Raw genomic sequence first — 57671 nt, forward strand, 5'->3', positions numbered from 1 at the left:
TCCGACCGATAAGTCGATATGTCCAGTAATAATGACAAGCATCATTCCAACAGCCAACACTAAAATATAACTGTTTTGCAAGATTAAGTTCGTAATATTTAGCGGCCTTAATAAAATGCCTCCCGTTAATAATTGAAACAATAACATGATCAAGACGAGAGCGATCACCATGCTATAGCTTCTCATATTGCTTTTTATCATCTGTTTGAAAGTTAACCGTTCGTCCTTTGTTGACCGCTTTGAAGGTTGGTGTACTGTTTTTTGCATCGGTGCTTCCATCTTATACTCCCTCCCGAATAGCCGTTTTTGTCATTAGTCTCATTAATTTTTCCTGTGTCGCTTCTTCCCGTACAACTTCACCAGTGATGCGTCCTTCGCTCATCACGTAAATCCGGTCGCACATCCCGAGAATTTCTGGAAGCTCGGAAGAAATCATTAAAATGCCTTTCCCTGCATTCGCCAACTGATGAATGATCGTATAAATTTCATATTTCGCCCCTACATCAATTCCCCTTGTCGGTTCATCCAAAATCAAAATATCCGGTTCGGCAAAAATCCATTTACTTAAAACGACTTTTTGCTGATTTCCACCACTAAGCGCTTCCGCTTTTTGAAACACGCTTGGGGTTTTAATTTTGAATTGGTTACGGAATCGTTCCGATTCAATAATTTCCTTATTTTCATCGACCACAAAATGGTTCGAGATTTTTCCTAAGCGAGAAAGCGTAATATTTTTCCGAATGTCTTCCATTAAGATAAGGCCATTTCCTTTCCTGTCTTCGGTTACATAAGCGATCCCGTTGGCAATGGCTTTACTAACATCGCTTACATCGATTTTGGCCCCATTTTTCCATATCTCACCGCTGATTTTCTTTCCGTATGATCGACCAAAGATGCTCATGGCCAATTCAGTTCGACCTGCCCCCATGAGACCGGCGATTCCCACAATTTCTCCTCTGCGAATTGACAAATGAACATTATCAATTACTTTGCGTTCGGGATAAACAGGATGATGTACGGTCCAGTTTTTTACTTCAAATATAACTTCACCGATCTTCGGCGTTCTTGTCGGATAACGGTTCGTTAAATCACGCCCCACCATTCCGCGAATGATTCGATCCTCGGTCACTTCATCGCGCTTCATATCCAATGTTTCAATCGTTTTTCCATCCCGTAAAATCGTGATCGAATCGGCGACCTTGGCAATTTCATTCAACTTATGAGAAATAATAATGGCAGACAAACCTTGTTTTTTAAACTCTAAAAGCAAGTTTAATAAATTTTCACTGTCATCTTCATTCAATGCCGCCGTCGGCTCATCCAAAATAAGCAATTTTACTTCTTTGGATAATGCTTTCGCGATTTCCACCAATTGCTGTTTGCCGACTCCAAGTTGACCGACCAACGTGTGGGGGGATTCATCCAATCCAACTTTCTGCAACAGCTCTTTTGTTTGTGCAAACGTTTCGTTCCAGTTAATGACTCCTTTTTTCGCCCGTTCATTCCCTAAAAAAATGTTTTCAGCAATGGACAAATAGGGGATTAGGGCAAGCTCTTGATGGATGATGACAATCCCTAATTGCTCGCTCTGTTTAATATCTTTAAATTTGCATACTTCTCCTTTAAATAAAATTTCCCCGTCATACGTCCCATGTGGATAAACGCCACTTAACACTTTCATCAATGTCGATTTTCCTGCCCCATTCTCCCCGCAAAGCGCATGAATTTCTCCTTCTCGCACCTTTAAATTCACATTATCAAGCGCTTTCACTCCGGGAAATTGTTTCGTAATCCCCCTCATTTCCAAAATAAATGCACACATACTCCCCCGCCTCCTCGTAAGAGAGCACGGATATAAGGGACGGCAGCCCTTATATCCGCTTTTTCTCTCAAGCTTATTTCAAATCTTCTTTTTTGTAATAGCCACTATCGACTAGCACTTTTTCATAATTCGATTGATCGACGGAAATCGGTTCCAACAAGTAAGACGGCACGACTTTTACCCCATTATCATATGTTTTGGTGTCGTTTACTTCCGGCTTTTTGTCCTTCAATACTGCATCAGCCATCTCAACAGCTTTTTTCGCCAATTCCCGCGTATCTTTAAATACCGTTTGTGTTTGTTCACCAGCAATAATCGATTTTATTGAAGCCAATTCCGCATCTTGTCCCGTGATTACCGGCATCGGTTTGCTCGCGGTCCCATAACCGACCCCTTTTAAGGAAGAAATGACCCCGATGCTAATACCGTCGTACGGAGACAGTACGGCATCAACACGAGCGTCCGTATAATGCGCGCTCAGCAAGTTATCCATACGCGCTTGAGCTGTCGCCCCATCCCAACGGAGTGTTGCAACTTGGTCGAATTTTGTTTGACCGCTTTTTACCACTAGCTTTCCTGAATCGATGTACGGTTTTAAAATCGACATGGCTCCATCAAAGAAGAAATAAGCGTTATTGTCATCTGGAGATCCAGCAAACAACTCAATATTGAACGGGCCTTTTCCTTCTTTAAGACCAAGCTTTTGTTCAATGTATTGGCCTTGCAGCACACCAACTTTAAAGTTGTCGAATGTCGCATAGTAGTCCACATACTTGCTATTCTTGATTAAGCGGTCGTACGAAATCACCTTAATCCCTTGTTTATTCGCTTTTTCCAATACGTCGGTCAACGCTTCCCCATCAATCGGTGCAATGACTAACACGTTAACGCCTTTGGTGATCATATTTTCAATTTGAGATACCTGGTTTTCGACTACGTCTTCAGCATATTGCAAATCCGTCTTATAACCGAGCTTCTCAAACTCTTTCACCATACTTTCCCCATCACGCACCCAGCGCTCCGATGACTTTGTTGGCATCGAAATACCGACAAACCCAGCGTTCTTTCCGCCACTCGTTCCGATGCCGCCACATGCAGACAACGCCAATACAAGGAACAGTAACGTTAGTGTAGATAAAAACCTTTTCATTTTTCCCCCTCCTAAAATTTGTACGTATATTTTCTTCGTGCTTTTACTATATCATTGATTAAATTGTACGTCTTTTTAATCAATTAACGATTTTTATAAAAATTTAACTTTATTGAAGCGTTTTCAAAAAAAGAAAGATGTCCCTACAAATTGGGACACCCTTTTTGATTACCATATGTAAACAATGAATCTTCCTTGAATCGATATCTAGTATGTCTGTGGAAGGCAGGCGGCTTTTGAGGTCAGCTCCCGCAAAAAGAAAACGTGATCTGTTTTGCTACTAGCTATGCCTCACGTTCTAGATGTATCTTCCGATATTGGTTTGGAGGCACTCCCATCGCTTTTTTAAAGGCCGTGCTAAAATAATGTTGTGTATCATAGCCGACTCGCTCGGCAATTTCGTGAATAGGTAGTTCCGTAGATAAAAGTAGCTCAACCGCCTTCGTCAGTCGAATTTTCGTCAATAAGTGAACAAAAGAAATGCCTAGCTCTTGCTTGATCATTCGGCTCAGGTAAATGGGAGAGACATTGAGAAATTGAGCAACCGACTCAAGTGTCAGTTCTGACTGGCTAAAATGTGTCTGTATATACTGTTTGGCGCGGCGGACAACCGGAGAAAGACGCTTTTCTTCCTCCATCTTCCTCTTACATTTTTCATACGCCGAAATCACCCCGGTCACCCCTCCCTCTACCATTTCCATATAAGCGCTAGCTCCAATGTACAAATATTGCTTTAATGCGGCTTCAATCCCCCTACGCTGTTCTTCACTAATCGGTGTCCAAACTATGACAACAACGAACCCATTTGAATCGCGAAAAACCAACATTTCATGATTCACCAACAATTCAGACACGATGTTTTCTATCGCAAACAAAAGAATGTATCGATCCCGATCGTTCATAATGGGTTGATTTTTAAACGAGAACCATTGAATGACAACAACTTGAACAGGACAAAATGATGGAAGGCCAAGCAAAGGCAACTGTCTCATCATTTCCTCTTCCCTCAATCTTCCTTCTACCCATTCGACTCCTAATTGCTGGCGAAGCAACCCGACATTTTTTTGTACTTGACTCGTTAATAGCTCTACATATCCTCTCTCCTGATGCTCACGTTCAAGTTTCTCTTTCACCTTCGCCACTACTTCGCGCAATTGCTTTGGGTCCGTTGGTTTTAACAAGTAATCATCCACCTGGAGACGGAGTGCTTCTTGCGCATATGAAAACTCATCGTAACCAGTAATCACGATCATATGGCAGTGCGGCAGCCTCTCTCGCACATGTTTCATAAGTGTCAGCCCGTCCATAATCGGCATGCTCAAATCTACAAATAATACGTGCACTTCATGTTTTATCGCTAATTCTAGCGCCTCTTCCCCATCTTCCGCTTCCGCGATCACTTCCATATTGAATTGAGCCCAGTCGATCGATTCTCGAATTCCTTCACGAATAATCATCTCATCATCCGCAATTAGCACTTTCCACATTTCTTCGTCCCTCCTAAGAGAGGTTCATGATCATTGGATGCACAATCATCACGGTCGTTCCTTTCCCTTCTTCACTGTCAATATACAACCGATAAGACGGACCGAATGTTAATTGCAACCGAGCCTGTACATTGACCATTCCGTATCCTTTTATATTTCTCATCTTGCCTTCCTGATCTCCCGCTGTAAAGTCAATCGTTAGACTTTTCCGCAGCTCCTCAAGCCGCTCCCGGGACATTCCAATCCCATCATCTTTCACGCGAATATACATCGTTCCATCTCGCTCTTCTGCTTGAATCGAAATATGCCCCGGTCCTCTTCGCTGTTTAATGCCATGATAAATAGCATTTTCCACAATTGGCTGCAACAACAATTTTAACACATAGAACTGTTGCAAATGTTCAGGAATATCAAATGTGTAGTTTAACTTATCTTTATAACGAACTTTCTGAATGTGCAAGTAACTTTTTATATGTTCGATCTCCTCAGCGAAAAGAATCATGTTCCTTCCTTTGCTCAACCCGATGCGGAACAGCTTTGCCAGCGCACCCACCACTTCCGCTACATCATCCGCCCCTTTTTTTCGCGCCATCCACTGAATCGTATCTAACGTATTGTAAAGGAAATGCGGCTTAATTTGGGCCTGCAGCTCCCGCAACTCCGCTTCCCAACGCTGTCGCTCCTGCCATTCTGCCAAAGAAATAAAACGTTGCATTTGATCCAACATATGGTTGAAGCTTCGGCCTAATATCCCAATTTCATCCATACGTTCATCATGATAACGGACCGTTAAATCGCCTGCTTGCGCTTTTTTCATAAAAGCTGTTAGCTGGCTGATTGGGCGCGATAACGAAAAAGATAAGTAATACGAGGCGCCGAGCGCAATAAAACAGACGAAAAAGATGAAGCTGATGATATAAAAACGGATTTCCATCACTTCTAACGCCGATTCATTGCCAGAAAATACTCCGATAATCGTCCAATTGGTAAACGGGGAGCGTTGATAAATCAACTGGATATGTTGTCCGTTTATTTCTTTCGAAAACGTACCACTATTCCCTTGAACCCATCGCAGCGGAATTGTTCGAAGCGGCGATGGGCTTGGAGTATAAATACTCTCGCCTCGCTCATCTATCACTAGCAAATGTCCCCATTTCCCAAGACGGACGTTTTTTGTCGCTTCTGCAATGACTCGCAGCTTTAAATCAATAAGCACGACTCCCTTCACCTTTTGTGTCTCAGGCTCTAAAATCGCCCGTACTGCGGATACGACCTCTTCGCTTGAATAATTGGCATGGGAAAGGACATTTCGCCCACCAGGATGGCCAATCATTTTAAAAATCCCTTTATTTTTAACCGCCTCCTGATACCACGATTCCTCTGTCAACGGTTGCGAGGAGCGGCTGTACATTTCATTGCTAATATAATCGCCATGTTGGTTGACAACCAAGATTCCAGCAATTTCAGGATATAACGTTGTAATCCCTTGCAAAAACTGACGAATCTCATACTCATCACTAGAGGTGGAGCGGTCAAAAAATGCTTTCGTCTCAGGATTAAATGCAATTAAATACGTAATATTTTGCATATTATTAACATAAAACTCTAATGTTCTATTGACTTGGCTAATTAACTGTAACGTATTTTCGTTAACTTGCCGCTCGATGATTCGGTCAACCGCCCAGCTCACTAGGCCTCCAAGCCCGAGAGCAGGGACAATCATAGAAATCAGCAACAAGGAAACAAACTTGTACCGTATCGGCCAATGACGAACTCGCCAACGTTTTCGTACTCCCAACATCGATCACTCATTTCTTCTTTATCTGGCATAAAAACGATCCACATTTTCTTTCGTAACAACCGTGATCCCTGTATCGACATACACCGGCAGAGGCAAATCCCCTGACCGCGAAGAAGACGTAAGGCGATGATGAAGTTGAAATAAAAACTGCAGCGACCAGTATCCCATATTCCATGTTCCTTGCGCCAATGTCGCAGCAATGACACCCTTCTTCACCAAATCTAACGTTTGTTTTTCCGTATCAAAACTAATCAATTTTACATGCTTTTTATTCAACATCACAACGGCCTCGGCCATGCCAACTCCCCCATTCGCTTCCGTTGCGAAGATCCCCTGCACATCTGGGTAATCCTCTAAGATCTCTATCGCCGCCTGTTTGGAAGCCCTAACATCCCCTTTCCCATTTTTTACAGCCACCACATGCATTTGTGGGTATTTTTGATAAATTGTCTCGATAAACCCTCTTGTTCTCTCTTGGTGATTAAGCTGATAAGGCGAAGTAATGATCCCGACATTCCCTTTATTCCCCAACAGTTTCGCCATTTCATGAGCTGCTGTCACTCCAGCATTATAGTTATTCGTCCCTAAAAACGAAAACGCCTTGCTTCCCGAAGCATTCGAATCAAACAACACAACTGGAATTCCTTTCTCCACTGCCTTGTTGATCGTTTTCGTCAACGCTGTCGGATTAATCGCTGAAATAGCAATACCCGCTGGCTTCCTTGCGATCACCTGTTCTAGCACCGTCACTTGTTCATTGACATCATACTGTGTCGCTCCGCGATATTCTACAGAGACGTTCAACTCCTCAGCGGCGTCTTCAAACCCTTTGAGACAGCGCTTCCAATAATCCATTCCTGATTGGAAGGTGATCATGACGTATTTTTCGTTAGGTTTGCCTTGAAATGCCGTCTCTTCTTGGGAGGATAAACGAAGGTGAGAAATTTCGAAATGATAGCGATATATATAAAGAAGAAACAAACCAATCAAGCAGACATAAATAATTGCTAATTTTTTCATATTAACCCTCCCCCCTGCAATATTCTCAAATCTCTTTAATAAAAACTTTCATCAATCGAAACCAATGGGATGACGTATTATTCCCTAAGTATAGGTGACGTTTATTCTAAGTGCAATAGGGGAGGTGGAAACGCTCCTTATTCATGTGTCATGTCTCAGCATCAAAATCCAAAACAAAAGAGGTGTCTCAAAAGCAGCGAGACACCCCTTTGTCACTACTATAAATATACAATATACGTATCAACAGATTCATAATTCTATATCTCTTGTTTCTCTGAGAAGGAGCAAACACCCTTTGTCGTGACTCCCTCTACTATCTTGTTATGCTTCAGGAATCCAGACAATCATTTGACCCGGCTGCCGGTTATCCCATACGTAATAAGGGATAGCTGTAAACTCGAACGGTTTGGCAGTAGGTGGAGTATTTCGATATAATCCTCCGTCCCAATCAGAATCATCGCACCTCAGCACTTGACCTGCTCTTTTTACCATTCCTCCGAGCAAACGCTCATCAAATTGTGCTTGTAGTATTGAAGTTCTCGGAAGGGAAATCGCATATAACGGTTCTGGGTTATCCGCCCCTTCTAGACATTGAACGTTCGCCCGCCTACGCTAACACTTAGAGGTGAGAGATTCTTGGGAACTTCCACTCTACGGGAGGCGGTTCACCAAGCCATCCCTGTCCCGCAGTTCAATAACTGCAAACGAAGCCCTTCCTGCAAAATATTTCGAGCAGCGTTGTGATCCCGGTCGCGTTCGACTCCGCAGTTTCGGCACGCCCTCGAACGGATGTTGAACGATTTCACCTCCACCTGCCAATGCCCGCAGCCACGAGCACCATTAACTCGATGAAAACGTGTAGCCGACACGGATCACCGTCCGCCCCTACCATTTCGCTATATATTCCACTCCCCTGAGCGATCGTCCCCCATGCGGAATCGGAAATGCGTTTGGCCAGTTTGCGATTCTTCTGCATGTTCGGCACGCACAAGTCCTCCATGCACACTACTTGATTTTCGCCGATCAAGCGGGTGGACAGTTTGTTCGGGAAATCGTTCCGGCAGTTGGTGATTTTCTCATGAAGCTTGGCCCCTTTTCAGCGGGCTTTGCGCCTGTTCGAACCGCTTGGCTTCCGGCGCGACAGCTTGTGCATCGTTCTTTTTACAATGAAGACAACACCCCTTCTTTCGCTTTCCCTACCGAACCGAATTCGCGAATTTTTTGTCTTACGGTCTGTTTTACTTCTTCTCTTCCTGCCCCAAGGTATTTTCTCGGATCATACAGGCCGTTATTCTCATTGAGTAAAGAACGAACTCCCCTAGTAAACGCCAATTGATTTTCCGTGTTGACATTAATTTTAGCTGTTCCTAACGAAATGGCTCTGCGAATATCCTCCAAGGGGATTCCTGTTCCTCCATGCAGCACAAGCGGCACGCCAGTTAAGCGCTGGATTTGTTCCATTTGCGCAAATCCTAATTTCGGTTTCCCTTTATACGGACCGTGAACCGAACCTAATGCCGGTGCTAGGCAGTCAACTCCGGTTTCTTTGACTAACCGCTCACATTCTTCCGGAATGGCGTACATCGCTTCCGCTTCATCGACCACTACGTCATCCTCTTGCCCTCCGATTCTTCCGACCTCTGCTTCAACGGAGACACCAAAAAACCGAGCCGCCTCAACAACTTTTTTTGTCATCGAAATATTTTCTTCCAAAGGGAAATGGGAAGCATCAATCATCACGGATGTAAACCCAGCTTCCATCGCTTCGAGGCATTGCTCATAGGAGGAGCCGTGGTCTAAATGGAGAGCGACAGGTACAGTAATGCGGTATTCTTTCACGAGTTCTTTAACCATGGCCGCTGCCGTCCGGAGTCCGCCAAGATGCCCGATATATCCCGGACTCACAGCCAAAATGACGGGTGCTTCCTCTTCTTCGGCCCCTAGGAGAATGGCTTGGGCGAATTCTAAGTTGTTCACGTTAAAATGGCCGACAGCATAGTTTCCCTGTAAAGCACATTGTAACATTTCCTTCATTGAGACAAGCGGCATTTCGATTCCCCTTTCTGTTTACACATTCGTGAAAAAGCATCAAGCGCCCTAAGGCGCCTGATCGTTTTTCCATCGCTCTTACCAGCGAGCAGTGAGCATTTTCTTACGTGTATAAAACTCCACACCGTCCATGCCGTTAGCGTGAAGATCGCCGTAGAACGAATTCTTCCACCCAGAGAACGGGAAGAAGGCCATCGGTGCTGGGACCCCTAAGTTGACCCCTAACATCCCGGCATCGATTTCATCACGGAACTTACGGACATTTCCGCCATCTCTTGTGTAAATGCATGCCCCGTTGGCAAATGGAGACTTGTTGGCCACTTCAATGGCTTCATCCAACGTGCTAACCCGCACAATCGAAAGAACAGGAGCAAAAATTTCATCTTTCCAAATCGTCATGTCGGTGGTGACTCGGTCAAAGATGGTCGGTCCGATAAAGTATCCCTCGCCTTGGACAGCAGCATCTTTTCGCCCGTCGCGCACTAAAATAGCTCCTTCTTTTTCTCCCAGTTCAATATAGTTGACCGTCCGTTGTTTATGAGCTTCGCGAATGACCGGGCCTAAAAAGACGCTCTCCTCCAATCCGTTGCCTATCTTAATTTCATTTGCGGCCGCTACTAATCTCTCAACTAATTCATCAGCAATGTCCCCAACCGCGACAACAACCGACGCCGCCATGCACCGCTCTCCAGCCGAGCCGAACGCCGCATTAATAATTTCACGGACAGCCACTTTCAAGTCCGCATCCGGCATGACGATCGAATGGTTTTTCGCTCCTGTCAACGCCTGAACACGTTTGCCATGAGCCGCTGCTGTTTTGTACACATACTCGCCGACTGGTTGGGAACCGACGAACGAGATCGCCTTCACATCTGGATGCTCCAAAAGTCCGTTCACGACATCATGCGCCCCGTGAACGATGTTGAGTACTCCATCTGGAAGCCCGGCTTCTTTAAAAAGTTCAGCTAGGCGATTGGCCAACATCGGTGTGCGTTCGGACGGTTTTAGGACGAACGTGTTTCCGCACGCAATCGCTAGCGGGAACATCCAGCAAGGCACCATCATTGGGAAGTTAAACGGCGTGATGCCCCCAACGACACCAATTGGATAACGGTACATTCCTGATTCAATGCCGGTCGCAATGCTAGGAAGTTGTCTTCCCATCATGAGCGTCGGCGCACCTGCCGCAAATTCTACGCATTCAATTCCGCGCTGAATTTCCCCATAGGCTTCGTTGTAGCTTTTGCCGTTTTCTAACGTCACCAACCGGGCCAGCTCTTCCCAATGTTCAACAAGCAACTGCTGGTATTTGAATAAGATTCGCGCCCGGCGCGGCACTGGCGTTTTGCTCCATGTCTTGAACGCTTCTTTTGCTGCCGCAACCGCACGATCCAAATCCTCGCGGGTCGAAATCGGAACGTAAGCGAGCACTTCGCCTGTCGCAGGGTTTGGAACCGCTTCTGTCTTCGCAGAACGAGATTCCACCCATTGCCCACCAATATAGTTTTTTAAAGTTTGTACTCCCGTTGTCATTGTCATGTTCGTCGATCCCCTTTCATTTATGATTTTGCAGCGGTCGAGCTGCTTTTATGTTGTTGAATGAACTGTTCAATTTGATCTAACGTCGGCATTGCATCGGAACAACTATGGCTCGAGATGACAATCGAAGCAGCAGCTGCACCATATTCCATCGCCTTTGGAATCGGCCATCCATTCATTAATCCGTAGATAAACCCAGCAGCGTAAGAATCGCCTGCTCCAAACGTTTTGACAATATTCGCCGGAAAAATCGTACCGACAAACGTTTCCCCTGTTTTCGTATAGGCGATCGATCCATCTTTGCCATGTTTAATGACGACGATTTTCGCGTGATAATCAAACCATTTTTGCGCCGTTTTCTCGTCATCATGCTGATGAACAGCAAACTGCTCCATCATGTCAAATTCTTCTCTCGTGCCGATGATCACGTCGCATTTTTCGGCGGCCAAGTTGTAATAAATCGCCGTTTCCTCTTTGGATTGCCACGTATAAGGGCGATAATCCAAATCGAAAAAGACAACGACTCCATGGCGTCTTGCATATTCCAACGCTAAAAACACCGCTTCTCTTGACGGGCTTTTCGCCAAAGCCGTCCCGGAAATCAATAAGCATTTTGCCTGCCGAATATAGTCTTCATGAATGTCGTTCGGTTCCAGTTTCAAATCAGCGACATTATCGCGATACATGAGGATGCTGCAGTCGGTCGGACTCTTAATCTCGGTGAACGCCAAGCCTGTTACACTGCCGGACTTGTCGGTAATGACATGGGATGTATCAATGCCATTGTTTTTTAAGTATTGAACGATAAATCGGCCCATTTGGTCGTCGGCCACTCGGCCGATAAACCCTGTTTTCATGCCAAGCCGGGCCATGCCGATGGCAATATTCGCCGGAGATCCGCCGACATATTTCGTAAACGTCACCGTTTCTTCCATCGGCCGGTGAATCTCATTGGCATTTAAATCGATGCATAGTCGGCCGACAGCGATAAAATCCAACGGTTTTTGCTCGTCAAATGGGAGTAAATTCATCGAACCGCCTCTTTCCTGTCGTCTTTTTAGATCGTTTCTACTTCTGTTTGGCCGCGAGTTTGCTTTCCATCACCCACTCATGGTCCGGATCATTGCGGAACTTCCACGTCCGTACGGGCCCGGCCATGACGTTTAAGTAATACCCCTCATAACCCGGGGGAGCCGAAACCGGGTGATAGCCTTTCGGCACCAAAACAACATCTCCGTTTTTCACGACCATCGTTTCATCAATGGAACGGTCATCAGTATAGACCCGTTGCACCATAAAACCATGGTCCGGATTGATTTGATGATAATACGTTTCCTCTAAATAAGATTCATGCGGCAAATTGTGTTGGTCATGTTTATGCGGTGGGTAACTCGACCAGTTTCCTTCCGGCGTAAATACCTCAACGACAAGCAAGCTGTCAGCCGGTTTAGACTCCGGAAGAATATTATGTATCCGCCGTTCAATGTTTCCCGCCCCGCGCATTTCCACTCCTACTTCGCTTGGCGGAATCAAACGGGCTGGATACGTTCCCTTCCCTGGCGCTAAACAAACGGCCAATTCCAAATCAGTCAATGCTTGAACTTCATAAACATCATTGGACGGGACATAGACGGAGTATGGCGGAATTTTCTCAAAAACATCCATTCTCAATCCAATATTTTCCCACCGTTCATGTCTTGTGTGTATGTTAGCTTTTCCTTTGAGAAGAACAAGGCAGGCTTCCTGATCGATCGTCTCTTTTCGCAATGTTTGTCCTTTTGTTAACGCATACACTTCAAATCCAACATACTCCCATCCCGCCGATTCCGGCGTTACGCGGACGACGTTCCCCTCTTCATTCGGCGAATGGCTTGGTATGATCAGTCGGCTCATCGTTTCATCCTCCCCCCTTACCGCTTTTGGGCCGCCAAGAGATGATGAACAAGGCGGTCAATATATTCTTTGGCCATTTTGGCGTACGTGTACGGGTGCGCCACAGCCGGGTCCTGTTCTGCTTCGACGATGATCCAGCCGTTATAGTCCATCTCAATCAATTTGGCAAAAATCGGAACAAAGTCAATGCATCCATCTCCAGGAACCGTAAACATGCCACGCAACACCGCCGTGCGAAAGTCGAGTTGTTCCCGTCTCACCAGCTCGAGCACATCGTGCCTTACGTCTTTCAAATGAACGTATTGAATGCGATCCGCATACCGATGCAACAGTTCAACTGGATCATATCCGCCATATAACGCATGCCCTGTGTCATACAAGAGATGGACAAGATTCGGATCCGTCAACTCCATTAAGCGATCGATCTCTTCCGCCGTTTCGACGACTGTTCCCGCGTGAAAGTGGTAAACAAGTTTCATTCCTAGCTCTTGACATATATGCGCGGCGCGATGCAATCCGTCAACAAGGGACTCCCATTCGGAATCCGTGAGCCGTTGAATCGTTTTTTCTTCTGGCGCCCGGCGCGGATCCCAGTGCATCGATCCCCCCATCTCGCAGACAATCGCATACTTGCATCCCATATCGTGCAAATATTCCGCCCAAGACCGGAACGTCTTGAGTTCCTCTTCAAGACGAGAACGGTCTGAAAAGAGCACGCCGATGAATTTGCTGGCGAGCTCGATGCCATATTGGTTCAGTTTTGCCCTCAATGACGGGGGATCTTGGGAAAAGAGGCGCCCCATTTCCGTTGCAACATACCCAAGCTCCGCCATTTCGGATAAGACTTGATCTTGGGTATAGTGATCACCCAGTCCCGGAATATCATCATTGACCCAGCTGATCGGGGCAATGCCGATACGAAAAGGATTAACCGTTTTTTCCATCTCTCTCACTCCAGTTGTTCAATATTTTCTTGCCCTTTGCAATTGTTGTTCTTTCCGCTTGTATGCCTCCGCAATTTTTGGGTTCCGGGACACTTCCGCCACCCCGACATGCCACCATGACTCATAATCATGGGTCATCGTTTTTGGAAGCACCTTAATATCGATCAATGTCGACACCGATTGTTGTTTGGCATCTTCGAGCGCTTCTTTTAATTGCTCGAGCGTGTGCACTTTATACGTTTTCACCCCGTAACCGGCCGCGCTTTGCGCGAAGTCAATCGGAATCAAGCTCCCGTCTAAGCGCCCGGTTTCTTCGTTGCGGTAGCGGAATTCTGTGGCGAAACTGCCCATTCCATGACCCATTTGCAAGTTGTTAATGCAGCCGAATCCACCATTATCAAATAGGAGAACATTGATTTTTTTCTTTTCCTGAATGCTCGTTACAAGCTCCGAGTGAAGCATTAAGTAGCTGCCATCGCCGACCATCGCATAGACTTCTTTATCCGGCTCCGCCATTTTCACGCCAAGCGCACCAGCAATCTCATACCCCATGCACGAATAGCCGTACTCCATATGATACGTATTGGGCCGGCGCGCCACCCACATGCGCTGCAAATCCCCCGGCAAACTGCCTGCCGCTCCGATGATAATGGCGTCGTCATCGATCCACTCGTTAATCGCGCCAATGACTTCCGTTTGCGTTAACGAAGAATCGAAAAACTCGGAATACTCAGTCAAAACCTCATCGAGATGGCCGGCCACCTCCGGCTGAAAGCCCGACTGGCGGTAGCGGACGTGATGCAGTCGGTTAAGCTCTTCTTCCCACGCCTTTTTCGCGATGTCTATTTCATTCGTATAGCCGGATCGATACCCGATTTTCTCCAACTCTTCGGTTAAGGCGAGAAGAGCAAGTTTCGCATCTGCCACTACGCGGACGGCATCCAATTTGCAAGCATCAAAGACCGAGACATTGATCGTCAAAAATTCTACTTCAGGATGTTGGAAAAGCTGTTTCGACCCTGTCGTAAAATCGGTGTAACGGGTGCCAATCCCAATGACCAAATCGGCTTCCTTCGCAATTATATTGGCGGCAAGGTTGCCGGTGACGCCAATTCCCCCGAGATTGTATGGGTGGGCGCTTTCCACCGCGCTTTTGCCGGCTTGCGTTTCCCCGTAAGGAATGTGAAATTTCTCGGCAAACTGTTTCAGTTCTTCCGCTGCTTCCGAATAGCGGACGCCGCCGCCGCAAATGATGATCGGTTTTTTCTTTCTGCGAATGAGCTCCACCGCCTCATGAATCGCCGCTTTCGCCGGAACGCGGCGTTCAATGCGGTGAATCCGTTTTTGGAAAAAGGATTCAGGAAAATCGTACGCTTCCCCTTGCACATCTTGAGGCAAGGCAATGGTGACTGCTCCGGTGTTGGCGGGATCGGTCAGTACCCGCATCGCTTGAATCATCGCCGGCATCAGCTGCTCGGGGCGGCTGATGCGATCCCAATATTTGCTGACGGCACGAAACGCATCGTTTGTGGAAATGGTCAAATCATGCCAGTGCTCGATTTGTTGAAGCACGGGATCGGGCTGTCTTGTCGCAAACGTATCTCCCGGAAGCAATAACACCGGAATGTGGTTCGCCGAAGCTGTCGCCGCTGCCGTCACCATATTCGCCGCCCCGGGACCGACGGATGACGTGCATGCCATGATTTGCCGACGGTGTTTTTGTTTTGCAAAGGCAATCGCCGCATGTGCCATTCCTTGTTCATTGCGCCCTTGGTACACTTCGAGCTCTCCGGGATCTTCCTCAAGCGCTTGACCAAGGCCGAGTACATTACCATGGCCGAAAATCGTAAAAACACCTTTGACAAATTTCTGTACACGACCATCGAACTCCACGTACTGCTGGTTTAAAAACTTGACTAATGCTTGGGCGGTTGTTAAGCGGATCGTTTTCATTTACTTCCCCCCTCCTGAAAAGGATTAAAGACTCAGACTTTTCTCGTTAAAAACCTCTTTGACTCTCATATGAATATCATCACATTCAACCTTCTCTACCCCCTCTATTCCCCTCAAATGAGTAAGCAAACCAATAAGATTATCTTGACTCTTTAGCTTTAATCGGAATGTAATATTAACTAAATTATCACTCAGCTCCTTTGTATCTAAAAAGTAGATATGTTTAATTACTGCCTTGCTCTCTCTGAAAAAGTTCGATATTTCCTTTAACGCATCTATTCCATCTCCGTCTTTAACTGTTATATGAATTGTAATTGCCTTAGCTGATGATAGCAGCTTTGACTCTATCCCTCGAAGAACAAAAGCGTTTATCAAAATGATCACCGTTCCCACCAATGCAGGTACATAAAATCCCGCTCCAACACATAAGCCTATGGAAGCAACAACCCACAAGGTAGCTGCAGTGGTGATTCCTGAGACTCTATTTGATTTACGCATGATTACCCCTGCTCCCAAGAAACCAATACCACTTATTACCCCATGAGCCAGGCGCGCTGGATCAAATCTTGCGTTCCAGTGACCTATTGTTTCATTAAATCCATAAATTGAAAGTATCATAATCAAAGCAGAACCAACGGAAACTAGAAGATGGGTTTTTACCCCTGCTTGTTTATCCCTTAAATCGCGCTCCCATCCAACGATACCACCAAGTATAGCTGCTAAAACTGTTCTCTCTATAATGGTATAGATAGAGATTGTAAACAATATAACCACCTCCTTAGTTGTCATTTGGTATAACGATTATAACTTCCGCAACCAAAAATCTTATCACCATTAGAAGGATAACCTCACATGTTATCAATTTAATTGCCATAAGTTTAGTTGTTGATAAATTCCTATTTTTGAATATATATAAAATTTTTAGAATGGAAACTTGTGAAAACGATCCGGCCATTCCATTTTAGGATGAAAGTTGTAAGGTAAACATTGCGTAAATATAACAGCGTTTACCCATCTTGTTTTATACATGAGGGGTTTTTTATCAAGCCAATTTAATGGATCTAGTCTTACGGAAAAATCAATATATTCCTCAAAGGTACCCTCAAATCCTTTGGGCCAATATTTCTTTAATGGATGAGAAGGTACTCGTCCGCCTTTCTTTACATGTTCATAAGTTTCTTTAAGCCAATCAACTAGCATCACACCTGTTAGTGGCTCTTTCATACTTTCCCATCCACATAAAAGAGAACCGTGCTTCCCCCACTCAACTCTAATGATGGCTCTTTGATTGTTATCCCATGCCTCTTTGACCGCATCCTTAGAGCTAAGAACACGGGAATGGAACCAACACATAACATTAGTTATGGTCTCATTTTCAGGATTGTACTCAATCCAAATTTCTTCATGGTCGCACGGTTCATAATCATCAGGGGGAAATCATAGTCATCCTCCCAAAACAAGTGATAGCCAATCATTGGTTTGGTTGGATGATGCACTGCTACAACATCTTTCAACGGAAAACATTCTTTCTGGGTAAGGAGCAATATTGGACAAAATTTCCTAATCATCTGTGTTTCCTTCTCAGTAAGCGGAGTTAACGGATCCATCTGTAATACTAGACGGTACTGTTCTCCAGCCCTACGTATATTACCATCTAAGTGCAAGAGCTCCGCTAATCGTGATACATAATTCACATTATCAGGGATTACCCTTCTTAGAAACTCCAATTGGCAAATCGCTAGTTGGTAGAAATCATTAGTAGAAACTCCTTCCCTGATTAACCCCGTAATTTCCTCATTTCTCTTTTTCCACTCATATAAAAGCGTATCGATCATTTTAAATACCTCCTGGAGTTTCCTAGTTATTTCGCTTGGTTCCCTAGCTCCACTAGTATTTTTACTTCATTAGTAGTTATGGAATAAACACCCATATCGAGGAATTTTTTCATTACATCAGGTTCATCGATTGTCCAAACCCAAACAGGAATACAACGAATCGTGGCATAACTAACCAATGACTCGTCACAGAATTGATAGTTTATGTTTATACCGCAACATGAAGCTTCAATAGCTTCCCAACACGTTTTCCTGATAAAGGATTCATAATCCTCCTTATAGGTTTCATACAAACTTATACCTACATTTAGTAATACTTGATATAAACGGTAATGATTTTTTAAATAATTCGCTCTTTCCCTTTCACATCCAGAAATAATCACATAATCTCTCATCTTATGTTTTTCAATTGTTTCTATCATTGGATCAATAGCACTATCTTCTTTTACATCTAGATTAATAATCCGGTGATGCTCTTTGACAATCGATAAAGCCTCCTCGAGCCGAAAAATCCTACTAGATCTATCGAGATCATGGAGTTCCTTAAACGATAAATCTCCTACCCTCCTTACTCCCTTTGGAGTTACAATCTTTTCATCATGCAGAAGAACAGCAACCCCATCCTTTGTAGCACGAACATCCACTTCAATAATATCCGCTCCTGCTTTTATTCCTTCTAATATAGATTCAATAGAATTAGGCGGCGTATTCATGCAACCAGTATGAGCAGTAATTAATGGTCTTTTCAACAAAATCCCTCATTTTTTATAATTTTATTGTTTCTATTAATTCGCCATGAATTCTCCCGTTAGAGGCGATCAGTGAATCATGAGAGAGGCGATAAGGATTTCCATCTTTATCTGTGGCTTTCCCCCCCGCTTCTGTCAAGATTAAGATCCCCGCCGCTGTATCCCATGGATTTAGACCATCATGCCAAAAACCTGTGATCCTTCCAGATGCCAATAAACATAGATCTAGACTCGCTGAACCAAATAGACGGATATTGCGGCTTCTCCCTGCCAATTGGTCTATTTGTTGAACGACACGAGACCCCGATCTAAAATCGCTAGCCTGAAATCCGGTTGCTATGACCGCTTCAGCCAAAGTCGATTCTTTTCCAACCCGAATGGGGCGTCCATTCAAATAAGCTCCAAATGTCTTTCTTGCCGTATAAAGTTCATCCGTGACTGGGTTGAACACAACGCCGATGACAGGCTCTCCATCCTTTACAACTCCGATCGAAATAGCGAAATACGGGATGCCATGAATAAAGTTGGTCGTACCATCAATGGGATCGATGATCCAACCGTAATCCGAATCATGATTTTTAAACATCTCATATGCGTTGGCTTGACCGCAATTTTCTTCAGATAAAATCCAATGGCTAGGGTAATCCTTGTGAATCTTTCGCCGAAGTAAGTCTTCACTTCGTCTATCAACCTCTGTTACCAGATCAAAGGCATTCTTTTTTTGCTCAATTTTTCCTTTATTCCCCAAATGACTCCTAATTAATTGTCCTGCTTGTAATACGTATTCAATCGCTGAGTTATACAAAACATGTTCTACACTGCATTTTACACTAACACCCATTTTTTAATTTCTCTCCTTTAGTTATAGACAGATTCTTTAACAAGCCCCTTGTTCATACCATCTTTTTTTAAACTTCTTCCCGTTACTGCATCAAATAAATGGATAGATGAGGTCTGAGTTGATATCTCGATAACCGAGCCATATTCGATACTAATATTGGGTTCAGCAAAAAAACGAACCTGTTCATTACCAACCTTTACACTAATCATTTTTGAATGCCCAACAAGTTCAACCATACTTACAGTACCTTTTATATAAACATTCCCATTTTTACCTAATTTTAAATCATAAGGGCGAATACCTACATGGACTTCTGTTTCCTTTCTATTGAACTCCCAAAATTCACAATCTAATTCAACAGTGCTATTTGGTAGATGAAGCTGGTTGTTCAGTAATTTTCCTTTTAGAAAATTCATCGGAGGTGTTCCGATAAATTGAGCTATAAAGTAGTTTTTTGGATTATAATACAATTCCATTGGGGTATCGTACTGAATAATCTGTCCCTCCTTCATAACAGCAATACGGTCAGCCATCGTCATCGCTTCTTCCTGGTCATGAGTAACCAAAATGGTTGTGATGCCTAATTCTCTTTGGATGCGGGAAATCTCCTCTCTCATTTCGATTTTTAATCTAGCATCGAGATTAGACATTGGCTCATCTAATAATAATACTTTGGGTCTTTTTACGATAGCACGTGCCAAAGCAACTCGTTGCTGTTGCCCCCCGGATAATTCACTCGGTTTTCGACCTAATAAATGCTCAAGTTGTACCATTTCGGCAGCCCGTTTTGCCCGTTTTATTCGTTCTTCCTTTGGAACTTTTTGTTGTTTCAATGGAAATGCAATATTATCTAAAACCGTCATATGCGGATATAAGGCATAGCTTTGAAACACCATGCCAATATTCCGATCCTTAGGTTCCAAGTCATTTACAATTTGGCCATCAAAATAAATTTCGCCCCTATCTGGCTTATAAATTCCCGCGATCATAAGCATCGTCGTTGATTTTCCGCAACCGCTCGGTCCAAGCAAAGCAACGAACTCCCCGTCATTAATCGTCAAATTCATGTTATCGATAGTATTGGTTTTTTTGTTAAATGATTTACAAATATTTCTCAGTTCAATTTTCATATCCCTTTTCCTCCCCCAGCACTCATTTGCATCAATGACTTCTGTGTAAAAAGGAAAAACAGTAAAACCGGGAACATATAAAACAGTGATACAGCACTTAACATCCCATAATTGACCATATTCGGATCGCTGATAAGTTTTTGTAAGTAAGACGACAGGGTTACATTTTCATCACTTAAAATAAAGGTATACAGCAGTAAGAATTCAGACCAACCCGACAAGAATGAAAAAATGCTAACTGCTGCTATCCCTGGCTTAATCAATGGAAGGACAATTGAAAACCAAACCTTAAAACGACTGCAACCGTCAATTAATCCAGCCCATTCCACATCCCACGGTACATCATCAAAAAATCCCTTTATGATCCACGCTGTCATCGGAATTTGTAAGGCTGTCTTAACTAAAACAACCCCCCATAGTGAATCGAACAATCCCATAAAATTTAAAATGTAAAACACAGCAATCAGTAAAGCAACACTTGGAAATGCATGTAAAAGTAATATAGTCTTCATTAGCGCTTGACGTCCCGGAAATTCAGTCCGGGCTAAAGCATACCCAGCCATAACACCGATAATGACCTCAAGGATAGTAAGGGTACCTGAAAATACGAAAGAATTCCAAGTTGCCCTCCAAATACTTGGAAGCATGCTCCCTCCATGCTCCACATTAGTCCATAAAAACTCCCAGTTTTCTAAGGTAAAATGAACAGGAATAAAGCCGAATTTCATTTTCTCGAAAAATGAACTCACCAAAAGCCACAAATACATCAAAATAATAGGCAACGTTGTCAGCACTAAAACTCCGTAGGCAATGATGAAAGTAATACGTTTTTTCCACCTAGAAGAAGATATAACCATGGTCGTCGATTCTGTTTGATATCCTGTTATCTCCATAATTATTACCCCCTACTCTATTCTCGAAGAACTGATCATTTTTTTCATTCCAAAAGTTTTCCATGTAATCAGCGAAAAGATGAGAGCAATTAAAACGAGGACGAGGGAAATAGCAGCCCCGTATCCAAACTCAAAGTTTTGAAAAGCTTTGTGATAAGAATATAAAGCTAGCACTTCGCTTTCAAACAATGGTCCACCATTTGTCAACAGGAGAATATATTCATACGATGTGAGCAAGGACAAGCATTGCCATAATGTAACAAACATCAACGGCCAACGGACAGCAGGGATAATGATGTCTTTGATAATTGACCATTGTGAAGCACCATCTACTTGTGCAGCCTGAAACAAGTCTCTCGGAATAGATTTAATGGCAGATGAAAAAATAATCATTCCAAATGAAGCACCAATCAATCCATTTGCTAAAATAATAGCTATCATCGGGTAATCCGAAAGCCATTCAATAGGAGGCATACCAAAAAAAGATCTCAAACTATTTAAAACACCATATTCACTAGGGTCAAAAACCATAACCAAAGAAGTATATACACGACCGGTGGAGAAATTCGTGGTAGCATCCAAATAGCTCTGAAAGTGAGGCCGATGAATTCCCTTTGAACAAAGTAAGTCGTTAAAATACCTAAAGCTAAGCCAAAAAACACATTAATCAAAAATGTGAAGAAAACATAAATTGCTGTATTTTTTACAATCAACAAAATATTAGGGTCAGTAATAATACTCCGGAAATTTTCCAAACCGTTAAAATCCCATTTCATAGAAGAATCCATACTAGTGAATGCTAATATAGCTGTCAATAGAACAGGAAGAAAAAAGAACAGAAATATAAGAATTATAAACGGCCCTAGCATGATAGCAGGTAGTTTCCATTTTTTGTAAAAAGAAACCACTTCATTAACCTCCCTCTGAAATGAAAATATTGATGTATTAAAGATCTCTGCGAGAATGAGAATGTGAATGTGAAGAGGGAGATACCTGGCAGGAGCCAGGTATCATTTGCTTTCAATTTTAATCTACGATTTTTAACTGATCACCAAGATCATTCTGCAACTGTACCTCTAAATCTCTCAATGCCTCCCGAGGCGTCTTTTTTCCAAGTTCAACCGCTTGAATAGCATTAAACACTGCCTTTGAGTATTTGGGAAATCCTTCATGATTTGGGGGAAATGTTGTATAATCAGACATGTATGCTACTTTTCCTAGTGTTACATCCGCTTTAAAATCTGGATGCTCAGCACCACCTTTTGTAACAGGGAGATGAAATGTTTTTATATTATGTTCCGTTTGTAGTGCAGGAGTAGCCACAAGTTCTAACAACCGTTTCACTAGTTCAGGATGCTCCGTCTGCGCTGAAACAGTATACACAAATGGATGGGAAAGGGTAAGAGGTTTTCCTCCTTTTTCCGCAGCAGGAATTAACATCATTCCCAGATGATCATTAACCCACTTTGCATCAACTTTTCCTAACTTTTCATGGAAGTTATCTTGCCCCCAGTTAAACACGTTCCAAATTCCGCCATAGTAGAATAAAGTTTTTCCGTTAACAACTATTTTGTGGATATTACTCCACTCCATCTGTGTAAGATTGCTTGGAATAAGTTTTTTCTTCGCGATTTCATAGTAGTAGTTCAATTGTTTTTCCACCGCTTTTTTATCTAATACAATTTTGTTTTCCTCAGGATCATATACTTTCCCACCAAAGTTATAAGCTATTGCCTGAAAATCAGGCCCATCAACTGGACGGTGGATAATCCCATATTGAACTAAACCTTTTGTTTTCGCTTCTTCCGCTAGTTTTGTCATATCTTCTAATGTAAATTCACCATTACGAACTTTCTCTGGAAGACTATCTATTTCCTCCTCGCTCCATCCAAGCTTTCTTAAAACATCCTTATTATAGAAAACAGGCCTCGCCTCTGTGTCCTGTAAAGCGCCCCAAATGTGCCCTCTATAAGTTACAGATTCCCATAATTTAGGGAATACATCCGAATACTCCTTCGACTTTTTTAATTCATCTAACGGAATTATATAATTCCCATCGGCTAACCAACCAATATTTTCATGTCCTGTTGCATAAATATCTGGTTCCTTTTTAGCTTTAAAAGCCAGCATAAATTGCTTAGCATATTCTTCCCAGCTGCCATTAAACGAACTTGTCTGCACCTTTACCTGTATATCCTTCCCTTGCTCTTTCAATTCCTTATTTAACATTTCCGCAGCCTTAACAAGGTTCTCAACTCTTGTCAATTCTGCACCCGCTGTCTGAGCTCTAATTGTTACTATTTTAGTCCCATCTACATCTGTACTGCTCTTCTTTGATAGACTAGGCTGTTCACATCCTGCAATGATTAGTACTACACAGATAAATACCACAAACAAAATATTGGATATTAATCTCTTTTTCACCTTTCTCCCTCCATACCCAATTTTATCCATAAAGACAACTCACGCTTAGACATTGAGTTTTCTAAAAGGCTGGTGATTTAACAGAAAGTGTAGCTTCATCATACCGCGTTTCAAATTGAGAAGTCTTATAAAACGTTGCTCCTCTTCGCAACCGAGGATAGTCAATTTAAAAGAAATGTCTATTTTTCATCACCCTTCTAAAGATGGCTTAAGATTTCGAAGAGTTCACCTCCTCGTACATACATCTTACTATCTTAGTTTTTTGATAAATTTAATTAAATGTAAAAAATTCTACAATTATATTATTTTTGTAAGATACTCGGATTTTTTATTTGTCTATCCCTTAAATTTATGATAACGTTGTTTTTAGCACTTTCATAAATCGCCTCTAGCAATTGAATCGAGCGGAAGCCATCTTCAGCTGTCACCGGAGGCTTTGTTCCATGGATAATGGCATCAATAAACAGACGATCCTCTTCCTTATATCCCCATTTTTCTTCAATGGATAATTGATAGAAATCATGAATGTGCGCCGCCTGCTGCAACCCTGGGGCATACATGACTTTTTCGAGTTCTTGGGTTGCGACCGTGCTATACTTCCCATAAACCTCCAAACTCTCAAACGGAAAGCTCCATCCAGCATGAGCATACGTCACAAAATTGACGATCGTCCCCGAGACAAATGTCATCATAATCGCGAATGTATCTAATTCCTCTGTCGAAATGTTTTGTTTTGCTTCGCAGTAAACCGTTTGTACTTCACCAAATAAATAACGGCATAGATCCATCAAATGGAAAGGAGTTTCATACAAGAAGCCTCCCGTCACCTTCGGGTTTGCCGTCCAAGGAGGATTTAACAGTTCGCCGCGGTTCATTTTTACATGAGCCAAATAGGGGGTTACCTCCCCGGAATCAACCAATTCCTTGACTCTTTTATACACCGACGCATACCGGCGGTTCATTCCCAAGTTGTAAATCGCCTTTGATCGTTCAGCCGCTTGCCTGATCTGCTCTGCCCCCTCCAAAGAAGTCGCCATCGGTTTTTCTGAGAACACATGCACATTGTTTTCCAGACATTTTAGTACCGGCTCAACATGCATCGTGTTTGGCGTCGTCACGTAAACAGCATCTACACCAAGATCAAATAATTCCTCGAGGCTTTTGACCGCTTTTGCTTCCCCGGCTTCCTTCGCCAATGAAGCGGCTCTTTCTTCCACAATATCCGCTACCCCAATAATTTGAACCCGCTCATCTTTCTTTAGGATCGACGTATGTACCTTGGCAATCCCTCCGGCTCCCAAAATCCCTACTTTCACCCGAGTCATTATTTTCTCCTCCTCATCTCCGTTGTAGCAGGGAAGCGCTTTCTAATACATCGAAAACAATGGTTATTATGTCCATTAATAATAGTGCAATCTAATCTCCATCGAACTTTTTTGAGCAAGCGCTTTCCTTTTGTTTTTTATTTTACCCTCAACCTATTATTTTATCAAGTATTTTTTTCTAAATTTATAGAATTTTTATTAAAAATAAAAGAACAGCTATTTACAGCTGTTCTTCTCATTAAATTTAACGTTTTCTCCGGTAACATCTATTATTCCATAAAAACAATCTGCTCACATCCTTACGATTTCACTTTAGCGATATGACAGGCCGATTTCCTTACCACTAGATGAGGCGGCAAAATGATCCGCTGTTTCGTATGATTGGTCTCTTCAATTTGGGCAATTAGCAGGTCAACCGCTTGCCTTCCCATTTCTTCAATAGGTTGGGCGACTGTCGTCAACGGCGGGTCGATAATGGCCGATAAAATCGTATTATCAAATCCAACCACTGACAGATCATCGGGAATGCGGAGTCCCAACTCTTTGGCCGCCTGATAAATGCCAACGGCAAGAGAATCAAAACAGGCAAAAATCGCTGTCGGCCTTGGGGTCGACTGCAACAGCTCCATCGCCGCCCTTTTTCCATCAGCCATCGAATAGTCCGTATATACAATCCAAGATTCTTCGCATTTCAAGCCGTTCTCTTGAAGCACCTGCTGATAGGCCTGCAGCCTGTATTTATCGCTTGTGCGACTTAAATTCCCAAGCATGATCGCGATCTGTTGATGTCCTAGGGAAACAAGATGCGAGACAGCCTGATATCCCCCTAAAAAATCATCAACTCTCACCACGTTAATGGCCAGCTCCGGGATGTCTTGGGCAATAAAAACCAAAGGGAAATTCTCTTCCAACAGCTCTTTGATCATTGTATAATTGTTCGTTGTGGTTCCGATAATGATGCCATCCACGCTTTTTTGGCGCAATAAAGAAAGATACATTTCTTCCGTCTCCGGGTTGTTATCCGTATTGCACATCAGAACGTTAAATCCCTGTTCTCTCCCCCGATCTTCCACTTTCCTAGCGATTTCAGAAAAAAATGGGTTTGCTACGTCAGGGATGACAAGGCCAATCGTTCTTGTCCGCTTCCCAGTCAACGCCGAGGCGACCATGCTCGGTTGATAATGCAGCTCTTCCATTACCCGAAGGACTCTTTTTCTCGTTCTTTCACTAATGCGCCCGGTATTATTGAGCACCCTTGATACCGTTGAAATGGATACACCCGCTTTTTTTGCTACATCGTAAATGGTTACTTTCATCGCTCATCATTCTCTCCATCTATTGTAGTCAAGCTCGTTAGGTAAAGCGCTTGCTCTCTTTAATGTTATTCTAATCCTTTTTCCACTTTCTTTCAATGATTTTTTCGATTTCGTAATAAATGAAACCCATATAAAAACCGGCCTAGATTGACCGGTTTTAAGCAAAAATATTGTCATTTCTCCTACCTCCCCCGAAACACCGGCTTCCGCTTTTCTAAAAAGGCGCGGACGCCTTCGCGGTGGTCTTCGGTTTGCCGCATGCGCTGTTGGGCGTCGGTTTCGAGTTCGAGCACGCGAAGCAAATCTTCTTTTGTTTGTTCGACGTACAACATTTTCGTGGCGATCATGGCTTGAAGCGGTTTTTCTTGCAAGGAAGCGATTGCTTGTTCCGCCTGTTGTTCATCTTCGACGATGAAGTCAATCAGCCCGAGCTGCTGCGCTTCGTCCGCGCTCATCGGTTTTCCTTCCCAAATGATCTGTTTGGCTTTCGCCGTGCCGACCCGCTGGGCCAAGAAGAAATGCCCGCCGCCGTCTGGGATGAGGCCGATGCCGATGAAATTCATCGCCAAGCGCGCTTCTTTCGTGGCGATGAGGTAATCGCTCGCCAAGGCAAAGCTGAACCCAAGGCCGGCCGCTGGGCCATGGATGAGCGAAACGGTGATTTTCGGCATCGTATACAAGAGCATGATCATCTCCTGAATCGTTTTCATCACGGTTTGAAATTGGCTCGGGTCATCAACCGCCAGCATTGTCTTAATGTCGCCACCCGCAGAAAATCCTCTCCCTTTGCCGCGGATGACGACAACGGAAGCATCACTTTCCTTGATTTTCCGCAGCGCGTCGACGAGTTCCGTTAGCATTTGCACATCCATAGCATTTAACGCCTGCGGGCGGTTCAGTTCCAATATCGCTTTGTTTTGGTCAAATGTCAGCACAACCGTTTCCATGGCTCTCCTCCTCTGAATGATGATTCATTTCTTTTCATTCGCCATGAAGATTGTTTTTTCCTTGTTGGCGGCAAAAATATCATGTTCTCCAACACATCCATGCTTGACATCTTCATCTACTTGTAATAGCTTCTATGTCGGTGTTGCTTTTTTTCGAAGCACAGCGTGCCGATAAAGGAGTGGATCGCATGAGAAATCCAAGTGTACGAAACATCTCGTTTTATGCAGCGGCGGCGTTGATCTTCTCGATGATGGTCTACAACGTCTTTTATCATCTAGGAACATTCCCGATTTCAAGCTGGGACGAAGCGCGTCATGGCGTCAATGCATACGAAATGCTGAGGCATGGAAACTTGATCGTCAACACATACCTTGGGCATCCTGATTACTGGAATTTAAAGCCTCCTGTTAGCTACTGGGCGATCATGATTGGCTATAAACTCGTTGGGATGAACGCGCTTGGTTTGCGGCTGATGTCTGGCATTTGCGCTACGCTCACGGCCGTTGCCATTGCGCTATTTGTGAAAAAACGGTTTGGAAGCATGGCCGCGATCGTCTCATTGCTTGCCTTGTCTACTTAGCACCCAATATCTTCTCAACCATTGCGCTCGCACAGGAGATGCGGATTCGCTCTTTGTATTCTTCTTTACGTTATCCATCCTTTCTTTGCTGGCCGCCAGACGGCAGACGCGATGGTTGTATGCAGCGGGCCTTGCCTGTTCACTTGCTTTTTTAACGAAAAGTTGGCATGCGGGGAACATTCTGTTGATCATGGTCTTATATTTTCTCATCACTAGGCAGTGGGAGTCAGGACGCTGGCGCGCATGGTGGAGGGCAGCGCTCACCTTCGTTGTTCCTGTGCTCGCTTGGGCTTTTGCCCGCTATCACTATGATGGATTCAGTTTTTTTAAACAAATGATCGGATATGACTTGTTGTTGCGCTCCACTCGGCCCATTGAAGGTCATATCGGCGATGAAACCTACTACGGCATCATTCTTGTTCATTTTTTCTTTTGGTGGCTGGCGCTCTTGGTCGGAATCATGGTCATCAGTTACATGCAAGGCGTTCGTCTTTTAGCGTTTGAAGGAACAGACCATCGATTGAAAGAAGATGTGATCGGGATTTTGCTTTGGATTTGCGTCCCGCTTCTCATGTTTACCATAGCTAAGACGAAAATCAGATGGTACATCCTCCCTGTCTATCCGCCGCTTTGCATGTTGATGGCATTTGCGCAAGTCAATTATGGAGAAAAGGAACGTGGGGAGCGCGGGGAGTGTTGCTGACTGGACTGTTGTTCGTCGCATCGTTTTACGAAACGTTCAACATTATATCCATCATCCCAAGCCAAATTTCGAACTGGCATTGCTTCAGCAGACCGCCCAAATGCCTGTTCATGGATACGAACTGTTTATGTACCATCCGTTGCACGAGAAGGGTCGCTGGCCGCAAAATGCGGTCTTGACAGCAGAGCTTGCGAATGACCTCAAACCTCGGCACGGAGGGCTGAAAACGTTCTTGCATACAAGCCGAAGCCTGCTTCTCGTGAAAAAAGCATGGTTCAGCAAACAGCTCGAGCATAAATACCACCTGTCTGCTCTCGCCTCGAACCGTTGGGGATATATTTTGGAAAAGCACGCTTAAACATACAGCCTTGGAGTGCCACTCTCTCCAAGGCTGCGCAACTATTCTTCTAGAATTTTAGGAACAAACTTTACTCCAATCTCTTCTCATCCCGCTTAATTCTGGTTAAAAATAATCAATTTCAACTCCGTCATTTCCTCGATCGCATAGCGAATCCCTTCGCGGCCAAATCCGCTTTCCTTTACGCCGCCATACGGCATGTGATCGACGCGAAATGTCGGGATGTCGTTGATCAACACGCCGCCAACGTGCAACTGTTTTGCCGCTTTCCACGCGGTATGAACATTATCCGTGTAGATGCCCGCCTGCAAACCGTAGCGCGAGTCATTGACAAGCGCAATCGCCTCGTCGATCGAGCGAATGCGGTTGATCAAAACGATCGGAGCAAACACTTCTTGACATGACACTTTCATTGTCGGTTTGGCATCGACAATGACCGTCGGAAGCAGAATGTTGCCGTCACGCTCACCGCCAAGAACGACATTTGCGCCGCCTTGTTTCGCTTCCTCAATCCAAGAGAGCGCCCGATCGACATCGCCTGGCGTGATTAATGCCGACACATCGGTCGCTGGATCAAGCGGATCTCCCGTTTTTAACCGCTTCGCTTCGGCGACGAATTTTTCGACGAACTCATCATAGCGATTTTCATGGACATAGATGCGCTGAAGCGAAATGCACACTTGCCCTTGGAACGTGAAAGCACCAAATACGCAACGCGGGATGACGCGATTCAGATCGACCTGCTCGTCGACGATCACGGCTGAGTTTGAGCCAAGTTCCAACGTAACCCGCTTTAAGCCCGCTTTATTGCGGATCGCGATGCCCACTTCCGGGCTGCCGGTGAACGTAATCATACTGATGCGCGGGTCGGTGACGATTGCATCGCCGACCGTTCGGCCGCTTCCGGTGACGACGTTGAGCGCCCCTTTCGGCAAGCCCGCTTTCTCAAATAGCTCGGCGATAAAGTAGGCCGACAGCGGTGTTTGGCTAGCCGGTTTCAACACAACGGTATTGCCTGAAGCGATAGCCGGCCCAAGTTTATGGGCGACTAAGTTCATCGGGAAGTTAAATGGGGTGATCGCCCCGATGACGCCGATCGGTTCACGAACGGTCATGGCGATGCGATTTTCCCCACCCGGCGCCGCGTCAAGCGGCAACGTTTCCCCATGGACGCGCTTCGCTTCTTCGGCGGCAAATTTATACGTCTGAATCGTGCGGGCGACTTCTCCTTTCGCCGTCGTAATCGGTTTGGCTGCTTCCAGCGCGATCAGCTTCGCTGCCTCTTCTTGCCGCTCTTTCAGCTGCTCGACGACCCGTTCTAAAATCGCTGCCCGCTCATAGGCCGGCATGGCGGCCATTGTCTGCCGCTTCGCGTACGCTGCAGCGATCGCTTCATCCACTTCTTGTTCCGTTGCTGCTGGGATTTCGGCAATCGTCTCGCGTGAATACGGTGATTTCAGTTCAGTGTAAGACTTCGCTTCCCGCCATTCGCCGTTGATGTATAGCTTCTGTTTCTGCACCGCGATTGACATCTTTTCACCCTTCCCTTCTTTTAAGCACGCGGCCGAAATTTTCCCCTTCAGTATATGTCCCGCATGCCCTGTTTATTTGTTTCATTCGCCATCGCGCGTGAAAATCCTTCCACTTGTCCTTTGTTTACGAAAGCCGTCCGTTGCCATGCAGCGCCATCATTCGCCTCTCTCGTTACGGGTGACGTTCCCCTCCCCTCTCTATGATAACACTCCGTCGCTCGGTTTGCCGTCAAACTGCTTGCCCCTGTTCGCGGAAAGACAAGCAACATAGCCCTTGGTCACCGGCCGCCCAACGTTCGGCGCAACATTTCCTCAGCTAACCGTTCAGCCCCGCAAGGCATGATGATGGCTTTCTAATTCCTCCTTCTCCTATGTTTTTGTTGTATGATAAAAGCAGCCAAAAATAGTGTAGAAGGAGATTTGGAAATGAACATCAAAACACTCATCGACCTCACCATGCCGATCACGGCCCAAACTCCGGTGTACCCGGGGGATCCGAAGCCGAAAATCGAACCGGCGGCGACGTTCGCCCAAGACGGCTATCACGTCAGCCGCTTGGTGCTTGGGTCGCACAGCGGCACGCATGTGGATGCGCCGTTTCACTTTTACGAACACGGTTGGCGGCTCGATGACGTGCCGCTCACGTATTTTCTTGGCCGCGGCGTCGTGATCAATGCCACCGGAAAAGCGGAAGGCGAAGCGGTGACGATGGCCGATGCCGCTCCGTATATCCCTAAGCTGTCGCCGGGAACCATTGTGTTGTTTCATACCGGCTGGTCGCAATACGCCGGAACAAAGCGGTATTTTTCCCATCCGTACGTTACGCCGGAGGTGATTGAAGCGATGCTGGAGCGAGGCGTGCGGACGTTTTTCATCGACGCGCTCAACATCGACCCGCCGGACGGCTCGTCGTTCCGCGCCCACGAACTTATTCTTGGCGCCAACGGGGTGATCGGAGAAAATTTCGTGAACTTCGAGCGAATCGATTTTGATGACCCGTATATTATTGCCCTCCCTCTTTCCTTGCCTAGCTGCGACGGTTCGCCTGTTCGGGCGGTGGCAGTGCAGTGGGCGTAACAAAGAAGGATGATGCAACCAAACGCCCCGCACATGCTTTGCGCGGGGCGCGGCCTTGGGCTATTTGAGCCATTTGATCACTTTCGCCGGGTTTCCGCCAACGACCGCGTTGGCGGGGACATCTTTTGTCACAACCGCCCCTGAGGCGATGACAGCGTTGTCGCCGATCGTGACGCCCGGGTTGATGACAGCCCGCCCGCCGATCCAGACGTTATGGCCGATCACAACCGGTTTTCCGTACTCCAACCCGGAATTTCGTTCGTGCGGATCGAGCGGATGGGTCGCCGTATAAATGTGCACACCCGGACCGATGAAACAATGGTCGCCGATTCGCACTTCGCATACATCCAAAATCACTCCGTCAAAATTCATGAAAAAGTTTTCGCCGACGTGAATGTTGTAGCCGTAGTCGCAACGGAAGTTCGGCTCGATGAACAGCCGTTCCCCTGTCGAACCGAACAATTCTTTGAGCAGCCCGGTCCGTTTGTCATACTCCGTTTCCAACGTTTCGTTATACAGGCGAACGAGCCGCCGCGCCCGCTCCCGTTCTTTGACGAGCTCCAAATCGGCAGGGTTGTACAAGTGTCCCGCCAACATCTTTTCTTTTTCCGTTTTCATCGAATCCCTCCAACACTTCATGCATTCGTTTCACCCCCCATGGAATGGCGGGATCTTATCGCCCTTCGGAAAAACGGTTCCCTGTCATGGTTTCGATGCGCACGCCCTCTCGATAATAGGCCTCCATCACATCCTTTGGCACCATGCTTCCGCCCGTCGCCCAGCAAATATGGGTGGCTTGTTTTATTTTTCCCCTTAAATCGTTTTTCTCTAAATACGCTTGCCCCGCCGAATCGTGAAACAGCCGGGCAGGCCCCGCCACCCCGGCCAATGCGGAAGGCTCGAGGCGGATTGCCTCTGTATCCGCCATAGCCGCAAGCAGGCGGTAAAGCGTTTGGTCATCGACCGTATAGACGCCATTGATGACGTTCTCAAGCATGTTTCCGACCAACCCCGACGGGCGGCCGACCGCCAATCCGTCCGCTTCCGTTTTGTTGTCGAGGCCAAAGTCTTGCACGGACACGCGGTCGTGCTCTCCTGTCATCAACCCAAGCAGCATGCAAGGCGAATGCGTCGGCTCGGCGAAAAAGCAATGCACATGATCCCCATATACGAGTTTCAAGCCAAACGTCACCCCGCCCGGACCGCCGCCGACGCCGCAAGGAAGGTACACAAACAGCGGATGATCTTCATCAACGGCGATGTTTCTCTCCTCCAACTGTTGTTTCAGCCTGAACGCCGCCACCGCGTATCCTAAAAACAGATGGACCGAGTTTTCATCATCGATAAAATACGATTTCGGGTCGCGGGCCGATTGCCTTCTCGCCTCTTCTACCACTTTGCTGTAGTCGGTGAGATGTTCGACCACCGTCACCCCTTTGCTTCGCAACAAATCTTTCTTCCATTGTTTAGCATCCGCTGACATATGGACGGTGACGTGGAACCCGAGCTGCGCTCCGATGATGCCGATGCTCAAGCCCAAGTTTCCTGTCGAGCCGGCGACAAGCGAATAGCGGGAAAAGAACTGCCGGAATTCTTCGCTGGCCATGACCGCATAGTCCTCTCCTATGGCGATCATACCGTTTGCGAGCGCAAGATCTTCCGCGTGTTTCAACACTTCGTAAATGCCCCCACGCGCCTTGATCGACCCGGAAATCGGGAGATGGCTGTCGCATTTTAGCAACAGCTCCCCCTCGATGTTGGTCTGAAACATCTTTTCCAAACGCCGTTGCATGTTCGGAATCCGGACTAAAGGGGATTCGATGATGCCATAGGCCGGCCGCGTCTCGGGAAAAACTTTCGCGATGTAGGGGGCAAAGCGGCGCAATCGTTCTTCCGCCTCCTTGACATCGCGTTCGCGTAAAGGAATCGTTCGAATAGCTTGCGCAAACGCGTGATATTTTGGATTGCGCCAAAACACCTCTTCGGCCGCCATGATCGTTTTAAGCAGCGGGAATTCCTTTATCCACTTTTGGATTTCGTTTTTGGTCATCATGCACCATTCTCTCCCATGCGTGTTTGTCGTTTCGCACCCTAGGCGGATGCCGGTCCAAAGTCCGCTTCATTGTTTGTCGAACCGTTTACCTCCAGTCTCGCGAAAACCGCTTCCATTGTCAATGGGGAGGAAGGAAAATGGTTTGTGGGCGACATTCAGGAGTGATCCCCAGCCTCGTCGGAACGGCCAAGCAAGGTGCGATCTGCTTTGAAAAACGCCTGTCTTTCCATTATGATGAAAGAGGCAAACCATATCGTGGAGATGATGATCATGGGCAATCGCCGTGATTTATCGCTTTTGTTTCTTGTGATGTTTTTGGTCATGGCCGGGTTTGGCATCATTATCCCTGTCCTTCCATTTTACGCAGAAAAAATCGGCGCTTCCCCGACACAACTCGGCTGGTTGATGGCCGTTTATTCGCTCATGCAATTTTTATTTGCGCCGATGTGGGGGAATTTATCGGACCGCTATGGACGAAAGCCGATGCTGCTTGTCGGCATTTTCGGTTTGGCCCTTTCGTTTTTCTTGCTCGCCGTCGCGACAAAACTTTGGATGTTGTTTGCCGCTCGCATCATCGGCGGATGTCTATCGGCGGCCACGATGCCGGCCGCTATGGCGTACGTCGCAGATGTGACAACGGAAGAAGACCGGGGCAAAGGAATGGGGATGATCGGAGCGGCCGTTGGGCTTGGATTCATTTTCGGACCGGGGATCGGCGGCGTGTTCTCGAAAGCGAGCTTAACCGCTCCGTTTTGGATGGCAGGCAGCTTGGCGCTCTTGACCGCTCTATTCGTTTTCGTTTTCTTGCATGAGTCGCTTCCGAGAGAAAAACGAATGAATATACGAACAAAGCGGCCATCGCTTGCGGCCGCCCTCCAAGGGCCTGTAGCGCGCCTATACTTACTGCAGCTGATCACAACGTTTTCCCTCGCCGGACTTGAAGCGACGTTCGCCTATTTTGCCGCTGAACGAGCGGGGCTTTCGTCGACGGAACTTGGCTACATCTTTATGATCATGGGGCTTGCAGGGGCCATCGTCCAAGGAGGGTTGCTTGGAAAACTGATCCGCTCATTCGGGGAAGGAGCTGTCATTCGTGTCGGGCTGTTCTTGTCAGCAGTTGGCTTTTTTCTCATTTTATTCGTTCACAGCTTTTGGACAGCCGCGCTCTATTTAACGATTTTCGGCATTGGAAACGGCATCATCCGCCCGTGCGTCTCCGCGTTGTTGACGAAATATACGGCGGACGGCCAAGGAAGCGCAACAGGCGTCTTATCATCGTTCGATTCGCTCGGCCGCATCGGCGGTCCGGCGATCGCCGGCTGGTTGTTCACCTTAAAGTCCAGTTTGCCATATATGTCAGGGATTGTGCTAACATTCATTTCCTTCGCTGTTTTTCAATCGTTTCAACGAGCCATGATGCAAAAAGACTCTGCCCTTTGACACAAGAGGAGGACGGATGTGGACATCCCCTGTTACAGATCAGCGAGCGAAAAAGCCCACTCCTTGAGGGGTGGGATGAAAGCGAGCCCCGTCTAACCTAGCGCACTGGTCACAGGTGCGCCGCCCATTGGGGTACATCCTAACCCGATGGGACGGGGTGATGACACACCCCTGAATTTGGGCGTTGTCCGAACCAGAAATGGATGAGGACGCGAACGACCCAAGAATCCCACGCCTTTAGGCGTGCGGAGTGTCAAACTCACGCACGGAAGTGAACGTCTTATGCATTGGGGTGAAAATCATCATCTGCACAAAGGAGGAGGAGCGCCTTGAACATCGTTCCAACCAAACAGTTGGACCGCGCCATCGTCAACCAATTTTTCAACGACCATTGGGGAAGTCCGCAAATGGTTGTCTCGACCGGCATCTATACCTGCAGCGAGCTGGATGGATTTGCGGCTGTTGAGAATGGATCTCGGATCGTCGGGCTCATTACGTTTGTGATTTGCGGAAACGAATGCGAGATCATCTCGCTAGACAGCATAATGGAAAACCGCGGCATCGGCAGCGCCCTTTTGCATGAGGCAGAGGCATGGGCGAGACAACAAAGGTGCACGGCTGTTCAACTGATCACTACCAACGACAACTTGCATGCCCTTCGTTTCTATCAAAAGCGCGGCTATCAAATTGTGAACGTCTTTCCCAACGCTGTCGACAAGGCGCGACAAATCAAGCCAAACATTCCGAAAACAAGTCCTGACGGCATTCCTATTCGAGATGAGTTGTTGCTGGTCAAACCACTGGTGTGACACGAGGTGATGATGACGCCGCATCGAAAAAGAAGCACCGGCCTTCTCCCAAGACCGGTGCTTCTTTGTTTTGAACAACCCTCCACCTATGACGCCAGCCGCGAGGAGCGTCAAATTTCGGCGGCGATATGATACATGTAATAGACCCCATAGGCGATGCTGATGAGGGAGACGGTTTTCACGATCCATTGATTCATGACTTGCTGTTTCGCTTTCATCCAAACAAACGGAATCCCGAGAAACGTCGTGAACAGCATCATGCCGATGACCGTTCCTAGGCCAAAAATCAAAATAAAAGCAAGAGCCATCCAAGTTCCTTTGACCGTCGTCATCGTCAACAACACCATTCCTGCGCTGCCGGCTAAACCGTGGACGATGCCGATCAATGTCGATTTCACATGCAAATGATGAATATCGCCTTGGTGACGATGATCCAGCCTCATTGTCGAACGGAAACTAGCAATTCCTAGAATAACGATCATGATGCCGACGCCCATTTCAAGATAAGAAGCAATCTGTTCAGGAATTTGCCGCTCAAAGGCGATCATCGCCATCCCGACGACAAGCAGCGTCAACGTATGGCCGATTCCCCAAAACATGCCGGCCAGCGATGAAAGGGACAGTTTTTTCGTCCGGCTGGCAATGGTCGAAACGGCAATGACGTGATCCGGTTCCGTCGCATGCTTCATTCCTAGCAACAATCCAAACAAGAGCACAGGCCATATCGATCCCATTGTCTTCATCCTTTCCCTTCTCAATATTTCCTCCAGCAGACTGGCGCTTTCTCACCGCATTGTTGGCGAATGAACTGTTGGACGCGTTGGAATATCGCTTCGATGACCGATGTTTCATACGCCAATATACGTACAGAAAAGCCTGGAACGGCCGCCGCTGAAAAACCGCAGCGAACCTCTTGCGGCATCTCTTCCATGAACTGGTTGAACTGTTCTAACACTTCCTTTGTGATAAACGGAGAAAGAGCCACGAATGATCCGACATGCGTGTAGCCGCCGAGCTGCAGCATGCTCGTTAAGTGCTGCCGCGAGTCCAAGTACAGATGATCAAACAGAACGAGCGCCTCGTCTTGATACACCTTCAGTTTCGAGCGAATCCAATCATAGCGGAACAGCTCGCCGCTTTCCGACCATCCAGGTGTGATGATTTCGCCATAAACGAACGTGGAGCTTGGCGTGATGTACACCGTCGTTTCTTGATAAAAGCGCGCATGCTCATAGGCGATCGTCGGGTCGGGGAAATATTCAAGTACGCTTTGCTCCCCAAGTGACAATCGTGTATACTGCCTTACAGGCGTTGAAGGAGTTTTGTAGATTTTCGCCGCCGACTGGGTCGTCACCATCAACCGGGCGCTGGGCTCGAGGAAGATTTCCATATCATATGAATCCCCATCGACATACCCGCCGCCCACGTGGACAAGATATAACGTCGGATGAGCCGGGTCGAGGTAAACAGGACGCATCAGTTTCAGCGCCCCTTCACTATAGTTGTCCAAAATGACGGTGCGGCCGTTTTTCACGACCGCTGTACATCGCAAACGCCCCGTCCAGCTCATTCTTCCAGCCCTGCCAGCAGCACCTGTTTTTCGATCCAATCCACAACGTCAAAAAGACCAATCTCTTCTTTTAAATTCGTAAAAATGACCGGCTTCGCCCCTCGCGCTGCTTTGGCGTCCCGTTCCATCACTTCCAGACTGGCGCCGACGTAAGGGGCAAGGTCGATTTTGTTGATCACGAGCAAATCCGACTTAATCATCCCTTGCCCGCCTTTGCGCGGAATTTTCTCCCCTTGGGCGACGTCGATGACATAAATGGAGAAATCGACCAACTCCGGGCTGAAGGTCGCCGCCAAGTTATCGCCGCCGCTCTCGATCAAAATGAGTTCCACATCTGGATGGCGCCGTTTCAGTTCATCAATGGCCGCAAAATTCATTGATGCGTCTTCGCGAATGGCCGTATGCGGGCACCCGCCCGTTTCGACGCCGATAATCCGATCTTCCGGCAGAACGCTGTGTTTGATTAAAAATTGGGCATCTTCTTTTGTATAAATATCATTCGTAATGACCGCGATGCTAAAGCGGCGATGCATCGCCCGCGTCAGCTTCTCGACAAGCATCGTTTTGCCGGCGCCGACCGGGCCGCCGATGCCGATTCGTACCGGTTCCATTCTGGATTCTCCCTTCTCTGTCCTTCTTTCGTTCCACGTCAAACAAGATTTACGACATAAACAATCGAACAGGAAGACGTTCATGCTGCATTTGTGCAATTTCCAGACCAACGGCTGCCGCTCCGAGCTCCTCTTCGTCGAGCGTCTCGATGATGCTTGCGGCATGAATCAAATATGGCTGCACCATGACAAGAAGCTTTTGCCCGTCCGTTTGACCGAGGGGGATGCCGCGGACCGCGTTTTGCACCATCGTTTGTACGGAAGCAAACAAATACGTCAGCACCGTCGTTTGTTTGGCTGCTCCGATTTTGCGGCCAACCGCCGCAAACACAATGGCCGGATGAATGGACCGCGTCGTTTGCACGATCTCATCCAATTCATCGACTCCGTAAATGTCGCGGCACAGTTTCCATAAGCGCCCCCCAATCATTCTCGTTCCTTCTCGCGTTTCCTTCGCCAAGCAGAGAGCAAACAGCGTGTCGTTCAGCCGCCGCAGTCCTTCCATACGGTCGACTTCCAACTGCTCATAGGCGATCCGGCACGCCAATCCATCCGTATACGTCAGCTGGGTCTGAATATAAGCGACAAGCACATCGCCAAACGTTTTGGCATCGCAAATTTGTTCATTGTACATGTATGTTTCAAACCCAAAGGAATGGGAAAATGCTCCAGACGGAAAATTCGAATCGGAGAGCTGCAGCAGCCACAACAACTGTTGGTCAGTCATGGCGATGCCCGATATGGCGGAACGCTTGTTTTACTTTCCGTTTTTCCCTCTTGTACGGGATGCCGAGTTGCTGGAGCAGCTCTTCGACTAAATAGTCGTATTGGACGAGCATTTCCCCTTCCTCGAATTGGGCGGGCAAGTGGCGGTTGCCGAGCTGATGAGCAATCTCCCCCATTTGTTTCATGGAAACAGGCTGGATGACAAGCAAATCATCGGGAAGAACGGATACGACAATGGCATTATGCTCATCCATCCATAACACATCTCCGTCTACCAATTCTTTCGCTTCTTTCAAGCGAATGCCAATCTCCCTCCCATGGTCGGTCACCACCCGCTGAATTCGTTTTACTAAATCATCGCTTGGCATGTACACCCGTTCGATGTGCGGGGGGAGAGAAGAAAGAGCTCGAATGTTGCCGATAACCGTTTCTACAATCATCATCATCACCTCAAAACAGAAAATATCGTTGCGCCATGGCCACAACTTCAGCCGGTTCGCACGTGATGAGCCGCCCATCGACCTTCACTTCATACGTTTGCGGATCGACATCGATTTGAGGCATGGCGTTGTTGAACACCATATCGTGTTTCGTTAACGAACGAATGTTTCCAACCGGTTTGACGATTTTGTGCAATCGCAGTTTGTCAGGGACGCCGCATTCGAACGCCGCTTTGGACAAAAACGTAATGGACGTTTTCGCGACGGCGGCGCCATAGTTGGCGAACATCGGGCGGTACAGAGCGGGCTGCGGCGTCGGAATGCTGGCGTTCGGGTCGCCCATCACGCTGTAGGCGATCATCCCGCCTTTGATGACGAGCTCAGGCTTGACCCCGAAAAAAGCGGGATGCCAAACGACCAAATCTGCGAATTTTCCGACTTCGACTGACCCGACATACTCCGCGATGCCATGAGTGATAGCCGGGTTGATCGTATATTTGGCTACGTACCGTTTGACGCGGACATTATCGCCTCGCCCCGTTTCCTCCGGCAAGCGGCCAAACTGTTTTTTCATTTTGTCGGCCGTTTGCCACGTACGTAAAATGACTTCACCGACCCGTCCCATCGCTTGCGAGTCGGAACTGATCATGCTGAAGGCGCCGATGTCGTGCAAAATGTCTTCTGCCGCGATCGTTTCTTTGCGGATGCGCGAATCAGCAAAGGCAATGTCTTCTGGAACGGACGGATCTAAATGATGACACACCATTAACATATCTAAATGCTCATCGAGCGTGTTTTTCGTATACGGCCGCGTCGGGTTCGTGGAAGAAGGCAAAATGTTCGGGAAGCTGGCGACTTTCATAATATCGGGCGCATGTCCGCCTCCCGCCCCTTCCGTATGGTATGTATGGATGACACGTCCGTTAATGGCCTTCAGTGTATGCTCGACAAACCCGCCTTCATTCAACGTATCGGTATGAATGGCGACTTGCACATCGTACTCATCAGCCACTTGCAAGCACGCATCAATCGCTGCCGCCGTCGTTCCCCAGTCTTCATGAAGCTTAAGTCCCACCGCGCCCGCGCGCACTTGCTCCGCGATCGGCTCTTTCGCCGACGCGTTGCCTTTTCCTAAAAACCCAAGATTCATTGGGAACGCTTCGGCGGCTTCAAGCATCCGGTAAATATTCCACTCTCCCGGCGTGCACGTCGTGGCATTCGTTCCGGTCGCCGGCCCGGTCCCGCCGCCAATCATCGTCGTAATGCCGGATGACAGGGCGGTTTCGATTTGCTGCGGGCAAATGAAATGGATATGGGCATCCACTCCTCCAGCGGTCACGATTTTCCCTTCGGCCGCGATCACTTCCGTTGAGGCGCCGATGACAATATTGACGCCGTCCATTAACAGCGGATTCCCCGCCTTGCCGATGGCGGCGATGTTTCCATCTTTGACCCCGATATCGGCTTTGTAAATGCCGGTGTAATCAACGATGACGGCGTTCGTCAACACTAAATCGACCGCTTCGTCGCGGACAGCGAGCGGATGCTGCCCCATCCCGTCGCGAATCACCTTCCCGCCGCCGAATTTCACTTCATCGCCGTAAACGGTATAGTCATGCTCAATTTCAATCCATAAGTCTGTGTCCGCCAACCGGATGCAGTCCCCGGTCGTCGGTCCAAACATATCCGCGTATTGCCGTCTTGACATGGAAAAACTCATTCTCTTGCTCCCTCCTTCCCGTTGTCATCAAGCGGACCGTTGACCATATTGTTTAGTCCGTACACCCGGCGCTTGCCGGAGAACGGGACGAGCTCCACTTGCTTCACATCCCCGGGTTCAAAACGGACCGCTGTCCCGGCTGGGATGTTCAAATGTTTTCCGTATGCGGCCTGTCGGTCAAATTCGAGAAACGAATTGACTTCAAAAAAGTGAAAATGGGAACCGACCTGCACCGGGCGGTCGCCGCGGTTTATGACCGTCAGCTTCGTAACCGGCTTTTGCCGGTTGCACACAATCGGTTCGTCGCGCAATCGGTATTCTCCTGGGATCATAAGATCACTCCTTTATCCACCTTCATCGGAATCGGCCGGCGCTATTACGACCGGATCGGCTGGTGGACCGTGACGAGTTTCGTGCCGTCCGGAAACGTCGCCTCGACTTGAATCTCGTCGATCATGTCAGCGACGCCTTCCATCACATCATCGCGCGTCAAAATCGTTGCGCCGTATTGCATCAACTCCGCCACCGTCCGCCCGTCGCGGGCTCCTTCCATCAGTTCATACGTAATGAGCGCCACCGCTTCCGGATAATTTAGCTTCAAGCCCCGCTCTTTCCGGCGGCGCGCCAAATCAGCGGCAACGACGATCAGCAGCTTTTCCTGTTCACGCGGAGTCAGTTTCACTCATCTCTTCCCCCCTCTTGAATGCTCCCGCCTATACTCGCAGGTTCAAAAAATCTCTCATTCGCTAACACCGCTGTCTGCTGCTTAAACAGCAAGAAACGATTGAATATAAGTCAAATCAGCCCCATCGACATCCCCTTTCGCCACGACAGCGCCGCGATCCAAAATATAGAAACGATCAGCACAAGAAAACGCCAGCTCCACGTTATGTTCGACCAATATGATGCCAACCTGCTTTTCTTTGGCAATTTTCATAATCGCATCATGAATCAACGCAACGATCGAGGGCTGAATGCCTTCCATCGGTTCATCAAGCAAGAGCAGTTTCGGCCGGCCGGCCAACGCGCGGGCAATGGCCAGCTGTTGCTGCTGTCCGCCGCTTAAATCTCCTCCTTTTCGCTGGCGCATCTCTTTTAAAATCGGGAACAGCGCGTACATTTCATCAAGGGTCGGCTGGGGACGGACTTTTTCGGCCTGCGCTTCCAGCCCGAGAAGAATATTTTCCTCCACCGTCAACGCCGAAAAAATTTCCCTCCCTTGCGGCACATAGCCGATCCCCGCTCGCGCCCGCCGCTCCGGCGGCCATCGCGTGATATCTTCCCCCTCCCATTCGATGACGCCTGACATCGGGCGAATCAACCCGATGATCGTTTTCATCAACGTCGTTTTTCCAACCCCGTTTCTGCCCAACACCGCCGTCACCCGACCAAGAGGAACATCCATGTCAACATGATCGAGCACCACACTTCCGTCATAGCCAGCCGTTACATCCCGGAGGCGCAGCACGCGTTTTTCCCCCTTCCAAGGTACACATCGATCACTTGTTCGTTTTGCTGCACTTCATCCATCGATCCTTCGCACAATACTTTTCCTTCATGCATGACTGTCACTTGTTTGGAATAGCGGCGGACAAAGTCCATATCATGCTCGACAATAATGACCGCACAATGTTCGGCCATTTCATGGAGCCATTCCCCCGTGCGCTCCCGCTCCGCCGCACTCATGCCGGCGATCGGCTCATCCAATAGGAGGAGCTGCGGACGCTGAATGAGCTGCATGCCGATTTCCAACCACTGCTTTTGGCCATGAGACAGTGAGCCCGCTAAGCGATGACGTTCATCGAGCAATCCAATTTTCTCTAGCTGTGCTGCCATCATTTCTTTCTCTTCTCCAGTCAACTTCGCCCGCAAAACGGAACGCAGACGCCGATCTTGTCGCATGGCTAACTCCATATTTTCCCACACCGTCAAAAACGGAAAAATGGAAGGGCTTTGAAACTTCCGGGCGATGCCTATTTGCACGATCTCATATTCCGGCCGTTGCGTGATGTCATGGAAAAAAAACAGCACCCGCCCGTCCGTCGCTCTCGTCCGCCCGCAAATGACATCGAGCAGCGTCGTTTTTCCCGCTCCGTTCGGACCGATCAAAAATCGCACTTCATGGGGGTAAACCGCGAGATCGACGCCTTGCAAAGCGCGAAATCCATCGAAGTCAACGACGACGTCACGACACATCAACACGGGCTTCACATTCATGCCCCCTTTTTTCTTTGATGCGAACGGCAGCGAGCGATTCATAAATGCCCGCCAATCCCTTCGGAACAAACAGCACAACAACGACAAACAAGGCGCCTAACAAAAGCAGCCATAGATCTGGATAATTTTCGCTTAAAAAGCTTTTCGCCGTGTTCATGACGATCGCGCCCATAATCGCGCCCATGAGCGAGTGGCGTCCGCCGACAGCAGCCCACAGCACCATTTCGATTGAAGGAATAATCCCCATCATCTCCGGGGAAATGAGCCCGACTTGCAGGACAAACAATGCGCCTGCCACTCCGGCAAAGGCGGCTGACAAACTATACACAAACACTTTATAGACGGTCGGATTAAACCCTAAAAAACGAACCCGATTTTCAGCGTCGCGAATGGCAATGAGCACTTTTCCTAGCCGACCAGTCGTTAGACGGCGCGTCATAACGAAAATGAGGGCAAGAACAGCTGCTGTCAGCCAATACAACACAATTTGCGTAAGCGGCGATGATAACGAAAAGCCGAACACGGTCGAAAAATTGGTCAAGCCGTTCGTTCCACCCGTCCATTCTTGCTTGCCGATAAACAGCGTAACAAACACGACAACAACCGCCTGGGAAAGGAGAGAAAAATAGACGCCTTGAATCCGATTTTTAAACGTGAAATAGCTTAATAGGGCAGCCAGCAATGTAGGCAAGACGATCGCTGCTATGACGGCCACGACAGGATGCGCAAACGGCTTCCAAAACCACGGCAGTTCGCGCACGCTGCTCCACTCCATAAAATCAGGCAAATGCCCTCGCGAAGCTTCGAGCTTCAAATACATCGCCATGCAATAAGCACCCAATCCAAAATACACCCCATGGCCGAGGCTCAAAATGCCGGTATATCCCCAAATGAGAGAAATGCCGACCGCCACGATGGCAAAGCAAAGAAATTTGCCAAGCAAAGACAGGCGAAACTCCGTTAAATAAAATGGCGCCAAAAACAAAGCAACGAAAAACAGCCAGTATCCCCAACGTTTGTTCACGATGCTTCCTCCCCTCAATCGAGCGACCGCGTCCTCAAGCTAAGAAGACCGGACGGTTTCCATTGCAAGAACGCAATAATGAGAACGAACACAATGACTTTGGCGATGGTGGCGCTTGTGGAATATTCGACAAAGGTGGAGATTAAGCCGAGGCCAAACGCTCCCAGCAGCGTCCCAGCCAGTTTTCCCACTCCTCCTAAAATGACGACCATAAATGCATCGACAATATAGTACGTGCCGATCGTCGGCCCAATCGGCCCAAGCAAGGTCAACGCACATCCCGCCACCCCCGCCAATCCTGAACCGATCGCAAACGAGTATGCATCAACTTTCTGCGTGGCAATGCCGAGACAGGCCGCCATCGGCCGGTTCATGGTGACAGCCTGAATGCGTCGGCCAGCTCTTGTTCTCGTTAAATACATATAAAGAAAGAACACGATCGCCAATACAAGACAGAGAATAAACAACCGTTTATACGGAAACACCGCCCCAAACAAGCGGATTCCACCATCCAGCCAGCTTGGCGGCACAACCGCCACGTTGGGCGCCCCAAAGATGAGGCGGGCCGTCTGTTGCAAAATCAAACTGATCCCCCATGTCGCCAACAAACTGTCCAGCGGGCGGTGGTACAAATGGCGGATCAAGCTTTTTTCCAACCCCCACCCAAGCAAGGCAGCGATGAGAAACGACGACGGAATGGCAATGACAAAGTACATCCCCGCTGATTGCGGCGCATGATGGGCAAAGATTTGTTGAATGACGTAGGTTGTGTACGCGCCGACCATCATCAGTTCACCGTGCGCCATATTGATGACGCCCATCAATCCAAAGGTGATCGCCAACCCAATGGCGATCAAAAGCAAAATCGAACCGACGCTCAGCCCGTTGAATAATTGGTCAATAAACATCGCCGTCCCCCTCTCATGTCCGCTGGGCAAGAAGGAAGGACATGCCTTCCTCCCCATGCAACTATTCACTTAATCCTTTCCCCCATGGGTAGCTTTTTAAATACGGATCCGGCTTCACCGGCTGACCGGAATTCCATAACTCTTTGAATTGTCCGTCCGCTTGGATTTCACCAATGCGCACCGTTTTCCATAAATGCTGCGTTTCCCCGTCAATTTTCACCGTTCCTTCCGGCGCCTTGTATTCAAGGCCGGCCGCCGCTTTTTTCACTTGATCCACATCAAAGGAGCCGGCTTTTTTCACTGCTTCGGCCCATAAATGAACGGCTGTATACGCCGCTTCAATCGGATCATCGGTCACGCGGTCTTGCCCGTACTTTTCTTTATACTTTTGTACAAACGCCTTATTTTCCGGTGTATCGGTCGTCTGAAAATAGTTCCACACAGCCAAGTGACCAGCCAACACATCCGGCCCGATCCCGCGTATTTCTTCTTCCGCGATACTGACGGACATCACCGTCACGTCTTTCGGTGTGATGCCAGCGTCTTTCAACTGTTTGAAAAAGGCGACATTGCTATCGCCGTTGAGCGTATTGAAGACGACAGCCGGTTTCACTTGTTTGATTTTGCTGATAATGGTGCTATAATCGGTATGGCCGAGCGGCGTATATTCTTCCCCGACCACTTGCCCACCTTCGGCCTTCAACTGGGCCTTGATGATTTTGTTCGCTGTCCGCGGAAAGACGTAATCCGATCCAAGCAAGAAAAACGTCTTGCCGCGGTTTTTCAGGAGCCAGCTGACCGCTGGAACGATTTGTTGATTCGTCGTCGCCCCAGTGTAAAAGATGTTCGGAGACGACTCCATCCCTTCATATTGCACCGGATACCAAAGCAGCCCGTTGTTTTGCTCCACAACCGGAAGCATCGCCTTGCGGCTCGCCGATGTCCAACCGCCGAAAATGGCGGCCACTTGATCTTTTTGCAGCAATTTTTTCGCCTTTTCGGCAAATGTCGGCCAGTCGGACGCTCCATCTTCCACAACCGGTTCAATCTTCTTGCTGAGCAGCCCGCCCGATGCATTGATTTCCTCAATGGCCATTAACTCGGCATCGCGCAGCGACACTTCACTGATGGCCATCGTTCCGCTTAACGAGTGCAGGATTCCTACTTTGACCACATCCCCTTCTTTGCCAGCCGAAGATGAATCATTTTGATTCTCGTTTTTGGCTTGATCCACTGCTGATGACGCCGCACATCCCCCAAGAGCAAAAACACTGACGCATAAAAGCAGCCATAATTTCCACATGAATGCTGGTTTCATTCGCACACCCTTCCCCCTATTCATTTGAAACATCGATGAATTCCTGCCCCTCGTTCATCTAAAAGAGCGCATCCCTCCCTTGTTCCTCAAAAGCGATGCATGTTCTCCACGTTGAGGATTTGTTCTTGATTAGCAGTATAAGGCCCACGTTTCACGGACTCAACATATTTGTCATATTTTATTACATATTTTTGTTATATTTATTATCAATCATCTTCCGACCAATCAGCCAGGTCGAAAAACAAAACATGCCCCAAAAAGGCACACATGCACCTTTTTGGGGCAGCGTTCATTTCACAAGCGACAAATCCACTCCAATGACCCCGACAATTTGACCGTTATGATCCCTAATGGGAGCGGACACCGTGACGCAAAGATGTTTCGTCAATGCCGATACATACGGATCGGAAACATACACTGTTCCTCTACAAGCTTCCTGAAACCACGACCGGACTTTGGCGTTGACCAAGCCCGCCGGCGGATTCGAATAGACAAACGCCCCATCAAGACGATTCGACCAGACAGCCTCAATCTCTCCATTCTCAGATAAAAATCGATCCAGCACGCGTTGATGCATGGCCTCATCCATTTGTTCCAACGGAGCTGACTGAAGCAAAGCCGATAGTTTCTGAATCGTGTTTTTCACGACCGCATCATCGACAGAAATCGTTTCTCTCATCCAATCACGTCCGACCGTTTGCTGCAGCTCCTCCGCTGTCTTTTGCAGCGCTTCATTAATGCGTAAAATCTGTCCGACGCTCTCGTGCTGTTCGTTCATATCCGCAGTCACTCGCTCGACAAACCGTTGATTTTCCCGGCTCAATTGCACGATTTCTTCAAGCAGGCCGGCGATTTCTTTCACACTGTCCGACTGTCCAGACGCCGACTGGACAGAAGAGGAGACGAGGTCCGTCATATCATTCAGCTGCCGCTGCAACGAATGAAGGAACGCCATAATCGCTTCCATCTCTTTTTCTTCGACATCGATTTGCTTTGTTTCTTCGCGAACGATATCGGTCGTCGCTGCGATTTCGCGTTGAATGAGCGACAAAATGTCTTGCGTTTGCTGGACAGCTTCCGACGTTTGATTCGCCAACATGCCGATTTCCCGCGCGACGACCGCAAACCCGCGCCCATGTTCTCCCGCACGAGCCGCCTCAATATTGGCATTGAGCGACAAAATTTTCGTTTTCTGCGAAATCTCGCCGATCGCTGATATAATTTCATTGATGCGTCGCGAATGATGAACGAGATGGTCCATTTGTTCCAATAACGTTTCATGGTGGGAGCGCAGTGTTCGAATTTCTTTTTGCAACGTCTCCAATGAATTCCATGAATGCAGCCAATGTTCGGAAAACTGCTGGCTGCTCGCATACATATCACGCGAAGATGCAGCGATTTCCCTAGCCGCCTCCTCGATTGTTCGCATTTTGTTCGCCACTTTTTCCGTATACTCCACCGTTTTCTCGCTATGGTCCATCAGCTCTGCCGCACTATTCCGGCTTGAATCGGAAATGTCATTCAGCGAAAGTGCCGCCATCTTCATCTGTTCCATCGCTGCTTTGAGCTGATCAACCGCCACAACAATTTGCCTTGCAATTTGTTGCGGTCCTCCCTGCGTTTCCTCACGTCGAGGCTGATCCAGTTCGCGCTTTATTTTTCGTTCCGCACGTCTCGCAAAAATCAACAGGCGTCACTCCTTATGTCATTTTTTATTACATAATTATAATACAAAATATAACAAAAGGACATATAAAAATAAGACGCCCGTTCTTCTAAAAACGAGCGTCTTGCCTGGAAAAGGCTAGAGAACCATATTCAATAACAAAATGAAGACAAACGCCACCACCGAAATAATCGTTTCCATGACTGTCCATGTCATGAGCGTTTCTTTCACCGTCATGCCGAAATATTCTTTGATCATCCAGAAGCCGGAGTCATTGACGTGCGACAAGATCAACGAACCCGCGCCGGTCGCCAAGACAAGCAGTTCCATATTCGTTCCCGGCATGGTAGCCGCGATGGGGGCAACGATGCCGGCAGCGGTCATCATCGAGACGGTCGCCGATCCCGTCGCTACGCGAATGAGCGCCGCAATGCCCCAGCCTAACAGGAGCGGAGAGAAGTGCGAGTGTTTCGCCACTTCCGCGATTTGTTCGCCGATGCCGGAATCAAGCAGCACTTTGTTGAATGCGCCGCCCGCCCCGATGACAAGCAGGATGTTCGCGACCGGGCCGAGGCAGTCGTTGGCAAATTTCAAGACAGCGTCGCGGTTGAAGCCGCGGGCGTAGCCTAAGCTGAAGAACGAATAAACCGTCGCGATCAAGAGCGCAACAATCGGGTCGCCGATAAAGCGCAACACTTTCGCCGCTTCTGACTTTTGATCAAGCGTCACGTTTGCCACAGAGGCAATCAACATCAAAATGACCGGAAGCAAAATCGTGAACAGCGTATTGCCAAAGCCAGGAAGCTCACGTGCTTCTTTATGCTGCACAAGCTGTTCGGCAATCTCCGCCGGCACTGTTTTGTGCAGGCGCGAACCGATCCATTTGCCATACAGCGGACCGGCAATAATGGCGGTCGGCAAGCCGACGATGATCGAGTAAAGAATCGTTTTTCCGACATCCGCCTTAAAAATGCCGACTGCCGCCATCGCGGCTGGGTGCGGCGGGACAAGCCCATGCACGACAGACAAACCAGCGACAAGCGGAATGCCGATCGTCACAAGTGAAATGCCCGTTTCCATCGCGATCGTAAAGACGAGCGGAATAAGCAAGACAAACCCGACTTGGAAAAAGACCGGAATGCCGACTAAAAAGGCGACGACCATCATCGCCCAATGGACGCGTTTTTGGCCAAAGCGGTCGATCAACGTTTTCGCAATGCGCTCGGCGCCGCCTGATTCGGCCATCATTTTGCCGAGCATCGTCCCGAGCGCCAAGACGATCGCCAAAAAGCCGAGCGTGTTGCCAAGCCCCGCCTTGATCGAGTCAATGATGCCCGGCGTTTCCGGAGACGGCGCGATAAGCGGCATGCCCATCGCCAGTCCGACGCCGACGGACACTAAAATGAGTGCGACAAACGGATGCATTTTCGCCATAGTAATGAGCAATAATAACACGATAATAGCAGCAACAACAATGGCGATTTCCATCACAAGCTCCCCCTTTATCTTTGAGATAAATCGATTTAGTGAACAAAGCAAACGTTTTCAGATCTTTGAAGGAAAGGGCTAAATCGATTTAGCGCCCGATCATAGCCAGCTAAATCGATTTAGTCTTCCTCCCTTTACCCACTCCGCCGCTGAAACGCAGCGATGATATCAAACTCCGCTTTTAACCGCTCATACAAACGGGCATACAAATCAAACAACTCTGCGTAAATAAGCGTATGTTCCTCCTTCGGTTCATGGCGAGCCGTCGTATCAATCCACGTTTTCACCATCTCTAAGGACGGCACTTCACCTAACGCATGAAGCGCCACCGCCGCTGCTCCTAATGCCGATGCCTCGTGCGTTTGCGGCACAATGAGCGGCTTACCGAGCATATCGGAAAGCATTTGCCGCCAAAATGGAGATTTTGCAAAACCGCCTGAGACGCGGATTTCCGCCATTGGTCCTGTCACGTCGCGAATGGCAAGCGCCACCGATACGATGCTGAAGCAGACGCCTTCCATCACGGCACGAATGAAATGTTCGCGCTTATGGTGAAGGCCAAGGCCAAAAAATGTTCCGCGTGCATTCGCGTTCCAATATGGGGCCCGCTCGCCCGATAAAAATGGCAAAAACACCAATCCTTCCGCTCCGGGTGAAACGCGTTCCGCATACTTCGTCAACAAGTCGTATGGATCGACGCCAAGCTTTTTCGCCACTTCTCGCTCTTGGGCGCCAAACTCATCGCGCAGCCACCGAAGCAAAATACCGCCATTGTTCGTCGGCCCGCCAACGACCCAATAACCAGGGGTTAACGCATAACAAAACGTTCGGCCTTTTTCATCGGTTGTCGGTGTGGTCGCAATCGTCCGCACCGCCCCGCTCGTCCCGATCGTAATGGCCGCCTCACCTGGGAGCACGGCACCGACACCGATATTGGCGAGCACGCCATCGCTCGCACCGATGACGACTGGAACATCAGGAGATACCCCCATTTTATTGGCCCATTCTTTGTTCATTCCTTGCAGAATGTGCGTGGCTGGAACCAAACGAGGCAGGCGTTCGCGGCCAATGCCAAGAAGTGAAAGCACATCCTCATCCCAATCGAGCGTATCGAGGCGGAACAAGCCTGTCGCTGAGGCGAGCGAATGGTCGGTGACATAGTCACCGTACAGCCGATACAGCACATAATCTTTCACCGACACGAAACGGTGCGCCTGTCGGAATACATCCGGCTCCTCCTCTTTCAGCCAAAGCAATTTCGGCAATGGGGACATCGGATGAATTGGCGTCCCCGTCCGCCGGTAAATATCAAGTCCATGATGCTCTTTCAACAATCGCTCCGCCTGAACGACGCTCCGGTTGTCGGCCCAGATGATTAAGCGAGTGAGCGGCCGTCCTGATTCGTCAAGCGCCATGATCGAGTGCATCGCCGCACTCAATCCAATCGCCTTCACCTGCTGGGGACGAATCCCATGGCGGACCGTCACCGCCCCGACCGCTTGAATGACCGCGGCAAACAGCTCTTCCGGGTCCTGTTCCGCAAATCCCGGATGCGGCTGGATGATTGGATAATCAACCGCGTGGGAAGCTAATACCCGCCCACGTTCTCCGAAAACAACCGCTTTCGTGCTTGTCGTTCCAATATCAATGCCAATGACAACATCCTCAAAAATCGCCATCGTTTCTCCTCCCTCCTTATCTGCTTTCTCATCTGATCGATGTCCGTTCCACCAATGTCGGGGAGAAACGAAACACACGCGGTTTGCGCGTTCGCTCCTGATCCATTTGCTCGAACACGCGTTCAGCTGCTTTTTTCCCCATCGCAAACGTCGGCTGGGCGATCGTCGTCAGCATCGGCGTGTAAATATCGGCAAATGGCACATCATCAATGCTAATCAGTCCTAACTCATCCGGCACGCGAATGCCAGTTTCTTTCACGAACCGTAAAATGCCCATTAATGTTAAGTCGTTAATTGCAAACAACGCGTTCGGCTGTTCAGGGGCAGCGAACCGCTTTTGCAATTCCCCAGGCAGCTCGGCGGCCTCGGCAGCGATCACACTCCTATCATCAACTTTAAGGCCTCTTTTTTCCATCGCCATCCGAAACCCTTGAAGCCGTTCCATCCGCGGCACGTTGTGGGCGACAAGCGGTGGAGTGACAATAGCGATGCGGTCATAACCATGGGCGGCCAAATAATCAACCGCCATCTCTGCCGCACCAAAGTTGTCTAACAGCACACTATCAGCCTCAACCCCCGGCACCATCCGGTCGACAAAGACGATCGGAAACCGCTCGGCGACAAGGCGATGGTAAACGTCTTCGTTTTTTCCCGTCGGAAAGACGATCAACCCGTCCACTTGTTTCGCGAGCAGCATATCGATATATTTTCTCTCTTTTTCCGGGTCATCGCCGGAGTTGCAGACGATCACTTGAAACTCACGCTTTTGGCATTCTTCTTCAATAGCGTGTAGCACTTGCGTCGTCAACATATGAAGCATATTAAACACAATGACGCCGATCGTCGCTGTTGTCTTTTGCTTCAAACTGCGGGCGATCACGTTCGGCTGGTAGCCGAGTTCTTCGATCGCCTGGGCAATGCGCTTTCTTGTTTCTTCACTCATATATTCATAGCGTTTATTCAAATATTGCGAGACCGTGCTTTTGGAAACGTTGGCCAGTTTCGCGACATCAGCCATCGTTACTTTTTTCAACAGAATCCCTCTCTTGTACTAAATCGATTTAGTTCAAAAGCGCTTTCATAAACCGGTTTAGCTTTATTATAAAACAAGTGAAAGCGGTTTACAATATTTTTTTCATCAATATAAAAAACGAAGATAAGATGAGGTATGAATTCTTAAGGAAATAATCGGGGAACAACTCCCTTTTCCCTTTACTTAAAGCAAGAATTCCTCAGTTCCACGACGCAAGCAGCCTTTCATCTCGTACCGTCCCAGCCGCCTTGATGGAAATGTCCTAGCCGTACTGGCTTCCAAAGCTAACGAAAGAAAGTGAACTCCTTATAGGTACGATAAAAATTCAACCCTCAGGCCACTTCAGGATGCTCGTCAAAGTTTCAATCCCTCATAGGTACGATAAAAACATTAACTACCTTCAAACAATCCCAGAGACATTAGACAGTGTTTCAATCCCTCATAGGTACGATAAAAACGTTGGTGATCGCGTCTACCCAATCACTCGCCCGTTCCGCGTTTCAATCCCTCATAGGTACGATAAAAACGCACCACAATATTATTGGGGTCGGTTTTATCAATCGCGTTTCAATCCCTCATAGGTACGATAAAAACGGTCGCTTCTGGATCTAACGCCGCTAGGATTTGCTGAGTTTCAATCCCTCATAGGTACGATAAAAACGCAGGTGTAACGTTCCAGTATCGTATTACAGGCGATCGTTTCAATCCCTCATAGGTACGATAAAAACTTTTGTTTTGTTGGTTGGTACAGCAGATGAATCTTGTTTCAATCCCTCATAGGTACGATAAAAACACAAATCACCGATAGTCAACACTGTACCGTTGAGCGGTTTCAATCCCTCATAGGTACGATAAAAACCTCGCTGTTGGCCATGCGGTGGACGCGGATGTTATGTTTCAATCCCTCATAGGTACGATAAAAACCGCTCCCCCTTCCGTCGCTCGCGTCTGCTCGCTCCTTGTTTCAATCCCTCATAGGTACGATAAAAACGCACCACAATATTATTGGGGTCGGTTTTATCAATCGCGTTTCAATCCCTCATAGGTACGATAAAAACGAATTTTCACCCAGCCGTTTCCGTGGTCCAATCCGAGTTTCAATCCCTCATAGGTACGATAAAAACCCCAAAAATTCTTATTATATTGGGCTTTTTCTTCCAAGGCTACATTCAAGATATCACGTTCCGAAAATTATGTCAATAATACCAATGCTTGATGGTTGTAGGATTTCAGTATAAAAAATTCTTGTCGTCGACCCCCGGGGATTTTTACACGATTGGAGGTCGACGACAGAATATGAGAGGATATCTGAGTTTAACGCGAATACATTTGCTTCATTTGAGCATATTCTTCCTTCACCGCCACGACGAGCGGATGGCTATTGTCAAGCCCGGCATATTGGACGAGCGCCCCTTCGACACCGCTCTGTTCGATCGTTTGCTGGAGAGCAGTTGCTTCGGCATCGCCGGTCTCATCAAACAACAGCAGCGCAGCAATGCCTTTGACAAGTCCGGACGGCACACGTTCGAATAAAGTGTAATATTGCACAGCCGGTGCGACAAGCCGATCGTTCGGCCCGAGCTTGCGGATTGGTGAACGGGCGACGCGGACGATGTCATCGGAAAGGGACGGATTGGTGAAACGTCCGATCGTCGTTTCAATATACGAACGGTGCTCTTGTTCATCCCAGCCGTGCTTTTTCACTAAGACGGCTCCTGACTCGCGGAGCGCCTGCTCGACACTCTCCCGGATGCCGCTATCCTTCATCGCTTCCTGAACCGTTCGGTATTGTTTTTGATAACCTAAATAGGCAGCCAACGCATGGCCGGTATTAACTGTAAACAATTTGCGCTCGATATACGGTCCTAGGTCAGCGACAAAATGTGCCCCTTGAATCGGGGGAACGGCGCCGATAGTGTTTTTCGTCTCAATCGCCCATTCGAAAAACGGCTCAACCGTGACAGCGAGTGGATCGTCATTCGTCTGATTCGGCACAATGCGGTCGACCGCGCAGTTAAGGAACCCGACACATTCTTCCACCAGCTGCCGTCCGGCTTCGGAAAGATGGGTAACGACATGCTGTTTCAGCGTTTCCGTGCCGCCGATCATATTTTCGCATGCAATGACGTGAAGCGGCTTCTGATGAACTGTGAATCGTCGCTCCAATCCGGCGGCGATGACGGGCGCAATGACCGGCAAAATGTGCGGGCCGACCGCAGTCGTCACCAAATCAGCGGACGCGATCGCCTCAATGACATCGTCCCGTTCGGTTTGACTGTTGAGTGCGGAAACACCGCGCACCCATTGTTCTTCCTGCCGCTCGCCGGCAATAATAACGCGATACTCTCCCCGCTCCTTCAGCAGGCGGACAATTTGTTCGTTGACATCGACAAACACGACATCATATCCCGACGCTGCAAGCAGGCTGCCGATAAAACCGCGGCCAATATTGCCTGCGCCGAAGTGAACGGCCCTCATCAGCCGTTCACCTCATTAAGCAGCGTAAGAATTTCCTCCGCTGTTTTGGCGTTCGCCATAGCCGCAACATTGTCCGCTTCCGCGCAGACGAGCGCGAGTTTCGAAAGAATGTCTAAATGTTCTCCGTCTTTTCCGGCGATGCCGATGACAATCGTTGCTTGGTTGCCCCCGCCAAAGTCGACGCCTCCTGGAACTTGCACGATCGAAATGCCGGACTGCTTAACGAGCGATTTGGCTTCTTCCGTTCCGTGCGGGATAGCAACGTTGTTGCCGATATACGTAGTCGTCAACTGTTCGCGCTCAAGCATTGCATCAATATACGATGGATCCACATACCCTTGCTTGACGAGCACTTCGCCAGCTAGGCGAATGGCTTCTTCTTTCGTTTTTGGTTGAGCATTTAGCACAATGTTTTCTTTCTTTAAAATTGAATAAGCCAACATGACCTTCACTCCTTCGTTGTTGTCCAATAATGATCGAAAAATTGTTCTAAATGGCTGCTAACGAGCGAATATACCTCGTTTTCGCCGCCACGAGCCAACGTGGCCGTGCTTTGTTCGTCCTTGACGAGCAAAGTGCTCACTTGGCTCAATACGGAAAGCATCTCTTCATCCGCATCGGCAGGGCCAAGAAGCAGTACAACCGTGTTTACTTCCATCGGCTCCCCGTCCATGCCTGCCACCGTTTGTGGTTCATCAAGCCGGTACATCGTCAGCGATGGACGAAGGACAGAGAAACTGCGGGCGTGGTAAAGCGCCAGCTTCGTGCCGGGAACGCCGAGCCCGCCTAGCGACTCGCGGCGCTCCAGCTCCTCGATGACGACTTTGGCATCGACAAGAACCCCGTTTCGCTCGAGGCGACGGCACGCGTTCATCAATAATTCATGGATCGAACGACAAGTGACCATCTCAAGGAGAAAACCGTCCAAAAGATGGATGATCGTCTCACTGATGCGTCGAACGGCTTTCATCGTGGCGAGCATCGACCGATTTCGACGTGCAATGGACTCGTTTTCCCTCCGCTTTTCCACAGCTGTTTTCCGTTCCAACCGTTGGCGGATCGCCCGCGCTTCCTCTTCGGTGAGCATTGGACTGACGATGACATGCGGCCCGTACTCTTCCGGAAGCGGCACGGTCGAAATGACGAGGTCGTACGCCCGCAAATCTTTCTTTTTCAATTCAAAGACAGACGCCTGCTCCATGACAGTGATATCCGGAATCGCTCTTTTCAGCCTTGTCGCTAAAATTTTCGCCGTTCCGAGCCCGCTCGAACAAATAACGAGCGCCCGCCAACCTTTTTTCTCCCGCATGAGCGCAGCCGCAAAATGGAGCACCAAGTAACCGATCTCCTCCTCCGGCACCGGAATGTAGCCAAACAGCTGCTTCGTTCCATTGGCGACAACCGCAAACAGCTCCGGATAGTCTTTCCTAATTTGATCCAGGAGCGGATTAGCGACCCCCATCCCGTGCTCTAAACGGTACAACGCAGGTTTTAAGTGAACGACGAGATCTTCGTATAGCGTGCGGTCGGTGGACAGATCGACTCCAAGCTCACGGCTGACGAAACGAATGAGCTGTTGCGCTTTCATGCCGACAACCAAACTCGGCTCCTCCATCATCATTCCTTGACGGCTGCGCCATTTCGCTCCCATTAAATGCATCGTCATATAGCCGATTTCTTCTTTTGGAATGTTAATGCCAAAAGCTCTTTCCAACGATTCAGCGAGCATTTCGGCGATCGCAAATTCTTTCGCTGCCTGGAGCGTCCGCAAATCGTGCGGGTCGAAATGAATCGCTTCCCCCCGCTTGATGCGCTCGATGGCGAGCGCCAAATGGACGACGAAGGCGATGTACGAACTGTCCGCCATCGTAAATGGGAGCTTTTCTTTTACTTGCTCGATTTGTTTCTCAATGATGGCAAGCTTTTTTCGATCCACAAGCCCGAGCAGCTTTTCCGCCACCGTATCAAGCGGATCATCTGACCGCTTCTGAATCGTCTCTTTCATCAGCTCCAAAAACTCGTGTTCATTGACATGGCGGAATAGCAGTTCGCTAATGAGACGCCGTTTCGCTGATTCGGAACCGGCAAGCTCCACCCCGTACCCGCGCTTGCGAATGAGCGAAAGCCCGTACGCTTCAACCGTTTGTTCCAATTTGTCCAAATCCAAACTGACAGTGGCAACCGTGACGTTCAAGTCGTTCGCCAGTGAGACGAGTTTCACTGGCTCACCGGCTTCTAACAAGGCGATTAAAATCATCAACTGCCGTTCTTCCGGCGTATATTCACGGTGAGAAAGATGAAGCAGCTCGGCAGCCAGCGCCTGCTTTTGTTTCTCTTCCCCAACGAGACGAATGCCGACCCCTGCTTTTTTCTCCAGCTCAAGTCCGTAGTGCCGCAAAACGGATTCGAGGCCTTGCAAATCGCGGTGGATCGTGCGGGTGCTGACATTCAGCTCTTCGGCCAGCTCGCCGACTGTTATCTCTCGCCCTCCTACTAACAAACGCTCAAGCAGCTTTCGCTCCCGCGCCGATACGTACATCGCCGTTCACCTCCTATCTTGGGGCGTTACTGTTGACATTTTTAAAATGTTTGATTCTCTTCTCCTTCTTATTGTAAGGGCTTTTTTTCCGATTTTACAATGATTAGATGTTTTATTTTCGTCATTGTTATTGTTGACAGTTTTTAATTTCGCATACCTCGGCCGTTTTCGTCGTTTGAAAAGATGTCTGCCAGTCAAGCTGATGCGTGCAGGCCGAGACAAAGGAATGCCGTTCGCGCAAGGTGTAAATAAAGACGCAGAGGTGCCATGATTCCCCTGCGTCTACTGCTATGTTATGCGTTTTGTTTTAACTGTTCGATCAACTCATCGTATTTCGGACTGTTCAAGAAGTTTTCGACCGATACGTGGTAAGCGTTTGGCAATTTTGCTTTCGCCCGGTCGGTTAAATTTTGATGGGTGATAACAATATCGGCGTCTGCCGGCAGTTGGTTGATCGCGGTGTTCGTTACTTCGATACTGAGTCCAGCCTTTTGCACTTTGTTTCGCAAAATCGATGCTCCCATCGCACTCGATCCCATTCCTGCGTCACACGCGAACACAATTTTTTTCACACGGTCAGGAA

The 57671-nt window shown here is 47.9% G+C and carries 53 protein-coding genes, 1 pseudogene and 1 CRISPR repeat array (2 of these 55 only partly in view); of the genes and pseudogenes, 4 read left to right on the forward strand and 50 right to left on the reverse strand.

From position 1 onward, the window contains the following. The 26 genes from mmsB to IC804_RS01515 form a co-directional block, all read right to left on the reverse strand. A protein-coding gene (gene mmsB / locus IC804_RS01395) for a multiple monosaccharide ABC transporter permease (protein WP_011887527.1) crosses the window boundary here: on the reverse strand, positions 1-279 show its beginning. It extends 945 nt beyond the left edge of the window; the window shows 279 of its 1224 coding nt (coding positions 1-279); it begins with the start codon at positions 277-279; the stop codon falls past the left edge of the window. A 1-nt stretch (position 280) separates the two neighbouring features. Continuing rightward, the gene (gene mmsA / locus IC804_RS01400) at positions 281-1822 is read right to left on the reverse strand and encodes a multiple monosaccharide ABC transporter ATP-binding protein (RefSeq protein ID WP_008880039.1); all 1542 of its coding nucleotides are present in this window, start codon (positions 1820-1822) and stop codon (positions 281-283) included. Positions 1823-1895: 73 nt separating this feature from the next. Beyond that, positions 1896-2972, reverse strand: a complete 1077-nt coding sequence (gene chvE / locus IC804_RS01405) for a multiple monosaccharide ABC transporter substrate-binding protein (protein ID WP_008880038.1) — start codon at positions 2970-2972, stop codon at positions 1896-1898. 284 nt (positions 2973-3256) lie between these two features. Next, the gene (locus IC804_RS01410; RefSeq protein WP_011887529.1) at positions 3257-4459 is read right to left on the reverse strand and encodes a response regulator transcription factor; all 1203 of its coding nucleotides are present in this window, start codon (positions 4457-4459) and stop codon (positions 3257-3259) included. A gap of 13 nt (positions 4460-4472) precedes the next feature. Then, positions 4473-6260 (reverse strand): cache domain-containing sensor histidine kinase, encoded by a 1788-nt coding sequence (locus IC804_RS01415; RefSeq protein ID WP_081157483.1) that lies wholly within the window; start codon positions 6258-6260, stop codon positions 4473-4475. An 18-nt stretch (positions 6261-6278) separates the two neighbouring features. Continuing rightward, the gene (locus IC804_RS01420) at positions 6279-7280 is read right to left on the reverse strand and encodes a substrate-binding domain-containing protein (RefSeq protein ID WP_081157482.1); all 1002 of its coding nucleotides are present in this window, start codon (positions 7278-7280) and stop codon (positions 6279-6281) included. A gap of 321 nt (positions 7281-7601) precedes the next feature. Then, positions 7602-7832, reverse strand: coding sequence for a hypothetical protein (locus tag IC804_RS18980; RefSeq protein ID WP_356948122.1), 231 nt, complete (start codon positions 7830-7832; stop codon positions 7602-7604). Between the two features lie 113 nt (positions 7833-7945). Beyond that, on the reverse strand, positions 7946-8149 hold the full coding sequence (locus IC804_RS18390; protein ID WP_081157481.1) for a zinc ribbon domain-containing protein: 204 nt from the start codon (positions 8147-8149) through the stop codon (positions 7946-7948). A gap of 292 nt (positions 8150-8441) precedes the next feature. Further along, positions 8442-9329: a class II fructose-1,6-bisphosphate aldolase gene (fba, locus tag IC804_RS01430; RefSeq protein WP_008880032.1), complete on the reverse strand. Its 888-nt coding sequence runs from the start codon at positions 9327-9329 to the stop codon at positions 8442-8444. A gap of 78 nt (positions 9330-9407) precedes the next feature. After that, on the reverse strand, positions 9408-10868 hold the full coding sequence (locus IC804_RS01435; protein ID WP_008880031.1) for a CoA-acylating methylmalonate-semialdehyde dehydrogenase: 1461 nt from the start codon (positions 10866-10868) through the stop codon (positions 9408-9410). 20 nt (positions 10869-10888) lie between these two features. Beyond that, positions 10889-11899, reverse strand: a complete 1011-nt coding sequence (gene iolC, locus IC804_RS01440) for a 5-dehydro-2-deoxygluconokinase (protein ID WP_029761229.1) — start codon at positions 11897-11899, stop codon at positions 10889-10891. Positions 11900-11936: 37 nt separating this feature from the next. Continuing rightward, positions 11937-12761 carry a 5-deoxy-glucuronate isomerase gene (gene iolB, locus IC804_RS01445; RefSeq protein WP_081157480.1) on the reverse strand — a complete coding sequence of 275 codons (825 nt, stop codon included), beginning with the start codon at positions 12759-12761 and terminating at the stop codon, positions 11937-11939. Between the two features lie 17 nt (positions 12762-12778). Continuing rightward, positions 12779-13705, reverse strand: coding sequence for a myo-inosose-2 dehydratase (iolE, locus tag IC804_RS01450; protein ID WP_011231380.1), 927 nt, complete (start codon positions 13703-13705; stop codon positions 12779-12781). An 18-nt stretch (positions 13706-13723) separates the two neighbouring features. After that, a complete protein-coding gene (gene iolD, locus IC804_RS01455; RefSeq protein ID WP_081157479.1) occupies positions 13724-15658 on the reverse strand; it encodes a 3D-(3,5/4)-trihydroxycyclohexane-1,2-dione acylhydrolase (decyclizing) in 1935 nt (644 codons plus the stop codon). A gap of 24 nt (positions 15659-15682) precedes the next feature. After that, entirely contained in the window at positions 15683-16423 is a 741-nt protein-coding gene (locus IC804_RS01460) for an MgtC/SapB family protein (RefSeq protein ID WP_158083262.1), read from the reverse strand. A gap of 156 nt (positions 16424-16579) precedes the next feature. Beyond that, the gene (locus tag IC804_RS01465; RefSeq protein WP_190300649.1) at positions 16580-16882 is read right to left on the reverse strand and encodes a hypothetical protein; all 303 of its coding nucleotides are present in this window, start codon (positions 16880-16882) and stop codon (positions 16580-16582) included. A gap of 137 nt (positions 16883-17019) precedes the next feature. After that, the gene (locus IC804_RS01470; protein ID WP_190300650.1) at positions 17020-17493 is read right to left on the reverse strand and encodes a tetratricopeptide repeat protein; all 474 of its coding nucleotides are present in this window, start codon (positions 17491-17493) and stop codon (positions 17020-17022) included. 26 nt (positions 17494-17519) lie between these two features. Further along, positions 17520-18242, reverse strand: coding sequence for a glycerophosphodiester phosphodiesterase (locus IC804_RS01475; protein WP_190300651.1), 723 nt, complete (start codon positions 18240-18242; stop codon positions 17520-17522). Positions 18243-18258: 16 nt separating this feature from the next. Continuing rightward, positions 18259-19083 carry an inositol monophosphatase family protein gene (locus IC804_RS01480; protein ID WP_081157693.1) on the reverse strand — a complete coding sequence of 275 codons (825 nt, stop codon included), beginning with the start codon at positions 19081-19083 and terminating at the stop codon, positions 18259-18261. Between the two features lie 17 nt (positions 19084-19100). Beyond that, on the reverse strand, positions 19101-20213 hold the full coding sequence (locus IC804_RS01485) for an ABC transporter ATP-binding protein (protein ID WP_171355778.1): 1113 nt from the start codon (positions 20211-20213) through the stop codon (positions 19101-19103). Beyond that, positions 20210-21106 carry a carbohydrate ABC transporter permease gene (locus IC804_RS01490; RefSeq protein WP_129446864.1) on the reverse strand — a complete coding sequence of 299 codons (897 nt, stop codon included), beginning with the start codon at positions 21104-21106 and terminating at the stop codon, positions 20210-20212. The genes IC804_RS01485 and IC804_RS01490 overlap by 4 nt, the downstream gene beginning before the upstream one ends. A 12-nt stretch (positions 21107-21118) precedes the next feature. After that, complete coding sequence (locus IC804_RS18395; protein WP_223812866.1) at positions 21119-21688, reverse strand: carbohydrate ABC transporter permease; 570 nt, start codon at positions 21686-21688, stop codon at positions 21119-21121. A gap of 444 nt (positions 21689-22132) precedes the next feature. Further along, entirely contained in the window at positions 22133-23530 is a 1398-nt protein-coding gene (locus IC804_RS01500) for a sugar ABC transporter substrate-binding protein (RefSeq protein ID WP_223812867.1), read from the reverse strand. A gap of 302 nt (positions 23531-23832) precedes the next feature. After that, positions 23833-24855 carry a Gfo/Idh/MocA family protein gene (locus IC804_RS01505; RefSeq protein WP_081157275.1) on the reverse strand — a complete coding sequence of 341 codons (1023 nt, stop codon included), beginning with the start codon at positions 24853-24855 and terminating at the stop codon, positions 23833-23835. 299 nt (positions 24856-25154) lie between these two features. Then, positions 25155-26171, reverse strand: coding sequence for a LacI family DNA-binding transcriptional regulator (locus IC804_RS01510; RefSeq protein ID WP_011231391.1), 1017 nt, complete (start codon positions 26169-26171; stop codon positions 25155-25157). Between the two features lie 182 nt (positions 26172-26353). Further along, positions 26354-27118: an enoyl-CoA hydratase gene (locus tag IC804_RS01515; protein ID WP_011231403.1), complete on the reverse strand. Its 765-nt coding sequence runs from the start codon at positions 27116-27118 to the stop codon at positions 26354-26356. A gap of 188 nt (positions 27119-27306) precedes the next feature. Between IC804_RS01515 and IC804_RS18985 the strand changes: the two are divergent. Next, positions 27307-28760, forward strand: a pseudogene (locus tag IC804_RS18985) (ArnT family glycosyltransferase). Positions 28761-28855: 95 nt separating this feature from the next. On the opposite strand, the gene IC804_RS01525 reads toward IC804_RS18985, so the two are convergent. Next, positions 28856-30292, reverse strand: a complete 1437-nt coding sequence (locus IC804_RS01525) for an aldehyde dehydrogenase family protein (RefSeq protein WP_081157274.1) — start codon at positions 30290-30292, stop codon at positions 28856-28858. Positions 30293-30718: 426 nt separating this feature from the next. Here IC804_RS01525 and IC804_RS01530 point away from each other — a divergent pair, with 426 nt between their 5' ends. Further along, positions 30719-31369 (forward strand): cyclase family protein, encoded by a 651-nt coding sequence (locus tag IC804_RS01530; RefSeq protein WP_081157273.1) that lies wholly within the window; start codon positions 30719-30721, stop codon positions 31367-31369. A gap of 60 nt (positions 31370-31429) precedes the next feature. Here the strand turns inward: IC804_RS01530 and IC804_RS01535 are convergent, their stop codons facing one another. Further along, on the reverse strand, positions 31430-31987 hold the full coding sequence (locus tag IC804_RS01535) for a sugar O-acetyltransferase (protein ID WP_081157272.1): 558 nt from the start codon (positions 31985-31987) through the stop codon (positions 31430-31432). A gap of 55 nt (positions 31988-32042) precedes the next feature. Further along, entirely contained in the window at positions 32043-33422 is a 1380-nt protein-coding gene (locus tag IC804_RS01540) for a D-serine ammonia-lyase (RefSeq protein ID WP_081157271.1), read from the reverse strand. A gap of 270 nt (positions 33423-33692) precedes the next feature. Between IC804_RS01540 and IC804_RS01545 the strand changes: the two genes are divergently transcribed. Next, positions 33693-34862, forward strand: coding sequence for an MFS transporter (locus tag IC804_RS01545; protein ID WP_081133157.1), 1170 nt, complete (start codon positions 33693-33695; stop codon positions 34860-34862). A 329-nt stretch (positions 34863-35191) separates the two neighbouring features. Further along, a complete protein-coding gene (locus IC804_RS01550; RefSeq protein ID WP_060788321.1) occupies positions 35192-35671 on the forward strand; it encodes a GNAT family N-acetyltransferase in 480 nt (159 codons plus the stop codon). Positions 35672-35781: 110 nt separating this feature from the next. Here the strand turns inward: IC804_RS01550 and IC804_RS01555 are convergent, their stop codons facing one another. The 21 genes from IC804_RS01555 to IC804_RS01655 form a co-directional block, all read right to left on the reverse strand. Further along, the gene (locus IC804_RS01555) at positions 35782-36405 is read right to left on the reverse strand and encodes an urease accessory protein UreH (protein ID WP_020960050.1); all 624 of its coding nucleotides are present in this window, start codon (positions 36403-36405) and stop codon (positions 35782-35784) included. A gap of 20 nt (positions 36406-36425) precedes the next feature. Continuing rightward, positions 36426-37241 carry an urease accessory protein UreD gene (locus tag IC804_RS01560; protein WP_011231412.1) on the reverse strand — a complete coding sequence of 272 codons (816 nt, stop codon included), beginning with the start codon at positions 37239-37241 and terminating at the stop codon, positions 36426-36428. Next, complete coding sequence (gene ureG, locus IC804_RS01565) at positions 37238-37852, reverse strand: urease accessory protein UreG (protein ID WP_011231413.1); 615 nt, start codon at positions 37850-37852, stop codon at positions 37238-37240. The genes IC804_RS01560 and ureG overlap by 4 nt, the downstream gene beginning before the upstream one ends. A gap of 49 nt (positions 37853-37901) precedes the next feature. Further along, a complete protein-coding gene (locus IC804_RS01570; RefSeq protein WP_023633742.1) occupies positions 37902-38579 on the reverse strand; it encodes an urease accessory protein UreF in 678 nt (225 codons plus the stop codon). After that, entirely contained in the window at positions 38572-39018 is a 447-nt protein-coding gene (gene ureE, locus IC804_RS01575) for an urease accessory protein UreE (protein ID WP_020960052.1), read from the reverse strand. Before ureE ends, IC804_RS01570 begins: the two co-directional genes overlap by 8 nt. 10 nt (positions 39019-39028) lie before the next feature. Beyond that, positions 39029-40738 (reverse strand): urease subunit alpha, encoded by a 1710-nt coding sequence (gene ureC, locus IC804_RS01580; RefSeq protein ID WP_081157270.1) that lies wholly within the window; start codon positions 40736-40738, stop codon positions 39029-39031. Further along, positions 40735-41070, reverse strand: a complete 336-nt coding sequence (locus IC804_RS01585; RefSeq protein WP_081157269.1) for an urease subunit beta — start codon at positions 41068-41070, stop codon at positions 40735-40737. The genes ureC and IC804_RS01585 overlap by 4 nt, the downstream gene beginning before the upstream one ends. A gap of 44 nt (positions 41071-41114) precedes the next feature. After that, positions 41115-41420 carry an urease subunit gamma gene (gene ureA / locus IC804_RS01590; RefSeq protein ID WP_020755308.1) on the reverse strand — a complete coding sequence of 102 codons (306 nt, stop codon included), beginning with the start codon at positions 41418-41420 and terminating at the stop codon, positions 41115-41117. Between the two features lie 84 nt (positions 41421-41504). After that, positions 41505-42206: an urea ABC transporter ATP-binding subunit UrtE gene (gene urtE / locus IC804_RS01595; RefSeq protein ID WP_020960055.1), complete on the reverse strand. Its 702-nt coding sequence runs from the start codon at positions 42204-42206 to the stop codon at positions 41505-41507. After that, a complete protein-coding gene (urtD, locus tag IC804_RS01600) occupies positions 42185-42949 on the reverse strand; it encodes an urea ABC transporter ATP-binding protein UrtD (protein ID WP_020960056.1) in 765 nt (254 codons plus the stop codon). The genes urtE and urtD overlap by 22 nt, the downstream gene beginning before the upstream one ends. Next, positions 42924-43982 carry an urea ABC transporter permease subunit UrtC gene (gene urtC / locus IC804_RS01605; RefSeq protein ID WP_081157276.1) on the reverse strand — a complete coding sequence of 353 codons (1059 nt, stop codon included), beginning with the start codon at positions 43980-43982 and terminating at the stop codon, positions 42924-42926. Before urtC ends, urtD begins: the two co-directional genes overlap by 26 nt. Before the next feature lie 11 nt (positions 43983-43993). Next, positions 43994-44887, reverse strand: a complete 894-nt coding sequence (urtB, locus tag IC804_RS01610) for an urea ABC transporter permease subunit UrtB (protein WP_020960058.1) — start codon at positions 44885-44887, stop codon at positions 43994-43996. Positions 44888-44948: 61 nt separating this feature from the next. Continuing rightward, complete coding sequence (gene urtA, locus IC804_RS01615) at positions 44949-46205, reverse strand: urea ABC transporter substrate-binding protein (protein ID WP_050367343.1); 1257 nt, start codon at positions 46203-46205, stop codon at positions 44949-44951. A gap of 289 nt (positions 46206-46494) precedes the next feature. Next, a complete protein-coding gene (locus IC804_RS01620) occupies positions 46495-47892 on the reverse strand; it encodes a methyl-accepting chemotaxis protein (RefSeq protein WP_081157268.1) in 1398 nt (465 codons plus the stop codon). A 117-nt stretch (positions 47893-48009) separates the two neighbouring features. Continuing rightward, positions 48010-49359 carry a GntP family permease gene (locus tag IC804_RS01625; RefSeq protein WP_020960061.1) on the reverse strand — a complete coding sequence of 450 codons (1350 nt, stop codon included), beginning with the start codon at positions 49357-49359 and terminating at the stop codon, positions 48010-48012. 134 nt (positions 49360-49493) lie between these two features. Then, positions 49494-51038, reverse strand: coding sequence for a gluconokinase (gene gntK, locus IC804_RS01630; protein ID WP_081157267.1), 1545 nt, complete (start codon positions 51036-51038; stop codon positions 49494-49496). Between the two features lie 28 nt (positions 51039-51066). Then, positions 51067-52071, reverse strand: coding sequence for a LacI family DNA-binding transcriptional regulator (locus tag IC804_RS01635; RefSeq protein ID WP_081157266.1), 1005 nt, complete (start codon positions 52069-52071; stop codon positions 51067-51069). 295 nt (positions 52072-52366) lie between these two features. Beyond that, a CRISPR array of direct repeats spans positions 52367-53195; the repeat unit is 30 nt; unit sequence GTTTCAATCCCTCATAGGTACGATAAAAAC. A gap of 190 nt (positions 53196-53385) precedes the next feature. Beyond that, positions 53386-54549, reverse strand: a complete 1164-nt coding sequence (locus IC804_RS01640) for a mannitol-1-phosphate 5-dehydrogenase (RefSeq protein WP_081157265.1) — start codon at positions 54547-54549, stop codon at positions 53386-53388. Next, on the reverse strand, positions 54549-54992 hold the full coding sequence (locus IC804_RS01645) for a PTS mannitol transporter subunit IIA (RefSeq protein WP_008879987.1): 444 nt from the start codon (positions 54990-54992) through the stop codon (positions 54549-54551). Before IC804_RS01645 ends, IC804_RS01640 begins: the two co-directional genes overlap by 1 nt. A 5-nt stretch (positions 54993-54997) precedes the next feature. After that, positions 54998-57088 (reverse strand): BglG family transcription antiterminator, encoded by a 2091-nt coding sequence (locus tag IC804_RS01650; RefSeq protein WP_081157264.1) that lies wholly within the window; start codon positions 57086-57088, stop codon positions 54998-55000. Between the two features lie 293 nt (positions 57089-57381). Further along, positions 57382-57671: the 3' portion of a PTS mannitol transporter subunit IIBC gene (locus tag IC804_RS01655; protein ID WP_008879985.1), read on the reverse strand. The gene runs 1162 nt beyond the window's last position; only the last 290 of its 1452 coding nucleotides appear in the window; the start codon falls outside the window, past its right edge; its stop codon occupies positions 57382-57384.

Source organism: Geobacillus sp. 47C-IIb (assembly GCF_014679705.1).
Classification (GTDB): Bacteria; Bacillota; Bacilli; order Bacillales; family Anoxybacillaceae; genus Geobacillus; species Geobacillus thermodenitrificans.

Excerpts from the sequence above, each read along its gene's own strand:
- mmsA (WP_008880039.1), bottom strand. The coding sequence starts at position 1,822 with ATGTGTGCATTTATTTTGGAAATGAGGGGGATTACGAAACAATTTCCC.
- chvE (WP_008880038.1), bottom strand. The coding sequence starts at position 2,972 with ATGAAAAGGTTTTTATCTACACTAACGTTACTGTTCCTTGTATTGGCG.
- IC804_RS01410 (WP_011887529.1), bottom strand. The coding sequence starts at position 4,459 with ATGTGGAAAGTGCTAATTGCGGATGATGAGATGATTATTCGTGAAGGA.
- IC804_RS01415 (WP_081157483.1), bottom strand. The coding sequence starts at position 6,260 with ATGTTGGGAGTACGAAAACGTTGGCGAGTTCGTCATTGGCCGATACGG.
- IC804_RS01420 (WP_081157482.1), bottom strand. The coding sequence starts at position 7,280 with ATGAAAAAATTAGCAATTATTTATGTCTGCTTGATTGGTTTGTTTCTT.
- fba (WP_008880032.1), bottom strand. The coding sequence starts at position 9,329 with ATGCCGCTTGTCTCAATGAAGGAAATGTTACAATGTGCTTTACAGGGA.
- IC804_RS01435 (WP_008880031.1), bottom strand. The coding sequence starts at position 10,868 with ATGACAATGACAACGGGAGTACAAACTTTAAAAAACTATATTGGTGGG.
- iolC (WP_029761229.1), bottom strand. The coding sequence starts at position 11,899 with ATGAATTTACTCCCATTTGACGAGCAAAAACCGTTGGATTTTATCGCT.
- iolB (WP_081157480.1), bottom strand. The coding sequence starts at position 12,761 with ATGAGCCGACTGATCATACCAAGCCATTCGCCGAATGAAGAGGGGAAC.
- iolE (WP_011231380.1), bottom strand. The coding sequence starts at position 13,705 with ATGGAAAAAACGGTTAATCCTTTTCGTATCGGCATTGCCCCGATCAGC.
- iolD (WP_081157479.1), bottom strand. The coding sequence starts at position 15,658 with ATGAAAACGATCCGCTTAACAACCGCCCAAGCATTAGTCAAGTTTTTA.
- IC804_RS01465 (WP_190300649.1), bottom strand. The coding sequence starts at position 16,882 with ATGAAAGAGCCACTAACAGGTGTGATGCTAGTTGATTGGCTTAAAGAA.
- IC804_RS01470 (WP_190300650.1), bottom strand. The coding sequence starts at position 17,493 with ATGATCGATACGCTTTTATATGAGTGGAAAAAGAGAAATGAGGAAATT.
- IC804_RS01480 (WP_081157693.1), bottom strand. The coding sequence starts at position 19,083 with ATGGGTGTTAGTGTAAAATGCAGTGTAGAACATGTTTTGTATAACTCA.
- IC804_RS01485 (WP_171355778.1), bottom strand. The coding sequence starts at position 20,213 with ATGAAAATTGAACTGAGAAATATTTGTAAATCATTTAACAAAAAAACC.
- IC804_RS01490 (WP_129446864.1), bottom strand. The coding sequence starts at position 21,106 with ATGGAGATAACAGGATATCAAACAGAATCGACGACCATGGTTATATCT.
- IC804_RS01505 (WP_081157275.1), bottom strand. The coding sequence starts at position 24,855 with ATGACTCGGGTGAAAGTAGGGATTTTGGGAGCCGGAGGGATTGCCAAG.
- IC804_RS01510 (WP_011231391.1), bottom strand. The coding sequence starts at position 26,171 with ATGAAAGTAACCATTTACGATGTAGCAAAAAAAGCGGGTGTATCCATT.
- IC804_RS01515 (WP_011231403.1), bottom strand. The coding sequence starts at position 27,118 with ATGGAAACGGTTGTGCTGACATTTGACCAAAACAAAGCGATATTGGAA.
- IC804_RS01525 (WP_081157274.1), bottom strand. The coding sequence starts at position 30,292 with ATGTCAATCGCGGTGCAGAAACAGAAGCTATACATCAACGGCGAATGG.
- IC804_RS01530 (WP_081157273.1), top strand. The coding sequence starts at position 30,719 with ATGAACATCAAAACACTCATCGACCTCACCATGCCGATCACGGCCCAA.
- IC804_RS01535 (WP_081157272.1), bottom strand. The coding sequence starts at position 31,987 with ATGAAAACGGAAAAAGAAAAGATGTTGGCGGGACACTTGTACAACCCT.
- IC804_RS01540 (WP_081157271.1), bottom strand. The coding sequence starts at position 33,422 with ATGATGACCAAAAACGAAATCCAAAAGTGGATAAAGGAATTCCCGCTG.
- IC804_RS01545 (WP_081133157.1), top strand. The coding sequence starts at position 33,693 with ATGGGCAATCGCCGTGATTTATCGCTTTTGTTTCTTGTGATGTTTTTG.
- IC804_RS01555 (WP_020960050.1), bottom strand. The coding sequence starts at position 36,405 with ATGGGATCGATATGGCCTGTGCTCTTGTTTGGATTGTTGCTAGGAATG.
- IC804_RS01560 (WP_011231412.1), bottom strand. The coding sequence starts at position 37,241 with ATGAGCTGGACGGGGCGTTTGCGATGTACAGCGGTCGTGAAAAACGGC.
- ureG (WP_011231413.1), bottom strand. The coding sequence starts at position 37,852 with ATGGAACCGGTACGAATCGGCATCGGCGGCCCGGTCGGCGCCGGCAAA.
- IC804_RS01570 (WP_023633742.1), bottom strand. The coding sequence starts at position 38,579 with ATGACTGACCAACAGTTGTTGTGGCTGCTGCAGCTCTCCGATTCGAAT.
- ureE (WP_020960052.1), bottom strand. The coding sequence starts at position 39,018 with ATGATTGTAGAAACGGTTATCGGCAACATTCGAGCTCTTTCTTCTCTC.
- ureC (WP_081157270.1), bottom strand. The coding sequence starts at position 40,738 with ATGAGTTTTTCCATGTCAAGACGGCAATACGCGGATATGTTTGGACCG.
- IC804_RS01585 (WP_081157269.1), bottom strand. The coding sequence starts at position 41,070 with ATGATCCCAGGAGAATACCGATTGCGCGACGAACCGATTGTGTGCAAC.
- urtB (WP_020960058.1), bottom strand. The coding sequence starts at position 44,887 with ATGTTTATTGACCAATTATTCAACGGGCTGAGCGTCGGTTCGATTTTG.
- urtA (WP_050367343.1), bottom strand. The coding sequence starts at position 46,205 with ATGAAACCAGCATTCATGTGGAAATTATGGCTGCTTTTATGCGTCAGT.
- IC804_RS01625 (WP_020960061.1), bottom strand. The coding sequence starts at position 49,359 with ATGGAAATCGCCATTGTTGTTGCTGCTATTATCGTGTTATTATTGCTC.
- gntK (WP_081157267.1), bottom strand. The coding sequence starts at position 51,038 with ATGGCGATTTTTGAGGATGTTGTCATTGGCATTGATATTGGAACGACA.
- IC804_RS01640 (WP_081157265.1), bottom strand. The coding sequence starts at position 54,549 with ATGAGGGCCGTTCACTTCGGCGCAGGCAATATTGGCCGCGGTTTTATC.
- IC804_RS01645 (WP_008879987.1), bottom strand. The coding sequence starts at position 54,992 with ATGTTGGCTTATTCAATTTTAAAGAAAGAAAACATTGTGCTAAATGCT.
- IC804_RS01650 (WP_081157264.1), bottom strand. The coding sequence starts at position 57,088 with ATGTACGTATCGGCGCGGGAGCGAAAGCTGCTTGAGCGTTTGTTAGTA.